Origin of the sequence: Flavobacterium sp. DSR2-3-3 (genome assembly GCF_049896585.1) — a bacterium.
GTDB lineage: Bacteria > Bacteroidota > Bacteroidia > Flavobacteriales > Flavobacteriaceae > Flavobacterium.
Genome location: NZ_JAFCUP010000001.1, coordinates 461,372 through 519,042, shown reverse-complemented (window position 1 = coordinate 519,042; position 57,671 = coordinate 461,372). Strand labels below are relative to the sequence as shown.

56 protein-coding genes and 1 tRNA gene (2 of these 57 running past the window's edge) are annotated in these 57,671 nt (G+C 33.2%); 24 read left to right on the top strand and 33 right to left on the bottom strand.

What is annotated here, in order from left to right; translation table 11 throughout:
• Together ACP7AQ_RS02310 and ACP7AQ_RS02305 are read right to left on the bottom strand one after the other, a co-directional pair.
• Positions 1 to 656: the 5' portion of a glycosyltransferase family 9 protein gene (locus tag ACP7AQ_RS02310; protein WP_426094301.1), read on the bottom strand. Its footprint begins 361 nt before the window's first position; the window shows 656 of its 1,017 coding nt (coding positions 1-656); the start codon lies at positions 654 to 656; its stop codon lies beyond the left edge, outside the window.
• A 119-nt stretch (positions 657 to 775) separates the two neighbouring features.
• Positions 776 to 1,381, bottom strand: coding sequence for a DUF4254 domain-containing protein (locus ACP7AQ_RS02305; RefSeq protein ID WP_426094225.1), 606 nt, complete (start codon positions 1,379 to 1,381; stop codon positions 776 to 778).
• 86 nt (positions 1,382 to 1,467) lie between these two features.
• Here ACP7AQ_RS02305 and upp point away from each other — a divergent pair, with 86 nt between their 5' ends.
• A complete protein-coding gene (upp, locus tag ACP7AQ_RS02300) occupies positions 1,468 to 2,121 on the top strand; it encodes a uracil phosphoribosyltransferase (RefSeq protein WP_426090578.1) in 654 nt (217 codons plus the stop codon).
• On the opposite strand, the gene ACP7AQ_RS02295 is transcribed toward upp, so the two are convergent.
• Positions 2,116 to 3,045: a DUF6427 family protein gene (locus ACP7AQ_RS02295; RefSeq protein WP_426094224.1), complete on the bottom strand. Its 930-nt coding sequence runs from the start codon at positions 3,043 to 3,045 to the stop codon at positions 2,116 to 2,118. The genes upp and ACP7AQ_RS02295 overlap by 6 nt on opposite strands.
• Before the next feature lie 142 nt (positions 3,046 to 3,187).
• Between ACP7AQ_RS02295 and ACP7AQ_RS02290 the strand changes: the two genes are divergently transcribed.
• Positions 3,188 to 3,418: a DUF6341 family protein gene (locus tag ACP7AQ_RS02290; RefSeq protein WP_091203351.1), complete on the top strand. Its 231-nt coding sequence runs from the start codon at positions 3,188 to 3,190 to the stop codon at positions 3,416 to 3,418.
• Between the two features lie 30 nt (positions 3,419 to 3,448).
• Here the strand turns inward: ACP7AQ_RS02290 and purD are convergent, their stop codons facing one another.
• Positions 3,449 to 4,723: a phosphoribosylamine--glycine ligase gene (purD, locus tag ACP7AQ_RS02285; protein ID WP_426094223.1), complete on the bottom strand. Its 1,275-nt coding sequence runs from the start codon at positions 4,721 to 4,723 to the stop codon at positions 3,449 to 3,451.
• Positions 4,724 to 4,855: 132 nt separating this feature from the next.
• Here purD and ACP7AQ_RS02280 point away from each other — a divergent pair, with 132 nt between their 5' ends.
• On the top strand, positions 4,856 to 6,178 hold the full coding sequence (locus ACP7AQ_RS02280; RefSeq protein WP_426094222.1) for a phenylacetate--CoA ligase family protein: 1,323 nt from the start codon (positions 4,856 to 4,858) through the stop codon (positions 6,176 to 6,178).
• Here ACP7AQ_RS02280 and ACP7AQ_RS02275 read toward each other — a convergent pair.
• From ACP7AQ_RS02275 to ACP7AQ_RS02245, 7 genes are all read right to left on the bottom strand, one after another.
• Positions 6,162 to 6,944, bottom strand: coding sequence for a glycosyltransferase family 2 protein (locus ACP7AQ_RS02275; protein ID WP_426094221.1), 783 nt, complete (start codon positions 6,942 to 6,944; stop codon positions 6,162 to 6,164). The two genes, ACP7AQ_RS02280 and ACP7AQ_RS02275, sit on opposite strands and share 17 nt — an antisense overlap.
• 2 nt (positions 6,945 to 6,946) lie before the next feature.
• Entirely contained in the window at positions 6,947 to 8,299 is a 1,353-nt protein-coding gene (locus tag ACP7AQ_RS02270) for an exopolysaccharide biosynthesis polyprenyl glycosylphosphotransferase (RefSeq protein WP_426094220.1), read from the bottom strand.
• A 284-nt stretch (positions 8,300 to 8,583) separates the two neighbouring features.
• Positions 8,584 to 9,567 (bottom strand): UDP-glucuronic acid decarboxylase family protein, encoded by a 984-nt coding sequence (locus ACP7AQ_RS02265; RefSeq protein WP_426094219.1) that lies wholly within the window; start codon positions 9,565 to 9,567, stop codon positions 8,584 to 8,586.
• Between the two features lie 210 nt (positions 9,568 to 9,777).
• Positions 9,778 to 10,524, bottom strand: a complete 747-nt coding sequence (locus ACP7AQ_RS02260) for an FkbM family methyltransferase (RefSeq protein ID WP_426094218.1) — start codon at positions 10,522 to 10,524, stop codon at positions 9,778 to 9,780.
• An 11-nt stretch (positions 10,525 to 10,535) separates the two neighbouring features.
• Positions 10,536 to 11,750, bottom strand: a complete 1,215-nt coding sequence (locus tag ACP7AQ_RS02255) for a WcaI family glycosyltransferase (RefSeq protein ID WP_426094217.1) — start codon at positions 11,748 to 11,750, stop codon at positions 10,536 to 10,538.
• Positions 11,751 to 11,759: 9 nt separating this feature from the next.
• Entirely contained in the window at positions 11,760 to 12,851 is a 1,092-nt protein-coding gene (locus ACP7AQ_RS02250) for a glycosyltransferase family 4 protein (protein ID WP_426094216.1), read from the bottom strand.
• Positions 12,841 to 13,452, bottom strand: a complete 612-nt coding sequence (locus ACP7AQ_RS02245) for an O-antigen ligase family protein (protein ID WP_426094300.1) — start codon at positions 13,450 to 13,452, stop codon at positions 12,841 to 12,843. Before ACP7AQ_RS02245 ends, ACP7AQ_RS02250 begins: the two co-directional genes overlap by 11 nt.
• On the opposite strand from ACP7AQ_RS02245, the gene ACP7AQ_RS02240 reads away from it, so the two are divergent.
• Together ACP7AQ_RS02240 and ACP7AQ_RS02235 are read left to right on the top strand one after the other, a co-directional pair.
• Complete coding sequence (locus ACP7AQ_RS02240) at positions 13,406 to 13,564, top strand: hypothetical protein (RefSeq protein ID WP_426062750.1); 159 nt, start codon at positions 13,406 to 13,408, stop codon at positions 13,562 to 13,564. The genes ACP7AQ_RS02245 and ACP7AQ_RS02240 overlap by 47 nt on opposite strands.
• A 309-nt stretch (positions 13,565 to 13,873) precedes the next feature.
• A complete protein-coding gene (locus tag ACP7AQ_RS02235) occupies positions 13,874 to 14,017 on the top strand; it encodes a hypothetical protein (protein ID WP_426062473.1) in 144 nt (47 codons plus the stop codon).
• 46 nt (positions 14,018 to 14,063) lie between these two features.
• Here ACP7AQ_RS02235 and ACP7AQ_RS02230 read toward each other — a convergent pair whose 3' ends face one another.
• The 9 genes from ACP7AQ_RS02230 to ACP7AQ_RS02190 all read right to left on the bottom strand — a co-directional run bounded on the left by ACP7AQ_RS02230 (position 14,064) and on the right by ACP7AQ_RS02190 (position 23,210).
• Positions 14,064 to 15,350, bottom strand: a complete 1,287-nt coding sequence (locus ACP7AQ_RS02230; RefSeq protein ID WP_426094215.1) for a hypothetical protein — start codon at positions 15,348 to 15,350, stop codon at positions 14,064 to 14,066.
• A 21-nt stretch (positions 15,351 to 15,371) separates the two neighbouring features.
• Complete coding sequence (locus ACP7AQ_RS02225; RefSeq protein WP_426094214.1) at positions 15,372 to 15,782, bottom strand: hypothetical protein; 411 nt, start codon at positions 15,780 to 15,782, stop codon at positions 15,372 to 15,374.
• A gap of 123 nt (positions 15,783 to 15,905) precedes the next feature.
• Positions 15,906 to 17,150 carry an oligosaccharide flippase family protein gene (locus tag ACP7AQ_RS02220; RefSeq protein ID WP_426094213.1) on the bottom strand — a complete coding sequence of 415 codons (1,245 nt, stop codon included), beginning with the start codon at positions 17,148 to 17,150 and terminating at the stop codon, positions 15,906 to 15,908.
• A gap of 30 nt (positions 17,151 to 17,180) precedes the next feature.
• Entirely contained in the window at positions 17,181 to 18,023 is an 843-nt protein-coding gene (gene rfbD, locus ACP7AQ_RS02215) for a dTDP-4-dehydrorhamnose reductase (RefSeq protein WP_426062477.1), read from the bottom strand.
• On the bottom strand, positions 18,017 to 18,295 hold the full coding sequence (locus ACP7AQ_RS02210; protein ID WP_426062478.1) for a dTDP-4-dehydrorhamnose 3,5-epimerase family protein: 279 nt from the start codon (positions 18,293 to 18,295) through the stop codon (positions 18,017 to 18,019). The genes rfbD and ACP7AQ_RS02210 overlap by 7 nt, the downstream gene beginning before the upstream one ends.
• 162 nt (positions 18,296 to 18,457) lie before the next feature.
• Positions 18,458 to 19,450, bottom strand: coding sequence for a hypothetical protein (locus tag ACP7AQ_RS02205; protein WP_426094212.1), 993 nt, complete (start codon positions 19,448 to 19,450; stop codon positions 18,458 to 18,460).
• A 9-nt stretch (positions 19,451 to 19,459) separates the two neighbouring features.
• Complete coding sequence (locus tag ACP7AQ_RS02200; protein WP_426094211.1) at positions 19,460 to 21,139, bottom strand: DUF6909 family protein; 1,680 nt, start codon at positions 21,137 to 21,139, stop codon at positions 19,460 to 19,462.
• Between the two features lie 36 nt (positions 21,140 to 21,175).
• Positions 21,176 to 22,663, bottom strand: coding sequence for a GH3 family domain-containing protein (locus ACP7AQ_RS02195; RefSeq protein WP_426094210.1), 1,488 nt, complete (start codon positions 22,661 to 22,663; stop codon positions 21,176 to 21,178).
• A 34-nt stretch (positions 22,664 to 22,697) separates the two neighbouring features.
• A complete protein-coding gene (locus ACP7AQ_RS02190) occupies positions 22,698 to 23,210 on the bottom strand; it encodes a peptidase (protein WP_426094209.1) in 513 nt (170 codons plus the stop codon).
• 212 nt (positions 23,211 to 23,422) lie between these two features.
• On the opposite strand from ACP7AQ_RS02190, the gene tatA reads away from it, so the two are divergent.
• Positions 23,423 to 23,596: a twin-arginine translocase TatA/TatE family subunit gene (tatA, locus tag ACP7AQ_RS02185; protein ID WP_426094208.1), complete on the top strand. Its 174-nt coding sequence runs from the start codon at positions 23,423 to 23,425 to the stop codon at positions 23,594 to 23,596.
• Between the two features lie 77 nt (positions 23,597 to 23,673).
• Here the strand turns inward: tatA and ACP7AQ_RS02180 are convergent, their stop codons facing one another.
• From ACP7AQ_RS02180 to ACP7AQ_RS02170, 3 genes are all read right to left on the bottom strand, one after another.
• Positions 23,674 to 23,922 carry a DUF5615 family PIN-like protein gene (locus tag ACP7AQ_RS02180; protein WP_426094299.1) on the bottom strand — a complete coding sequence of 83 codons (249 nt, stop codon included), beginning with the start codon at positions 23,920 to 23,922 and terminating at the stop codon, positions 23,674 to 23,676.
• An 89-nt stretch (positions 23,923 to 24,011) separates the two neighbouring features.
• A complete protein-coding gene (locus ACP7AQ_RS02175) occupies positions 24,012 to 24,242 on the bottom strand; it encodes a DUF433 domain-containing protein (protein ID WP_426094207.1) in 231 nt (76 codons plus the stop codon).
• A 48-nt stretch (positions 24,243 to 24,290) separates the two neighbouring features.
• Positions 24,291 to 26,414: a Tex family protein gene (locus ACP7AQ_RS02170; RefSeq protein WP_426094206.1), complete on the bottom strand. Its 2,124-nt coding sequence runs from the start codon at positions 26,412 to 26,414 to the stop codon at positions 24,291 to 24,293.
• Between the two features lie 64 nt (positions 26,415 to 26,478).
• Between ACP7AQ_RS02170 and ACP7AQ_RS02165 the strand changes: the two genes are divergently transcribed.
• Positions 26,479 to 26,757, top strand: a complete 279-nt coding sequence (locus ACP7AQ_RS02165; RefSeq protein WP_426094205.1) for a DUF1294 domain-containing protein — start codon at positions 26,479 to 26,481, stop codon at positions 26,755 to 26,757.
• On the opposite strand, the gene rpiB is transcribed toward ACP7AQ_RS02165, so the two are convergent.
• Both rpiB and ACP7AQ_RS02155 read right to left on the bottom strand, forming a co-directional pair.
• Positions 26,754 to 27,182, bottom strand: coding sequence for a ribose 5-phosphate isomerase B (gene rpiB / locus ACP7AQ_RS02160; protein ID WP_426094204.1), 429 nt, complete (start codon positions 27,180 to 27,182; stop codon positions 26,754 to 26,756). The two genes, ACP7AQ_RS02165 and rpiB, sit on opposite strands and share 4 nt — an antisense overlap.
• Positions 27,183 to 27,912: 730 nt before the next feature.
• Positions 27,913 to 28,146 carry a hypothetical protein gene (locus ACP7AQ_RS02155; protein ID WP_091203326.1) on the bottom strand — a complete coding sequence of 78 codons (234 nt, stop codon included), beginning with the start codon at positions 28,144 to 28,146 and terminating at the stop codon, positions 27,913 to 27,915.
• Between the two features lie 119 nt (positions 28,147 to 28,265).
• On the opposite strand from ACP7AQ_RS02155, the gene rnr reads away from it, so the two are divergent.
• Genes rnr through ACP7AQ_RS02140 form a run of 3 tightly spaced genes read left to right on the top strand, consistent with a single transcriptional unit; the run spans position 28,266 to position 31,851 of the window.
• Positions 28,266 to 30,458 (top strand): ribonuclease R, encoded by a 2,193-nt coding sequence (gene rnr, locus ACP7AQ_RS02150; RefSeq protein WP_426090558.1) that lies wholly within the window; start codon positions 28,266 to 28,268, stop codon positions 30,456 to 30,458.
• A 5-nt stretch (positions 30,459 to 30,463) separates the two neighbouring features.
• Positions 30,464 to 31,132, top strand: a complete 669-nt coding sequence (locus ACP7AQ_RS02145) for a head GIN domain-containing protein (protein ID WP_426090557.1) — start codon at positions 30,464 to 30,466, stop codon at positions 31,130 to 31,132.
• A gap of 41 nt (positions 31,133 to 31,173) precedes the next feature.
• Positions 31,174 to 31,851, top strand: a complete 678-nt coding sequence (locus tag ACP7AQ_RS02140; RefSeq protein ID WP_426094203.1) for a LysE family translocator — start codon at positions 31,174 to 31,176, stop codon at positions 31,849 to 31,851.
• A 606-nt stretch (positions 31,852 to 32,457) separates the two neighbouring features.
• On the opposite strand, the gene ACP7AQ_RS02135 is transcribed toward ACP7AQ_RS02140, so the two are convergent.
• Together ACP7AQ_RS02135 and folB are read right to left on the bottom strand one after the other, a co-directional pair.
• A tRNA-Cys gene (locus tag ACP7AQ_RS02135) sits at positions 32,458 to 32,528 on the bottom strand.
• A 104-nt stretch (positions 32,529 to 32,632) separates the two neighbouring features.
• Positions 32,633 to 32,992, bottom strand: coding sequence for a dihydroneopterin aldolase (folB, locus tag ACP7AQ_RS02130; RefSeq protein ID WP_426062491.1), 360 nt, complete (start codon positions 32,990 to 32,992; stop codon positions 32,633 to 32,635).
• A 126-nt stretch (positions 32,993 to 33,118) separates the two neighbouring features.
• Between folB and ACP7AQ_RS02125 the strand changes: the two genes are divergently transcribed.
• The 4 genes from ACP7AQ_RS02125 (at position 33,119) to ACP7AQ_RS02110 (ending at position 36,520) form a co-directional block, all read left to right on the top strand.
• Positions 33,119 to 35,221 carry a glutamine--tRNA ligase/YqeY domain fusion protein gene (locus ACP7AQ_RS02125; protein WP_426094202.1) on the top strand — a complete coding sequence of 701 codons (2,103 nt, stop codon included), beginning with the start codon at positions 33,119 to 33,121 and terminating at the stop codon, positions 35,219 to 35,221.
• A gap of 303 nt (positions 35,222 to 35,524) precedes the next feature.
• Positions 35,525 to 35,854: a YtxH domain-containing protein gene (locus tag ACP7AQ_RS02120; RefSeq protein WP_426062493.1), complete on the top strand. Its 330-nt coding sequence runs from the start codon at positions 35,525 to 35,527 to the stop codon at positions 35,852 to 35,854.
• Between the two features lie 39 nt (positions 35,855 to 35,893).
• Entirely contained in the window at positions 35,894 to 36,244 is a 351-nt protein-coding gene (locus ACP7AQ_RS02115) for a competence protein (protein WP_426090553.1), read from the top strand.
• 3 nt (positions 36,245 to 36,247) lie between these two features.
• On the top strand, positions 36,248 to 36,520 hold the full coding sequence (locus tag ACP7AQ_RS02110; RefSeq protein ID WP_091203318.1) for a DUF6327 family protein: 273 nt from the start codon (positions 36,248 to 36,250) through the stop codon (positions 36,518 to 36,520).
• A gap of 26 nt (positions 36,521 to 36,546) precedes the next feature.
• Here ACP7AQ_RS02110 and ACP7AQ_RS02105 read toward each other — a convergent pair whose 3' ends face one another.
• Positions 36,547 to 37,530 carry an SPFH domain-containing protein gene (locus tag ACP7AQ_RS02105; RefSeq protein ID WP_091203317.1) on the bottom strand — a complete coding sequence of 328 codons (984 nt, stop codon included), beginning with the start codon at positions 37,528 to 37,530 and terminating at the stop codon, positions 36,547 to 36,549.
• A 78-nt stretch (positions 37,531 to 37,608) separates the two neighbouring features.
• Between ACP7AQ_RS02105 and ACP7AQ_RS02100 the strand changes: the two genes are divergently transcribed.
• Entirely contained in the window at positions 37,609 to 38,250 is a 642-nt protein-coding gene (locus ACP7AQ_RS02100; protein WP_426094201.1) for an outer membrane beta-barrel protein, read from the top strand.
• A gap of 33 nt (positions 38,251 to 38,283) precedes the next feature.
• Here ACP7AQ_RS02100 and gltX read toward each other — a convergent pair whose 3' ends face one another.
• Positions 38,284 to 39,789, bottom strand: a complete 1,506-nt coding sequence (gene gltX, locus ACP7AQ_RS02095) for a glutamate--tRNA ligase (protein ID WP_426094200.1) — start codon at positions 39,787 to 39,789, stop codon at positions 38,284 to 38,286.
• A gap of 319 nt (positions 39,790 to 40,108) precedes the next feature.
• Here gltX and ACP7AQ_RS02090 point away from each other — a divergent pair, with 319 nt between their 5' ends.
• The 7 genes from ACP7AQ_RS02090 (at position 40,109) to ACP7AQ_RS02060 (ending at position 51,571) form a co-directional block, all read left to right on the top strand.
• Positions 40,109 to 43,438, top strand: a complete 3,330-nt coding sequence (locus tag ACP7AQ_RS02090) for a hypothetical protein (protein WP_426094199.1) — start codon at positions 40,109 to 40,111, stop codon at positions 43,436 to 43,438.
• Positions 43,435 to 43,854 carry an rRNA maturation RNase YbeY gene (ybeY, locus tag ACP7AQ_RS02085; RefSeq protein WP_426062501.1) on the top strand — a complete coding sequence of 140 codons (420 nt, stop codon included), beginning with the start codon at positions 43,435 to 43,437 and terminating at the stop codon, positions 43,852 to 43,854. Before ACP7AQ_RS02090 ends, ybeY begins: the two co-directional genes overlap by 4 nt.
• A gap of 144 nt (positions 43,855 to 43,998) precedes the next feature.
• The gene (gene mnmG / locus ACP7AQ_RS02080) at positions 43,999 to 45,870 is read left to right on the top strand and encodes a tRNA uridine-5-carboxymethylaminomethyl(34) synthesis enzyme MnmG (protein WP_426094198.1); all 1,872 of its coding nucleotides are present in this window, start codon (positions 43,999 to 44,001) and stop codon (positions 45,868 to 45,870) included.
• 141 nt (positions 45,871 to 46,011) lie between these two features.
• Positions 46,012 to 46,860 (top strand): class I SAM-dependent methyltransferase, encoded by an 849-nt coding sequence (locus ACP7AQ_RS02075; protein ID WP_426094197.1) that lies wholly within the window; start codon positions 46,012 to 46,014, stop codon positions 46,858 to 46,860.
• Positions 46,861 to 47,104: 244 nt separating this feature from the next.
• Positions 47,105 to 47,719 (top strand): OmpH family outer membrane protein, encoded by a 615-nt coding sequence (locus tag ACP7AQ_RS02070; protein WP_426094196.1) that lies wholly within the window; start codon positions 47,105 to 47,107, stop codon positions 47,717 to 47,719.
• Between the two features lie 295 nt (positions 47,720 to 48,014).
• Complete coding sequence (locus ACP7AQ_RS02065) at positions 48,015 to 50,282, top strand: helix-turn-helix domain-containing protein (RefSeq protein ID WP_426094195.1); 2,268 nt, start codon at positions 48,015 to 48,017, stop codon at positions 50,280 to 50,282.
• 647 nt (positions 50,283 to 50,929) lie between these two features.
• Positions 50,930 to 51,571 (top strand): hypothetical protein, encoded by a 642-nt coding sequence (locus ACP7AQ_RS02060; protein ID WP_426094194.1) that lies wholly within the window; start codon positions 50,930 to 50,932, stop codon positions 51,569 to 51,571.
• An 82-nt stretch (positions 51,572 to 51,653) separates the two neighbouring features.
• Here ACP7AQ_RS02060 and ACP7AQ_RS02055 read toward each other — a convergent pair whose 3' ends face one another.
• Positions 51,654 to 52,601 carry an SPOR domain-containing protein gene (locus tag ACP7AQ_RS02055; protein WP_426094193.1) on the bottom strand — a complete coding sequence of 316 codons (948 nt, stop codon included), beginning with the start codon at positions 52,599 to 52,601 and terminating at the stop codon, positions 51,654 to 51,656.
• 199 nt (positions 52,602 to 52,800) lie between these two features.
• Between ACP7AQ_RS02055 and dprA the strand changes: the two genes are divergently transcribed.
• A complete protein-coding gene (dprA, locus tag ACP7AQ_RS02050; protein ID WP_426094192.1) occupies positions 52,801 to 53,901 on the top strand; it encodes a DNA-processing protein DprA in 1,101 nt (366 codons plus the stop codon).
• A gap of 87 nt (positions 53,902 to 53,988) precedes the next feature.
• Here the strand turns inward: dprA and trpS are convergent, their stop codons facing one another.
• Entirely contained in the window at positions 53,989 to 54,963 is a 975-nt protein-coding gene (gene trpS, locus ACP7AQ_RS02045; protein ID WP_426094191.1) for a tryptophan--tRNA ligase, read from the bottom strand.
• Between the two features lie 136 nt (positions 54,964 to 55,099).
• Between trpS and ACP7AQ_RS02040 the strand changes: the two genes are divergently transcribed.
• A complete protein-coding gene (locus ACP7AQ_RS02040; protein ID WP_426094190.1) occupies positions 55,100 to 55,861 on the top strand; it encodes a lysophospholipid acyltransferase family protein in 762 nt (253 codons plus the stop codon).
• On the opposite strand, the gene ACP7AQ_RS02035 is transcribed toward ACP7AQ_RS02040, so the two are convergent.
• Both ACP7AQ_RS02035 and ACP7AQ_RS02030 read right to left on the bottom strand, forming a co-directional pair.
• Positions 55,845 to 57,266, bottom strand: a complete 1,422-nt coding sequence (locus ACP7AQ_RS02035; RefSeq protein WP_426094189.1) for a hypothetical protein — start codon at positions 57,264 to 57,266, stop codon at positions 55,845 to 55,847. The two genes, ACP7AQ_RS02040 and ACP7AQ_RS02035, sit on opposite strands and share 17 nt — an antisense overlap.
• Positions 57,263 to 57,671: the 3' portion of an RNA polymerase sigma factor gene (locus tag ACP7AQ_RS02030; RefSeq protein WP_426062512.1), read on the bottom strand. It continues 134 nt past the right edge of the window; only the last 409 of its 543 coding nucleotides appear in the window; its start codon lies off the right edge, out of view; the stop codon is at positions 57,263 to 57,265. Before ACP7AQ_RS02030 ends, ACP7AQ_RS02035 begins: the two co-directional genes overlap by 4 nt.

Sequence of the window (57,671 nt, the reverse complement as noted above, 5' to 3'; positions counted from 1 at the left end):
TTCAATAGTTCAATTTCTTTTTTTCCACCGCCAAAAAGTAAAATGGTATGTGTTGTATCCAAAGCTAATTTGTCAATTACTTGCTGCATCAAATCCAACGGATATACTTTAGAATCGTATTGTGCAAAAGGAGCAATTCCTATAAGTTTGTTATTTGTTCCTCCAATTATCGTCAGAATTTCTGGATTTAGAACTGCTTTTTCAGGAAAAACTGGATGTGATAAATCAACTATAAAACCGAGTTGTTCAAACACTTTTACATGTCGTTCAAACATCGTTGGCAATTGCTGGAACACTTTGTTTTCGGATTGGGTCAACGCTTTTTTTTGCGTTCTTCCTTTATCCACCGAAGCTACTTTCTTTCCGCTTAAAGCAAAAAGGCTTCGAACGATTTTAGAGCGCAAGACATTGTGTAAATCGGCAAAAGCATCAACGTTTAGGTATTTCAAATCTTGGAATAAGCGCAACAATCCTGCAACCCCTTTGTGTCGTTTTTTTTCATCGAAAGCAAAAAAAGAAAGATTGGGAATTCCTTCAAAAAAAGGTTTGAAAAACGGTCTGGAAATAACTGTGATTTTAACATCGGGATGCTGGCTTACAAAAGCACGTAAAACAGGAACCGTCATGGCGACATCTCCCATTGCGGAAAGTCTCATGACGGCTATATGTTGGATTTTTTTTGACAATTAATTAACGTTTAAAAACCATTAAGGTATTAAGATTCATTAAGTTTTTCTTAATTTTCCTAATACCTCAATGGTTCAAAATCTCTTTTTTACTTCTTGTTTTGATACAAAACAGGATTCAATTCATCATCGTTGTACATTTTCATTTGTTTGTACACTTTCATGAATTTATTGCCATTTTCGATGTCTGTTAATAAATCATCAATAGCAGTTGACAAATCTGTTCTTTGCTCCAATAAAATATTCAACTTTGTCTGACACTTATCTCTGTGCTCTTGTGAAGCTTCGGCACGAGTAGCCTCTTCTTGCATGTGATAAATTTTTAATGCCAAAATTGACAATCGGTCAAAAGCCCAAGCTGGACTTTCGGAGTTGATTTTTGCATTATCTTTTACGATTACAAGGCTGTGTTTTTGAAGAAAATAACTGTCAATATATTCCACCATATCGGTACGTTCCTGATTAGAAGCATCAATTCTTCTTTTCAATGTTAAAGCAGCCACAGGATCAATATTTGGATCCCGAATAATATCTTCAAAATGCCATTGAACGGTATCAATCCAGTTTTTGTGATACAATAAATGTTCAAATTTATCCTTCTGAAAAGGATTATTTATAGGCTGATCAACGTTATCAAATTGATGATAATCTTTGATGCTTTGTTCGAATACGGAGTACGCTAATTTTGAAAACATATCTTTATATATTAAAAGACAAAGATACTTTTTATACTTTTATACCATAAAAAAATAACTGTAAGTTTAATTACAAAAATACAACCATGCAAATTCATTATTTATCGGAAGGAAACAGTATTCTAAATCATTTTTTGGGACAGATACGCAATGTAAATGTTCACAATGACAGCATGCGTTTCCGACGAAATATTGAACGTATTGGCGAAATAATGGCGTATGAATTAAGTAAAGAACTACATTACAAAAGTATCGAAATCCAAACGCCGCTAGGTATAAAAAACACGACTGAGATTAAAGATCAATTGGTTTTATGTTCTGTTTTAAGAGCCGGATTGCCCTTGCATTTGGGTTTTCTGAATTATTTTGATAATGCCGAAAATGGTTTCGTATCTGCTTACCGTCACCATCCCAACAATGATGATTACTTTGATATATTAGTGCAATACCAAGCCATTGCTGACATCAACAACAAAAATCTGCTGTTAGTTGATCCCATGCTTGCCACCGGTCAATCTATTGTAAGCGTTTTCAATAAATTGATGGAAAAAGGAACGCCAAAAGAAATTCATATCGCAGTTGTAATTGCCGCACCAGAGGGCATCGCGCATTTGGAAGAACATCTGCCGAAAAACTGTCATCTTTGGGTCGCTTCATTAGACGAAAAACTTAATGAACACAGCTATATTGTTCCCGGTCTGGGAGATGCGGGAGATTTAGCCTACGGTGAAAAATTATAGTTGGCTGAAAAAAGCAAATAAACTGCAGGTTATCAGCACAAAAAGTACCATTTCCTGCTTCAATTTTAGTTGTGGCATTTCGATGTGACTCGTTGCCAGTATGGCCAAAGGCGCAAATGTAAAAAGCAATAAGTCATCACTTTTATTATCAGAAATCAGAAAAATTATTACTCCAATAAAGAAAGAGGCGATAATTTTTTTGAAAGAAGTATGCAACAATTGTGGTCTGCTTGACAATGTGGCAAACATAGAAACCAAGAAAAACAGGGCAACAGTTGCATAAATAGACAAAGCCCCATTTTGATAATTATTCGTGAAATAGTCAATCTTAAAATTGATTTGTACACTTTTAAGAATATATTCAATGACATTCAAATCGAAAACCGTTGCAAAAAGCAGGAACATGATTACTGCTATAAAAAAAGCGATAAAAGGTAATATCCAGTTTCTATAATCGCTAGAAACGTGAAAAATTATGGATATAAAAACTAACACTAGAAAGATTATACTCCAAAAATGAAATAACGCAGCCAAAAAAATCCATAATGAAGCATCAAATATTTTTTCTTTGGAAGCTTTCAGAGACTGTAATGAAATCAATCGGCGAAGCGCCAACAGAATAAAGAAATTAGACAAAATCAAGTTTAAATTATCCAGCGCTGAAGGGAAAAAAAGTAGAAACAAAAAGTAAAAAAAAATCGTGTAGGTACTGTCTTTACTCAATCCGTTTTTCTTTGCCACAAAATCGGTGATAAAAACTGAAGCAACAACAATACAGAACAATCCCCCTTTTTGTGCGATAGAAAAAAAGGAATTTGTCCAAGATAAATCTTGAAAATGGAATAATAAAAAGAAAACCAGCATTAAAATTACGACCAATGAAAAATTTAACGGTGTAGATTTTCTAAAAACACTTGTTATCATACGGATATTTTATACTTTTGTGTTCGTAAATATAATACTTGTTTAAAAAGTAAACCCTGCTTGTTCAAAAAGATTCTTCTAAATCAGAACTTTTACAAATCAGAGTTGCCAAAAACAACTACTAAAATTAATTCTACACATTATGAAATCATTTTTCGAAGGAATACAATATTTATTTGTTGATATTCTATTTGCTCCATTAGACTTTTTGCGCTCGTTAGAGTTGAGTTCTTGGTTTGTTGCAAATACAATCAACTGGATTTTTATGATTATTTGTGCTGCCGCAATGGTTTATTGGATCAGACAATTAAAGATTTTTGAAGACGCTGGAACAGAAAAGCAAGATACTACCGCTCACTCTTTCTTAAAATAATATTTAAAAAAAGTGAACGATACTTGTCAATTATTTCAAGTCGTTTCCAATATCTTTTCTAAAATACATCTTATCGAAATGTAGCTTGTCTATGTTTTGGTAAGATTTTTTTATGGCCTCTTCAAAATCATTTCCATAAGATGTTACGGCCAAAACTCTTCCTCCATTTGAAAGAACATTTCCGTTATCCAGTTTAGTACCCGCATGAAAAACAATAGAATCTTGAATTTTTTCCAATCCTGAAATTACTTTTCCTTTTTCAAAATCTTCCGGATACCCACCAGAAACAATCATAATTGTAGTAGCGCTTCTTTTGTCAATTTCCAGATTGATTTCGTCTAGTTTTTCATTGGCTACAGCCAAAAACAACGCTACTAAATCGGTTTTGAGTCTCGGGATAACTACTTCGGTTTCCGGATCGCCCATTCTCACATTGTATTCAATTACGATTGGCTCGTTATTAACATTGATTAACCCAATGAAAACAAAACCTTTGTACGGAATTCCGTCTTTTTGAAAACCATCAATGGTAGGTTTTACGATGCGTGTTTCAATTTTTTCCATTAAAACAGCGTCAACATAAGGAACTGGAGAAACGGCTCCCATTCCGCCTGTGTTTAGTCCTATATCGCCTTCGCCAATGCGTTTATAATCTTTGGCCGTTGGCAGAATTTTATAATTTTTCCCATCGGTAAGAACAAAACAACTTAATTCAATTCCGTCCAGGAACTCTTCGATAACGACTTTAGAACTGGCGGCACCAAATTTTTGATGAACCAGCATGTTTCTTAATTCTTCTTTGGCTTCTGCCAAATCCTGAATAATTAAAACGCCTTTTCCGGCGGCCAATCCATCAGCTTTCAAAACATACGGAGGTTGCAGTGTTTCCAAAAATTCACATCCTTTTTCTACCGTTTCAGCAGTAAAACTATCGTAAGCGGCAGTTGGAATGTTATGTCTGATTAAAAATTCTTTAGCAAATTCTTTACTTCCTTCCAATTGTGCGCCCATTTTTGAAGGTCCGATGACCGGAATATGACTTAATGCAGTATCGTTTAGAAAAAAATCATAAATCCCTTTTACCAAAGGATCTTCTGGTCCCACGACAACCATTGCTACTTTTTCCTGAATAACAAATGCTTTTATAGCTTCAAAATCAGTTGGACTCATCGTAACATTAGTGGCTATTGAAGCGGTTCCAGCATTCCCTGGTGCTACAAAAAGTGTGTCGCAAAGCGGACTTTGAATCATTTTCCATGCAAAAGCATGTTCTCTTCCGCCTGAACCCAATAGTAAAATTGTCATGTGTAGTTGTGTTTAGTTGTGCTGCAAAAATAATTGCTTTTGCACTTAAAAAATAATTAATCTTTAAAAAATTGTTGGTTACCAGCCATTAGTTGTTAGTAAATATTATTTTTGATGAAATATACCTTTAAAATGTTTTCACTATTCGACTTATCGCTGCAGCTAAATGGTTTCCCAATTCAGGAAGCCCAATCCGAATTGCGAAAAATCGTAGCATTTTCAGAAAAAGAACATGAAGTTTTCGTTGAAAATAAAAAACAAGAAATTGTCAATTTTCATTTTCAAAACAATCCTTTTTACAAAGATTTAACCGGCGTAACAACTTTTACCCGCTGGGAAGATTTACCAGTTTTAAATAAGAAAAACTTACAGAAACCATTACAGGAAAGGCTTTCGGAGGGCTATTCCGCGAAAAACAGCTACGTCAATAAAACGTCCGGTTCGAGTGGAACTCCTTTTGTTTTTGCCAAAGACAAATATTGCCACGCGCTGACGTGGGCTTCAAACATCTACCGTTTTGGTTGGCATGGAATTGATTTTAATACTTCGTACCAAGCACGATTTTATGGAATTCCGATGGATTTTATTGGAAACAAAAAAGAACGTTTTAAAGATTTTTTGAGCCATCGGTTTCGGTTCTCCATTTTCGATTTGTCGGATACAGTTTTAGAAGGATTTTTGAATCATTTTCGAACTAAAAAATTCGATTACATCAATGGATATACCAGTTCGATAGTTTTATTTGCTAAATTTTTACAAAAGAGAAACATCATATTAACCACAATTTGTCCGAGTTTGAAAGTGTGCATGGTGACTTCCGAAATGCTTTTTGAAGACGACAAAATGCTTTTAAAGAAACAATTTGGCGTTCCTATTGTCAATGAATATGGCGCTTCGGAACTCGATTTAATCGCTTTTCAATCCCCAAGCGTCGGGACAGAAGACGAATGGCAAATAAATTCCGAAACGTTGTTTGTGGAAATTTTGGATGACAATAATCAAGCGGTTCCAAATGGAACTTCAGGTCGAATTGTGATCACTTCATTGTTTAATAAAGCGCATCCATTTATACGATATGATATTGGCGATATTGGAATTTTGGACGAAAAAAGCACGTTGCAAAAACCCATTCTCAAGAAATTAATAGGACGAACAAATGATGTTGCGGTTTTACCAAGTGGAAAGAAATCGCCCGGATTAACTTTTTATTATGTGACAAAAAGCATCATTGAAGATGATTCGAATGTGAAAGAATTTGTGATAAAACAAACCAAAATAGATACTTTTGAAATTGAATATGTGAGTGAAACCAAATTAAATTTGGCACAAATTAAAAAAATTGAAAAGGCGATTGAACTGTATTTAGAACCGAATTTAAAATTTATATTTATCCAAAAAGATACTTTAGAAAGAAGCAATCGAGGAAAATTGAAGCAATTTAAATCGATGCTTTAATGGTTTTGGAATAACGTGGTTTGAGGATTAATTGCGTGAACAAAAAACCAATCATGCAAAGTATTGCACCAATTAAATTCAAACGGTGATATGCTCTGTACACTGAAAAATTATGTTTTACTAAATCAAATTTAGATGCAGAAATCGAGTTGTCTCTGATGCGATAAAAAGCCAAACTCTCCGGAACAAGTTGCGCAAATTTTATTTTTTTAAGAACAGTCAGCCACATCATCCAGTCTTGTCGTTTCCGGATGGAGGAAATGGAGATTTTCCCAAAGTAACTTGCGTCATAGATACCCGTTAGATTCCCTACATAATTACAAAAAAACAACTGCTTGTATGAAAGATGCAATGGCGCTTCGATTCTTCTGTTTAACGGTTGTCCAGCTTCGTTGATGCATTCATAAAAAGAGAACGTGAAAGGAAGATTATTTACTTTCATGAACTCAATTTGTACTGCTAACTTGTTCGGTTTCCACAAATCATCTGCATCCAAAAAAGCAATATATTTACCGTTTGCTTTAGCCAAAGCGGTGTTTCTGGAAATTCCGGTTCCTGAGTTTTTTTCGAGTTTAAAAAGTTGGACTCTTGTGTCTTTTATTGCGATTTCCTCAACTATAGAAACCGTTTCATCAGAAGAACAATCGTCTACAATAATCATTTCCCAATGCTGATACGTTTGGTGCTGAACCGATTGAATCGCTTCAACAATAAATTTTTCAGAATTAAAAGAAGGAGTAATTATGGACACAAGTGGTTTTTCCATTTTTAATACGCTTTTTCATCACCTTTTATGGTGTTGTATATTGTGTTAAAAATAATCTTAATATCTAATAAAATAGACCAATTTTCTAAATAAAAAATATCAAATTTGACTCTGTTAATAATATCTTTATCTGTTTCGACTTCACCACGAAATCCTTTGGTCTGCGCAAGTCCGGTTATTCCTGGCTTTATAAAGTGGCGTACCATGAACTTATCCACCTTCAATGCATACATTTCGGTATGACTTACCATGTGAGGTCTTGGACCTACAACGGACATATCGCCAAATAATACATTTAAAAACTGTGGCAGCTCATCAATACTTGTTTTCCGTATAAACTGACCAACTGTAGTTACCCGAATATCATTTTTAGAAACCTGATTTAAATCAGCTTCATCGTTTAATTCCATCGATCTAAATTTGTAGCAATTGAATTCTTTATAATTTAATCCGTTCCTCTTTTGGATAAAAAACAAAGGCCCTTTTGACTCCCATTTTATAAAAATTGCGAGAATTAGGCTAAGCCAAGATAACAACCCCAGAATCACTACAACCGAAAATAAAATATCAAAACCCCGTTTGATCACCTTGTTTAAGGTATCGTCTAACAAGATATTTCTCAACGAAATTACCGGAATGTAATTGTAATATTCAAAAGTAAAATTCCGGGAAAGAATCTGCTTTTCGTCCGGAATAAATTTTAATGTTTTTAGGTTATTATCAGCAAAATATACAATTTCATTAATTTGATTTTGCGTTAAATCACTCATCGAACAATACATTTCATCTATTTTATGTTCCAAAACAAAGGCAAAACTCTCCCTAAATTTTCGCACTTTATCTTTTTCCAAGTCAAAAACTCTTTCTAACTTGTATCCATAATCTGGATTTTCAGTGAAAAATTGTTTTAATGGCTCCACACTTTTAGAATTCCCTAACAGTATTACAGTTCTAAAATTACCTCCAAATAGCACTCTGTACCTTTTTAAAAAATAATAAATACATAGTTTTATGATTAAAATAAAGAACAGCGAAACTGAAGTGAAGAGAACAATTCTATGAAAACTGGAATTTTCAGAGTCAAAAAAAGCCAAGGCGAGACAGATAAGCATAAACAAAATCCCCTGCTTTAGAGCACAATTTAGTATGGCAATCACTTTCGTGTATCTGTAAACTTCATAAAAACCCAAATTAGCAGCTATAACAAACCAACTTACACTTATAAAAAGGGGATAAAAAAGCTCGTTAACGGGAAGGTCCGTCAAGTATACCAAGAGTACATTGATAACAATTAAGTCTATTACAAATGAAAAAGGGCGAATATAGCCTGAATATCTTCCGGTTTTGGTTTTCACTATTTTATCCGATTAGAAAAGTCATATTGCTTTTCTTTTATTACTATGATTATACTCCGAAACCGAAAATAAGTTGTCTTTTAATGCCGTATTTTTGGCCTAAATTATGATTTTTGAAACAAAAATAACTATGTTTTTATTAAAGATTTATGCGTAAACTAATTCACAACATTTAAACAATCCGGCATGTAGAAATGGTTTATTTTATTACAATATAAAATCAAAACGAGTATGATAAAACTACACACGAATAACGAAACCATTTTGAGCCTAAATCCTTAATATTAAAAAATATATTTTGAAAAATCCTTGTGCTCCTCTTTGGACAATTCTTCTTTAGATAAAGATTTGAAATAATCATACGTGATTTTCATTCCTTCGGCACGACCTATTTTAGCTTCCCAACCCAACAAGTTTTTAGCTTTTGTAATATCCGGCTGACGCTGCAAAGGATCATTTACGGGCAACGGATGATATACCACTTTTTGATTTGTGCCTGTTAATTTTATAATTTCTTCTGCAAAATCCTTGATTGTGATTTCGTCCGGATTTCCAATGTTTACAGGAAATACATAATCAGAATGCAATAACCTAAAAATCCCTTCGACCTGATCATCAACATAACAAAACGAACGCGTTTGCGTCCCATCACCAAAAATGGTTAAATCCTCTCCACGAATTGCCTGACCTATGAATGCTGGAATAACACGACCGTCATTTAGTCTCATTCTTGGCCCATACGTATTAAAGATTCTAACGATTCTGGTTTCTACGCCATGAAACGTATGATATGCCATAGTGATTGATTCTTGAAAACGTTTTGCTTCGTCGTAAACTCCTCTTGGTCCAATGGTATTTACATTTCCATAATATTCTTCGGTTTGCGGATGAACTAACGGATCTCCATATACTTCAGAAGTGGATGCAATAAGAATTCGTGCTTTTTTAACTCTGGCCAATCCCAACAAATTGTGCGTTCCCAAAGACCCAACTTTCAGTGTTTGAATTGGAATTTTTAGATAATCTATTGGACTTGCAGGTGATGCAAAATGAAGTATATAATCTAAATTTCCCGGAACATGGACAAACTTTGTGATGTCATGATGATAAAATTCGAATTGTTCTAATTTAAATAGATGCTCAATGTTTTTTAAATCTCCAGTGATGAGATTATCCATCCCAATAACAAAATAACCCTCTTTGATAAATCGGTCACATAAATGTGATCCTAAAAAACCTGCGGCTCCGGTGATAAGTATTCTTTTCATTATTTAAAAAATTTGATTTTCGTTTGTACAAAAATATAGTTTGTTTTCAAAAAAAGGCTTGGTTTAATAAAAATTACGAACTAAGACCTAACTTTATTTTAGAGTCTAAAATGATATTGGCAGATTATTAATTTCAGATTAATTTTAAAATAACTACTCATTTTATGCAGGATGTTAACCCGCGAGAAATAGGAATTATCAACATTAAAATTATTCGTTTTTTGGAGAAATTTTTCGATACAATAAGTCAAACTCTATGTATTTATTTTTATTACCAAGGTTAAAATCAAGCATTCCCATCAATTCAAACCCTTTCATTTGGAGGTAATTATTCATTACAGTAAAGGAAGGCTGACTGGAATATAACTCCTCTAAGTTTGCTTCGATGATTATATAATCAATAGCCTTTAAGGTTTGATCCGCTCCTTTTAAGACCTCAAGTTCATACCCTTGAACATCTAATTTGAGTAATGACAAATGCGTTTTGTCAGTAAATAATGCTATGGAATCTAACTTCTTTATTTGGACTCTTATTTGCTCTAACACATTATCTTTTCTGGTAAAATGAATGTTTTCCTCATTTATTTCAAGAATAGAACTGGTATGTCCAAATTTGTTTTTATTGAATAGGATTGTCCCATCCTCATTGCCCAGTGCGATATTATAGGTATTTATATTTGGATTACTGCTGAATTTTTTTTCGATTATTGAGTACAAATCCGGTAATGGCTCAAAAGTGTGTATTTGCGCATGCGGATATAAATGAGTTGCTACTTTAGTGAATTGACCTGAATTAGCTCCTACGTCAATTATAGTGGTTAATTCGGGCACCATCTTCTTTAAATTTGAAACCACTTCAAAAGAGGCAAAAGAATAAATTCTACCCTTTACCGCTTCTAAAAGCCATTTTGATTTTGCAATAATAAATAATCGCTTTATAAATACTGAATATTTCACTTCTGATTTTTTTATTTTTTTTGAACTGTGTCTTCTAATTTTGATTGAAATTCTGATAAAACTTTTTCATACGAAAAATGTTCAGTTACAAAATCTCTTGCAAAAATTCCCGTTAAACGGGCCTTATCAGGATTGTTTTTTAACTCCATTAGACACATTTTTATTGTTTCGATAATATTCTCATCAAAATAATAACCCCCTTGAGAATTCTCAAAGTTAACCTTTATTTCAGAATCTTTATGTCCAGAAACTATTGATGGTTTTGCACTTGCCATCATCCCTAAGATTTTTGAAGGCATAACCAAATCGTTGAACTCTGATTTTTGAAACAATACATGAACATCCGCATTACACAACAAATTATTTAACTGTTTGTAAGGCACCGGAGGATAATAGGTAAAATTTACTTTGTTTTGTAATTGTTGTAAAACTTCCACGCGTTTTGCTCCTTCACCCACTAAATAAAAATGAAATTCAGGATGTACTTGCATTGCGGTTACAAACTCAGCATAGAAATTCCAATCTTGTTTTTCTCCAATATTACCAGAATAAAGAATGTTAAACGTATTTTTATTAAAAACTTTATTTTCCTTCGCAATTTCTGGATTTATCATAGAATAATCAATCCAGTTAGGAAAGTAAACTTGATCGACTGTTGTTTTTTGCGCTGATTTTATCATCATTCTTGTACTGATGGTGCTAATAAAGTCTGCTCTACTTAAGGTCCATTTTTCAATTTTAAATAAAATCTTTGACGATAACTGATTCTTTTCTGAAATCCCATTTTTAAAAGCTGCATCAAATTCAAAATCCTGTATATGAACCCAAAGCATTCCTCCTCCCCTAATTGTTTTTAAAAACCACCCAAGAATAATGGAAAGCGTAAAAGGCATAACAACTAATACTACATCTGCTTTCTTAATTTTTATAATATTAAAAACTGAACCAAAAAAAAAATGAGTCATTTGAAGCACTCTCTTAACAAAAGTTGGCTTTGCAGGAGTGTATTGTTTGAATCTATACACCGTTACGTTGTTTATAATTTCTTTTGAAAAGAGAGGATGGTCTGCATAATTTGAATAGATTTTCCATTGCGGGTAATAGGGAACTCCCGTTATTATATTCACATCATGTTTTAATGCCAAAAACTCTGCCATGCCCGTCGAATATAAACCTATCCCACTGTCCTCCGGGAAATAATTATGGCTGATTATGGTGATTTTCATCTATGAAATTTATTTCCGTATGGTTTCTAAAATTATACCTTCGAGTGTTGATATAAATTTGGTTTCCGTGAATTTATTTCTCGCATAAACTCCGTTTGAGGTTCCTTTTTTTTGTACTTCATCCCAACTTGAAATTATCAATTTTATTTTTAAATAAAGATCCTCTTCACTTTTTTCTTTGCAAAAAACAGCATTCTCCTCGGAACATATATCTGGAATTCCCGCATGCTGTGTTGTCAAAATTAAATTATTAAATGCCATAGCTTCCAGAATACTAATGGGTTGTCCTTCCATACTGAAAAAAGTAGGAAGACAAAAAACATTGCCCCAAATTAACAAATCTTGTTTGACTAAACCAGAAACAATCCCAAGATACTCCACATTATTTAATTCTGCCAGCAGTCCATCTACATTATTTCCTGAAATCTTATTGCCTGCTATTTTAACTTTAAGAAATAATCCTTCTTCATTTAATCTTTTTATAACTTGAAGCAACAGGTTTATCCCTTTTTCTTCTAAAAAATTACTTAAAAAGAAAAGTCGGATTTCTGTAAAATCTTTCTTTTTAAGTAAAATCTCTTCCGAAATTATTAGTTTGTCTTCTACGAAATTATACAGTTCTCGAACAGCATCAGAAGCTATAAAAGGTGTTAGATTGTCTCTTAAAGAATTAGAAAGTACAATTCCAGCGTCAAACGATGCCATAAGATTAAAAAAGACCTTCTTTTTTATTCCTTTTAGAGATTGATATTCTTTTTTAAGATGGTTACTGTGCAGATGAACTATTGTTTTCTTGTTTAGAATTTTAGACAACAAGATAAAGGGTGCATATTTTAAGACTCCAAAAAAAGTAATTCCTATCGTGATATAAACTACATCAACCGTAAAAATTTTATAACCTTGAAAATAGGTTTTTAGGAATGATAATTTATCAAATGAGAACTGACCAATTGCACCGTTTACCTTATCAGAATGTTCCGTATTTATTTTTTTTATATTCCAATTTCTCTTTATTAAGCCATTTGCAACAACTTGATTGGACAAGCTAATTCCTTTTGGCGGACCTGGAAAAGGACCAATGATAAGGAGGTTATATCTCATTTTTTAGGTTTTTGTCAAATTCAGAAGCGTATATAAACATGCAACTTGTAAAGGAATAGATAATTATTCCATTTTGTCGTTCCAAAACACTTTCGAACAGAAAAACAAAAATAAAAAACAGTAAAAAGACAACTCCTTCAGCATTCTTTCTTTTGATAAATACTCGAATAAAGTAGAGCAACGAAAATAAATACAAACAAATTCCTACAATTCCAATAGCTAATCCTATTTGAAGAAACTGGTTGTGCGCATTATAATTTTCCTCAGATAAAACCGCGTAACCATCTGCCGCCAATTGTGTGCTTAAAACTGCTTGGGCATCTCCAATTCCATATCCTAAATAATCTGATTTTTGAATTACTTTCGCGCCTGTATTCCACAGAATGTACCGAATACCAGACGATGTTTCTTTATTATTTACAATACTATTAATATCGAATATTTCCAAAAAACGGTTTCTAATTTCGGTAATAGATAGTGATAATATCATCAAACTTATAAAGACGAATACCAATTTAGCGATTTGTTTTTTATCACGTTTTAGAAACAAAAAAATGCCGGAAAGAATACAAAAAGAAACAACAACACCTTTTCTTGCCAATATTAGAAGTCCAGAAATTAAGACTAAAAACAATATGAAATTAAAAATTTTATTTTTGAAACCTTCTATCAAAATAAAAAATAATGCTACCGAAAAAAAGATTGATATATAAATAGGATGCTCATTCATGCCCCAAAATTCATATGTTATGTAGGAATAACAATAATATAAATCATGTTTTTGGCTAAAATATCCCAATTGAAATAAGTAAATGAATATTAAAATTGAATAGATACTTGCGGCAATAATAAAGGTCTTCCGGAACACTTGATTAAACTTTACTCTTGTTTCAAGAGTTAAAAAAGAATATCCAAGAGGTATAATTAATATTGGAATACAACGGACTAAAATTGTAAAACCTTTTTGAATATTTTCAGAAAAAAATAAGCTAAGCGCATAAACAATAAAGAAAATACTAAATATGAAAACTGTTTTCATTTCAATTTTAGCGCTGATTCTGTATTTAAAAATAGAAAAAAGACCCAGAAGAAAAAAAACCATTACCGTAATAGGCTTTACTTTAAATGGCAACAGTACGAATAAACCGCAAAAGAAAGCAACATAAGGAACTGCTTTTTCAACTGAGAAATCGTTAATTTTTGTTTTTACCCTCATTCTGTTAAGAGATTACTATTGCTTGATTTACGCGGCAATTTAGTTTTTAATCCTTTTAATATAAAATAAAGCAGATAAAGCGCAATAGAATAATAAATAAAACGATGTGAAGATCGTAGATTATACTCAAAACTATGAATAACATATAAAACTAACAACAAGAATTGAAGTACAGCCCACAAATATTTTTTGCGCACTAATTGATTTTTTATAAAATAATCTATCGCTGCAAAATAATATCCTAATAAGGAATAATAAAAAACACTAAAAACAGGGTATTTGGCTAATTCACCAATGGCCGTAAAAGGAGCTATTTCGTTTATTCTTAATTTAGAAGCAATACTATACCAATTTGTCAATCTTCCCGGTAATGGATTCAGTGTGGTAATTAAATTACCAATGGAAGCATTTTTATACAAATGAATGGTTTCGGAAGTAGCGTAAAACCCAAAAATAAACGTATAATAAATATTCATTACAGTGTAAGTAAATAAAATTTCAGGTTTTTCAAGTGTTACTTTTAAATACGGAATTAAACCATGTCCATTCGCTTCTAAACGCAGCGAAATGTTGTATCCAAAGAATAAAATTACAAAAGGAATAAAGAAAATATAGAAAGTTCTGGCTCTGGAACGATTTAAAAAAACGGAATAACTCAACCCAAATGCTAATAAATAAATAGTGGCTGATCTGCTCCCCACTCCTATCCCTACAATAATGGCAATACAAAAAGCTGTCAGCGCAAGTGACCTGTTAGTTCTGTAAACAGCACCTGACAAAAGGCACAAAACGATAAATAAATTTTGATAAATAATTTTAAAAACAGAATTATCATTAGGAATATAATCTGCCCTGTAAAATAGTAAAGAACCGTAATCAATGTAAACCAAAAGCACACATAACAAAGCTATGATTACTATAACCGTAGAAATTTGATTGGTGTCGAGTTTAAGATTTCGCGTATCAATAATTTTGATTCGCTGTTTGGCTAAAACGAAATACGATTTATTAACAACCGAATAGATAAAAACGCCAAACAAAAACAGCAAAAGCATTTTGAGGTAAACAAAAAAGGTTCTGTTGAATTTATTTTTCCCAATAAAATCAAACTGAAAAAAATTGAATTTCTCGTATCTTGGATAAAAATTATGATATAATAAAGTCGAAATTAAAACTCCTGCAAAGAACAATACAAAAACATCAACAGGTGACAGCAAAAATATTTTTCGCTTCCAATAAAGAATTCCTACCAGTGAGAATAAAAAAAATAAAATTACAGCCATTAATATCATTTTGGGGATGTATTAACCTCTTTCAAGCGCTTTTATACCAGCATTTGTATTGTAAAAATTTGCCGTGTGTCCCACAATATACATGTAAAGTTCTCCCTCTTTCTCGTCCATCAATGAAATCTGAGGACTGGACTCCGGGCCCTTAAATACCTTAATGGAATACGTTGGTGTTTTATAAACCGGAATGCTATCCGCATTTGTAGCTTCATACCATCCAGAGGCATTTTTGCCCACAAAAACCTTCCCAGTCAATCTATTCAATACTACTAATGAATATTCATTGGCATCTGTTTGGTAAAGTTCCATTTGATAATTTTGTTTGTTTACAATTTCTTTTAAACTAAAAGACTCTGTTTTCTTTTCCTCTTCCTTGCACGATAGAAATAGCACAAATACAAATATCAAATAAAAATAATTTTTCATTTTTTAATCTTTTTTAATTTAACTTTTATACAAATATAGTTGCAATTTTTAATTTTCATTGTCAAATTAGACTATAATCATATCGATTTACAATAGTTTTCTGGTCACTGTTTTTTTATCAAATTACAACAATGTTTTCTTTTTTACAGCAAAATAAAAAATAAGCATAACCATAATTACATCAACACTAATGCGAAGCAGCAACAAATTAATAAAACTCATCTGATTCATTACATACAACAGCAACACTGTAAAAAAATAAATCAAACACGAAAAAACAAGCGCATAATTATATTGTTTTAACGCGCCAAAAGCAACTAACGAACAGCTTCCTATAATTATAGAACAACTTATAACCGGAATCAATACTACTAATGATTCTAGTAAATAAGCATATTTTGTCATTTGATTCCCTCCAAAAAAAGTCATCATTTCTTTGGAAAAATAATAAATACCCCCAGAAAAAAACATAGCACTACAAATGGTAAAAAGCACCAATCGTTGCACAAATAATTTGTTTTTAGTCCTTACAATTAAAGGAAAAACTGCTTGTTGAATGACTTCAAATGGAAATATGAAAGCAAAAATTATTTTAGAAGCAATGTCAAAACCAGAAACTAAGTTTTTTGAACAGAAATAACCAATTAGAAAAATGGTTCCAAAATTTAAAAAAAGTGTAGAAAATCGTCCTAAAAAAAACAAATATCCTTCTTTTAGGTAGTGCTTAATGGTTTCTAGGGGGACAAGTATAAATTTAAAATTAGATTTCTTTTTTAGAAAATAAAACCCTAAACCTCCCCAAACAATGTTAGAAAGAACCAAAATAAAAATATATATTGCGATGTGACTTGAATTTTTTACAAATAGTATCGTAAGAAAAACCAATAATGTTCTGGAAACCACACTTACAATAGCAATGGGTTTCATTTTTTCGATTCCTTGAAAATACCAAATTGGAAACAATATTTCTCCAATTCCCATAAACAACATAAAAAATATCAAATCGATATGTTTGGCTATTTCATTGTTAAAAGAAAACAATCCCAAAAGAACAAAACCGAAGACAAATAATCCTGTTTTTACAGTTATAATTGCAGAAATAATTTCATCAATTTTAGTTTTATTTTGTTTGTTTTCAACAATGTATTTAGCAGCATACATATCAAATCCAAAATTAACCAATATCAAAAAATATTGAACAAATGAATCAATCCAAGTAAGAACTCCGTATCCTTCCTCGCCCAAAGTCCTTATCAAATAGCCTAATAAAATATACTTTGACAGTATGTTAGCAAACTTTATTACACTAAAATAAAAAAAGTTCTTGGCGATTTCATTATTTAATGACAGGTATATTTTTCTAAACATTTACTTGCAAATTAGTTGTATTTACCTAGACTAAATTGTTTCGTCCCATGTTCTAATTTTTATATCAAAAGCGCTTTTAATTTTACTTTTATCTAAAACACTATATTTAGGCCTTTCAGCTGGAGTTGGGTAACTTGAAGACGGAATTGGTTTTACATGGATGTTTATATTATTTATTTCGAGTATTTTTCGAGCAAAATCATACCAGCTGCAATGTCCTTCATTACTGAAATTGTAAATTCCGTACCTATTGATTTCTGGATTTTCAGAAGTTTGTAAAATAATTTGTACCAAAGCTTGCGCTAAATCAACGGCATTTGTTGGTGTTCCTATCTGGTCATCAACAACGGATAAACTGTCTCTTTCAGCTCCCAACCGCAACATGGTTTTCATAAAATTATTCCCAAATGAAGAGAAAACCCAAGAAGTTCTTATGATAAAACATTCTTTTATCGTTTTCTGAATAACTTTTTCACCATCTAATTTAGTTTGGCCGTATATACTTTTAGGACTGGTAGTATCATCCTCTGTGTAAGGTATGTTTTTGGTACCATCAAAAACAAAATCAGTAGAAACATGAATTAATTTTGTTTTATAATCACGACAAACTTCTGCCAAATTTTGTGCCCCAACGACATTAATTTCGAATGCTTTTTCAGGCTCACTTTCTGCTTTATCAACTGCTGTGTAAGCAGCCGTATTTATACAAAAATCAGGTTTTAATTTTGTGAAAACTAGCTCAATCGATTCCTTTTGAGTAATATCTAAGGTTTTAGAATCACAAAAAACAAAGTCTATTTGAGGATAACCCGCAGCGATAAATTGCAATGATTGCCCCAATTGTCCATTCGCACCTGTTACAAGAACTACCATATTTTTTTTTCGTTTTCTAAAGTCGGTAATACAAAATGTGTATCGCAATTTAATTCGTTCGCCTGTGCATGAATTTCCTTTTGACAATGCAATCCGCGAAGCATTCCTATTGTTGAAGAAGCTTGATTGTTCTGCACAAAATGAACATCCTGATGCACTCCTTTTTTTAACGTATTCGCTTTGAAACTTTCCATAAAATAGCCTCTTTTATCTTTAATAATTTCCGTTTCTAAACTGTAACAGCTATTGATTTGAGTCGGACTGAGATTCATGATTTAATTTAAATAATAATAAAACATGCATTTCGAAAACTTTCTAGTAATCATGACGCAAATCCTTTCAATTTTTATTACAATAAAATGCATTTTGTAGCATTCTTGTAAATAGTAAAAAATTGAAAATCCTGATTAAAGAATTAAATTTTTCTCTAAAAGTTAAGCATTTATTTGTTGTACTTTTAATGATTGTTTTTTGTAAAAAGCAATAAAAAAACGTAATAAAATAAAAATAAGAATAAATACAAGTGGCAAAATTACTTTCAATTTACCATTGATTGAGCTTGTATTTTCTTTATTCATAGTTGTGGTATTGTCTTTGATGATTTTATCTGAAGATAATAGAGCCACTTTTAGATTTCCTATCTCTTTAATTAATGATTCTTTAGTTTTGATAACGTCATTTAATTGTGTGTTTTCATTATAATATACCAATTTATCACTCTTTTGATGGTTTCCAGAAGCGGAATTCGAAAACTCATTCAAAATTCCATCTATTTGAGAAACAATTCCTTCGTTTGTTTTTATTTTTTGTTGAATGTTTTCCACTGAAACTTTCTGAACTCTATTGTAATAATCGCTGGTATTGAGATAGTTTAACAGGGGTTGTATTCCTTTTTTACTTTCGGTTATACCCTTTGTTAATAAAGTAATGGTATGAAAAGCATAATTCTTACTCGTAGTCGTTTCTTTTACAATCGATTTTAAATCCCCATCTTCTGACATCAATTTTAGTAACTCAAAATTCTGTTCGCTGTTGTTGATGAAACCATAAACATCAACGATTGGTTCAATTGTAATTTTTGTTATTTTAGTTGGTTCCTGAATACCTATTGATTTTAAAAAAACGGTGTCGCTTTCCTTAATTTTAGCCGTTAACAAATCAATTTTTGAATACAAATAATCCGTGCTTCCAAAATTTGGAGTTACAATAATTTCATGATTGTAAGTCTTCTTAGTTGAATCTAAAAACATTCCTACTCCAAAACCAAGTACGAATAAAATCAAAATCACTACTGCATTTTTTACAAAAAACCGAATGCATCTGAACAAGAATGTATTGAAATCCTGAAATATATTGCCAATTTTTTTAGAAATTTTCATCAAATCAATTTCCTGATCGTCTTGATTATTGGGCACGTTTGCACTCATTTATATTTTTTATTTTACGTTGAAAATTTGTTCCAATATCTTAATCGTAATCAAATACGTTGGTTTTACACCCGTAGTTCCCAATCCGCCTGAAGCTAATGTGCTTCCTGTTTCCAGTGGATTATCAGAGGCGTAATAAGCATACCTAACTTTAACATTATGAGGGACACTTTTTCTAATTTTTGAAGCAGATTGTATCGCTTTTTGGTAATATGAACCTTCCATTTCAAGTCCGATAATTCCCCAGGTCGATTCATGGAAAAACTTCAATAAATCTCTGTTTTGCAAAGAAGTTCCTAAAACAGTAACCATTGGACCCGCAAAAACAGCAATATCATTTCCTTCAAACATGTCAGCAGTCAATTCATTTTTGAAAAAATAATTATCCGCCGTTCCTTCATTGATGTGCGCATTAGGAATCATAATATCTCCTTTTCCACCTTCCAGAATTCCAGCTTTCCCCATGATAGAAACTGATTCCACATTCAATAAGGTGTCTTTTTTGAATGGTTTCAACAATTCGTCAATGGTTTCATAAGCCTGTTCTCCAAATGCATAATCCATAACAATCAACACTGGTTTTTTATCTCCTGTATTCGCCTTTGGAAAAGATGTTTTTGCCCAATCAATTTTGGCGGTATCAAAAATCTGAACATCTATATTGGTTCCCGATGTGTCCGGCAACGAAATCATTCCAAATTTCAAGGCTACTTCTTCCACTTGGTTCCGAACAGCATTCGCGCCGGACTTACTCAATTCCTCATAAATAAAGAAATCAGATTTGTCCTTAAACTTGGTTTTTAAAACTTTCGTTGCAAAAATAGAGTTCATCACACTGTGCATGTTCGCACTAATTACGTGAATTGGACGGTCTAAAAGTTGGTTTTCTTTCAAAACCTCCTTGATGTTAGTGGCCCAAATTTCCCCGTGAATGTGATGTCCCAATCGCTCTCTTAAAATAGGACTGAAAGTAATCGTTCTTTTATTATCATCTACAATTTCTTCAATGGCGAGTTTCCCCAACCAAAATATGACATGCAAAAAGCGATCTGGCGCAGCAGCTGAACCAAAAGCATCATAAATATCCAGTACTTCCTCAAATGTTCTTCCAAGAATATTAGCGGCATGAGAAATAGCTTTTTCTTTTTCAACAAGAGTCAGTTTCTTCTTTTGGGAAACCGCTTGTTCTAATTTGAACCAGTCTCTGGAAACCTCACCGGCATCATCTAATAAAACTCTATTTCTAATTTTGTGTGATTCGATAAAAATAAAAGTCAAATGCGTCAGAATATCATAAATATCCGAGCGTCCGCGCGTGATCTCCACGTTCATTTGTTCCTCATCGATTCGGTAACAATTACGACGTCTTTTTGGCGGTACAATCGCTTGAAAATGCGATTTAGAATACCCTTCATCCGAAGTTAAATTGATAAATCTGCATTCTTCTATTCCTACTGGAAGACGTTCAATGACATATAAAAGTCCGTTCAATTCTACTTTTTCTTCGGCAATATTTCCATAAATTTCTGGTCGTAATGCTAATAATGCTTCGCGCAACGTATCACCTGAAATTCCCATCGGTTTGTAAAATCCCCTATTGAAAAGATGACGCATCGTGATGTACATTTTTTCAATAGCTGCCGATGATTCTTGTGCTCTGGAGCGTGATATATTTTTTGTTTCTTTCATTTTCTGCTTATTTTCTAACCTTCAAAGGTAAGACATTTATTCTCTTTTTAACAAATCCACAATATTTCTGTCATTGGAAAGTCTCGGGATTTTATTTTGTCCGCCCAGTTTGCCAATGGATTTCATATAGTCCTGAAAGCCATTTTTAACCACTTTGGTAACCACCACTTTTCGCAACACTTTGCCAACAATCAAATCATCATAATACATGTTCTGTTTTCGCATCGCATTGTCCAGCGCTTCCGCAAAAGATACGCTGTCTTCCGGTTCGTTTTCAAATTCAATAAACCATTCATGATACGGTAACCCTACTGATGGAGTGATTTGTGGTGCGACCGTAAATTCATTGATTCGAATATTAGTTCCAATAATTGCTTCCTGCAGCGCACTCTCCACTTCTTTCCCAATCACGTGTTCGCCAAAAGCAGAAATATAATGTTTGATTCTTCCCGAGACAATTATTCGGTACGGTTTTAAGCTGGTAAACTGTACGGTATCTCCGATATTATATCCCCAAAGTCCCGCATTGGTTGAAATTATCAAAACATAATTCACTCCCAATTCTACTTCACCAATCGTATATCGTTTTGGATTTTCAGTGTAAAATTCATCCGATTTAATAAATTCATAAAAAATTCCGGAGTTCAAAAGCAGTAACATTCCTTTATCCTTTTGCGAATCCTGATACGCGAAAAATCCTTCCGAAGCCGGAAACAATTCTATACTGTCTACTTTTCTTCCAATAAGATTTTCAAATTTAGCGCGATACGGTTCATAATTGACGCCACCGTAAATAAACAAATTGAAATTTTTGAAGATTTCCCCCACTGGCTTCCCCCCTTTTTGATGTAATTTCTCAAAATACATTTGAACCCAGGAAGGAATTCCGGAAATCACAGCCATGTTCTCGTTGATTGTTTCCTCGACAATCGCATTTACTTTGGTTTCCCAATCTTCGATACAATTGGTTTCCCAAGATGGCATTCTGTTTTTTTGAAGGTATTTTGGAACAAAATGTGCCACAATTCCAGACAATCTTCCTAATTTAATTCCGTTTTTTTCTTCTAATATTGGACTCCCTTGCAGGAAAATCATTTTACCGTCAACAAAATCAGCATTTCCAGTTTCGTGAATGTAATGCAAAATTGCATTTCGGGCCGCCTCAATATGATACGGCATGGATTCCTTAGTTAACGGAATATATTTGGCCCCGGAAGTCGTTCCGGAAGTCTTGGCAAAATAAAGTGGTTTTCCTTTCCAAAGGATATTTTTCTCGCCTTTTACAACCTTATCCACATACGGTTTCAGAGTCTCATAATCCCGAACCGGAACTTGTTTAGCAAAATCGTTCTCGTTCGTTATTTGGTGAAAATGATGGTCAATCCCAAATTGTGTTTGTTTGGCATCTTGGATTAATTGCAATAGCACTTTTCTTTGAGTTGCAATTGGATTGTTGGACCAAAGCTGTGTTTCCTTGTATATTTTTTTTGCAAATAATTTTGCTGCAAATGATTTTACTGACATTTTTATTTTGTTCTTTAAAAGTGAAAGATACTTTTTATTTTGGGTTTTCGCTCCTGGTTTTCGAGGAGCTTGGAAGAGAATTTTTATCTTCTTTCGCTACTTGTTCCCGCAGCTCCCGTTCTTGTTTTGATGGTGATAAATCAACAGGTTTAGTAATTTCAGCTGCTGCTTCGAGTATGGAATCTTTATTGAATTTAGCATATTCCAGCTCTCCAGTCAATACTTTCTGGATGGATTTGATGTAGGCTTCATTTCTTTTTAAAGCCTTGGACAACGAATCTGATTTTAAGGCTAATTCCGTTGCATCTCGCTTTAATTTTGACGAGGAATATCCTGGTATTAATTCCCGTAAAGGAGTAAAAGCAATAATTAAAGTAGTGACAAATGTGATAATTATTGCTCCCAAAGTCGCTACCACAAAAACATTCATTAAGGTAAGTTTCAATGAAAATGTCTCTTCAAAAGTATCTTCATTTAATATGATTAAACGTCTTTTGTTAAATAAATTTTCCTTGATTTTGCGTCGCTTTTGTCTTTTTTTGGACATATAATTTGATTAATGAACAAATATAACAATTATTGTCCTTGCTTGTGTTTACTTGTATTTATCCCGTATTGAAAACCTAAATTAATTTTTAGCAAATTTTTAACGCTTTTGAAACCAAATAAATGCGGTAAAATTAATCTCCGTAAACTATTTCTATATACCTTTGCTTATAGATTTATTACAAATTTGCTTCGGCAATAAATTATTCAATCATGGGAAGATTAGGTGTTACAGAAATCCTCGTTATATTAGCGATTGTTTTATTACTTTTTGGTGGTAGAAAAATACCGGAACTTATGAAAGGTTTAGGAAGCGGAATCAAAGAGTTTAAAAACGCAGCCAAAGATGGTCAGCCAGCTGATAAGAAAGAAGAAGAAATAAAATAAAAAAAAAGCTTTTCATAATATGAAAAGCTTTTTTTTATGGTTTAAATGATCATTGTTCGATGCATTTAATTTTTAAACTAATTGGAGTAAATTTCGAAAATATCATTTTCTTCTAAATCAATAAATTCGATTATTTTATCTTTATTTTTTTGGATTAAATCAACTGATTTTTTGGTGTCTAAATTATAGGTTTTCAAATAAATTAACTTTGGTGGTGCTTTTCTTAGAAGTACAATTTTTTCAAAATCATCGTCTTTACTGATGATTGTAAATCCATATTTCTTAGCATAATCCCAAATTGAAATATCATCTGCATGTTGTTTAATTTATAATTCTGATGCGTGAATAACTTCTGCGAAAATTGGCCTGAGCTGTTTTATCATTCGCCAAGATAAATTTTCATCTAATAACAGCTTCACGATGCAAATGCTATTTTAGTCATATTGTCACGATAAGCTGCAAATGAAAGTGTTGCAATTATTTTTTGTTTATCTAAGGCTGGAAAATCTGCAATAATTTCATCCATTGACATTCCTGCTGCTAAATAAGATAACACATCCGAAACTGTGATTCTGGTGCCAGAAATACAAGGTTTTCCACTTCCAATTTCTGGGTTAATGCTGATGTATTTTTGCCAATTTTCCATAATTGATTTGTTTAATATTCAAATTTAATCAATTTTTTTGATTCATTATTAAATAACCATTGTCAACTGAATTCTCTTTCTGCCTTCATCTACTTCGGTGACTTTGACCTGCACATGTTGGTGTAATTTAACCACTTCATTCACATCGCTGACAAAACCCGCTTTGAGTTGGGAAATGTGAACCAGGCCACTTTCTTTGACTCCAATATCTACAAAACAACCAAAATTAGTAATGTTATTCACAATTCCTGGTAAAACCATTCCTGTTTTTATATCTTTTATCGTTTTTACATTGGGGTCAAATTCAAAAACTTTGGCTGATTTTCTGGGATCTAATCCCGGTTTTTCGAGTTCTTTGATAATGTCTTTCAATCCCAATAAACCTATTTCTGGTGTAATGTAATTTTCTGGTTTTATTAAAACAGTTTTCTCTTTATTTGCAATCAAATCATGCACCGTCAATTTCAAATCTTTTGCCATTTTTTCCACAATAACATACGCTTCGGGATGAACAGCCGAATTATCCAACGGATTTTTTGCATTCGAAATTCGGATAAAAGCAACGCCTTGCTGGTACGCTTTTTCACCCAAACGCGGCACTTTTTTAAGTTGTTTTCGATCTGTAAAAGGACCATTTTCAGAACGATATTGAACAATATTTTCGGCCAGCTTCTCTCCTATTCCACTCACGTAACTCAATAAATGCTTGCTCGCAGTGTTGATGTTTATCCCAACCGAATTCACGCAACGAATCACCGTATTATCCAGTTCTTCTTTCAACTTATTTTGGTCAACATCATGTTGGTATTGGCCTACGCCAATGGCTTTCGGGTCAATTTTTACCAACTCAGCCAATGGATCACTTAATCTTCGCCCGATAGAAACTGAACCTCGAACTGTAACATCATAATTCGGAAATTCATCTCTGGCAATTTTTGAGGCAGAATAAACCGATGCTCCCGCTTCTGAAACAATAAAAACTTGGACCGGTTTATCGAAAGCTATTTTCTTGATGAAGAATTCGGTTTCACGTGAAGCGGTGCCGTTTCCTATAGAAATGGCATCAATTTTGTACGAATTTACCATCGAACGAATTTTCTTCATCGCCATCGCTTCCTCTTTTTGAGGCGCATGCGGATAAATGGTTTCATTGTATAACAAATCTCCTTTTTCGTCCAAACAAACAATTTTACAACCGCTTCTAAAACCAGGATCAATTGCCAGAATTCGTTTTTCTCCCAAAGGCGGTGCTAGTAATAATTGCCCCAAATTGTTCGCAAAAACCTGAATAGAATTGGCGTCAGCCTTCGCTTTGGCTTCTTGCAAAGCTTCATTTGAAATCGCCGGATTCAGCAATCGTTTGTAACTGTCTTCGATAGCCAATTGAACGTGCTGCGTAGTTTTATTTTGACCTTTTATAACTAACGTGTCAATAATATCATACGCTTCATCAATATCCACTTCAACTTTAAACTTGATAAATCCTTCATTTTCGGCACGAAGCATCGCCAATAGTCGGTGTGAAGGTGCTTTTGTCAGCGGTTCTGACCAGTCGAAATACTGATTGAATTTTTGTGCTGCTTCGTCGTCTTTCTTTGTTTTTACAACTTTGGTGGTGATGGTAGCCTTGCGTTCATACAATCGTCGGAGTTGTTTGCGAACAAAAACATTTTCATTAATCCATTCGGCAATAATATCTCTTGCTCCTTGTAATGCCGCTACTTCATTGATGACCTTTTCATTCAAATACTTTGTGGATATAAAATTGACATCGTCATTATTTTGCGCCATAATGATTTTGGCCAGCGGTTCCAATCCATTTTCACGGGCAACATCCGCTTTAGTTTTTTTCTTCTTTTTGAATGGCAGATAAAAATCTTCCAATTCCTGTAAATCAAAACTTTGTTGGATTTTTTTTTCTAATTCTGGACTGAGCGCATTTTGTTCCTCAATCGATTTTAAAATCGCTTCTTTACGTTTTACAATCACTTCGTATTCTTTTTGAAGCTTTGCAATTTGTTCTATTTGTACCTCATCCAGATTTCCTGTTGTATCTTTTCGATAGCGAGAAATAAAAGGAATAGTACAATCTTCTTGTAATAATTGTACTGTTTTTTGAATGTTTATTGCTGCAGTGGCAACGACTTTTGATATGAATTGTATATTGGTCATTATAAATTTAAGATTATAAAATCATGTTGCTAAAATAGTATCTTTGAGTCAAAATTCCTTATTTATGTCTTTTTTATTCTGGTACTTTTCGCTTATAAACTTATTTGCCTTTTCAATAATAGCAGTTGACAAACGGCTGGCCATACAGCAAAAATGGCGCATTTCTGAACGCTATTTATTGTTTACAAGTGTTTTTGGCGGAACAATTGGTTCTGGATTAGCTATGCTTCTATTTAGACATAAAACCTCAAAAGAAAGCTTCCTTTTGAGGTTTTACGGAATTATATTAATTCAAATTTTAATCCTTTTTGGACTGTATAATTTTGGAATAATTAAATTCTAACAAGAAATTTTATTCACTCTTTTTTGATGTCTTCCACCTTCAAATTCGGTATTTAAGAACGCTTCTACCATTTCTACTGCTTGTGGAATTGAAGTAAAACGAGCTGGAATACTAATAATATTCGCATCATTATGTTGACGCGCCAAAACTGCAATTTCTTTTATCCAGCATAAAGCAGCGCGAACTTTAGACTGTTTATTGACTGTCATAGAAATTCCGTTTCCACTTCCGCAAATAACAATTCCAAAATCAGCTTTTCCTTCAGAAACATCCGTTGCAACCGGGCGACCAAAATCTGGATAATCCACACTTTCTGCGGAATCTGTTCCATAATTAATTACTTGATGTCCTTTTGCTTCAAGCATTTCGACAATTGCTTTTTTGTAATCCGGGCCTGCGTGATCATTTCCTATAGAGATTTTCATGATTTATGTATTAAGTTGTGTATTGCAAATTTAAAAAAAGTAATCTATTCTGATGAATTTAAATCTTGCTTCTTTACCAGATTATTTTAATTGAAATGTACCTTTAAATATGAATTCAACAAAACGTTCTGTAACTATCAGATTTCTATTAAATTAAAGGTTATCAACAATTCTTTTAAATGTATAAATAGCTGTAAATCAATGAAAGTTATATATTTAAAATGTTAAAAATTTGCATTGTTAATAGCAAAACGCAATTGCTTGATATTCAGTTAACTTTAAATTAACACAAACTGTTCATAACTTTGGATAGAAAATAAGAACTATTTTTTAATTGTATCAAAAAAATATGTAATCCAAAACCTAGTTTTCAAATCCTAATTTAGTTCAGGTAATTTTTAGAATAGTTATCAATATTAAAAAGTGGGTTATCAACAAAAAACCGTAATGTGAGTTATTTACAAAAGCAATAGTTTTTGTGTTATCAACGATTGTTAATTAAAATATAAAAAGACTTTAAAACTAATACTTTATCACAAAGTAAGTATGTTAATAACTCTAAATAAAATCTTTAAACTTGGTTTCAAAGCTTTTTAAAATATATTTATTGCTACTATTAACATGCTATAATAACAACCAAAAAATAATTTAAATTTAATTTTTCTTTTTTATTATATTAATATATGTTGACAACTTTCAAAAAATTAAAACTTAAAAGTTGATTTTAGATCTAAACAATTTTCAAATTGTTGTTGAGATTGTCTAATAATTCCTGAACTTTTTCAAAATCATTAAAATGAATTTTGAGTTTGATTCCACCGTATGCGAAACTTCCAAAAGGATCAATGGAAACCAATGTTTCATTTTCAAAAAAATAGTGAATATCTTCCTGCTCCAGCAAATGCTTTATAACTACAATTTCATGCGAATAATTAAAAATTGCAATGGTTTGAAATTCTTCCATTTTTGATACTTTTTATAAAGGTACAACTATTCTGTAAAGTTATATTTTCTTTAAAACTGTGAACTCTTTACCGATAACAGTTTAGTATTTTGTAATTTTAGACTTTTAAGAACAGATTTATGAGTAAAAGATTAAGAAAGCCGATAAAAAAAGAGAAAGATTTCTCTGAAAAAATTATAAAAATATTATCGCAAAGTGCTAATAAAGCATTCAATTATAAACAAATAGGTGCAAAGCTGGAGCTTGACGATACTGAAAGCAGAAATCAAATTATAAAAGATTTGAAGATTCTGGCTTCGCAAAATAAAATTATAGAATCAGAACCGGGTAAATACTTAGTGAAAGCTGAGAGTAAAGAGTATTACGAAGGTAAGATTGACATGACCGGACGTAAAACAGCTTATTTTGTTTGTCCTGAAATGGAAGAAGATGTCTTTATCCCAACCAATAACTTAAACCACGCTTTGGACAAAGATATCGTTAAAGTGTATGTTTACAATCGCAGAAAAGGGAAAAGACCTGAAGGTGAAGTAATTGAAGTACTTGAAAGAAACAAAACCGACTTTGTTGGTGTTATTGACATTCAAGCAAATTTTGCTTTTGTTTCTACTGCAAATCCAAAAATGTATACCGATATTTTTATTCCAAAAGATAAAATAGGTGATGCGGAGCAAGGCGATGTAGTTTTGGTTCACATCGAAGATTGGCCAGCCAGAGCTGATAGTCCTTTTGGTTCGGTAATAAAAGTTTTAGGGAAACCTGGAGAGCACGATACGGAAATCCACGCTATTCTTGCTGAATATGGATTACCATCTGAGTTTCCTATTGAAGTAGAAACGTTTGCACAAAAAATTGATACTTCGATTGAAGAAGATGAAATTGCCAAACGTCGTGACATGCGAGATACGTTGACTTTTACGATTGATCCAAAAGATGCGAAGGATTTTGATGATGCACTTTCATTCAAAAAATTAGAAAATGGTAATTATGAAATTGGTATTCACATTGCCGATGTTTCATATTATCTTCAGGAAGGAACAATCCTGGACGATGAAGCGTATCAAAGAGCAACATCCGTTTATTTAGTGGATCGGGTAGTGCCAATGTTACCGGAAGTATTATCAAATTTTGCTTGTTCTTTACGTCCAAATGAAGAAAAATACACATTTTCCGCTATTTTTGAAATAACGGAAACCTCACAAGTTGTCAACCAATGGTTTGGTCGAACGGTAATTTATTCCGATCAACGTTTTGCTTACGAGGAAGCGCAATACATCATAGAAACTAAAGACGATGTAATTCCTGAAGAAATTTCGATTACAGGAAGTTCGTATCAAGTTTCTTCAGCAATTGTTGCTGCGACGCTAAAAATGGATGAATTAGCTAAAATTTTTAGAAAAAGAAGAATGGCTGAAGGAGCTATATCTTTTGATAAAGTAGAAGTCAAATTCAACTTAGATGAAGCCGGAGAACCTCAAGGTGTTTATTTTAAAGTTTCCAAAGATGCCAATCATCTTATTGAAGAATTCATGCTTTTGGCCAATAAAAAAGTAGCGGAATACATTGGAAAACAAAAGAAAACTTTTATTTACAGAATTCACGATGAACCAAATGAAGATAAATTAATTGCGATGCAAACGGTGATTGCTAAGTTTGGTTACAAAATTGATTTTCGTAACAAAGGCGATATTTCAAAATCATTGAATGCGTTGATGGAAGAAGTGAATGGTAAAAAAGAACAAAATTTAATTGATACGCTTGCGATTAGAAGTATGAGTAAAGCCAAATATTCTACGGATAACATAGGACACTACGGTTTGGCTTTTGATTATTATTCGCATTTTACCTCACCTATTCGTCGTTATCCGGATGTTATGGTACATCGATTGTTGCAACATTATCTGGACGGAGGAAAATCTGTAGATGAAGAAACGTATGAAACAAAATGTGTTCATTCCTCGACAATGGAAGGTTTGGCAACCAATGCCGAACGTGATTCTATTAAATACATGCAGGTAAAATACATGCAAGATCATCAGGATCAGGAATTTTTAGGAGTAATTTCAGGTGTGACAGAATGGGGAATTTATGTTGAAATTATAGAAAATAAGTGTGAAGGAATGTGTAGAATTAGAGATATAAAAGACGATTATTACACCTTTGATGAAAAACAATATGCACTAACCGGAGCAACTTCTGGTAAATTATTACAATTAGGTGACGAAATTTACGTTAAAGTAAAAAATGCCGATTTAGTTAAAAAACAACTGGATTTTAATTTTTTAAGAAGAATTGGAGAACCGTTAAAATAAAAAAAATGAAAAAATTAATGATACTTGCTGTTGTATTTTTGAGTCAACTAACAAATGCTCAAGCAACCAGAAACTTAGGAGATTTTGATGAAGTTAAAGTTTTTGATAAAATCAATGTCAAATTAATTGAATCATCAGAGAACAAAATTGTCGTAACAGGAGCACGAGCTGACGAAGTGGAAACGGTAAATAAAAACGGAGAATTAAAAATCAGAATGCCTTTTCCACAATTATTATCAGGTGAAGATATTATGGTCAAATTATATTTTAAAAATCTGGAAAGTATCGCGGTGAGTGAGGGAAGTTATGTTTCAAGTGAAAAAGATTTTAAACAAACAAGCTTAGATTTGAATGCAAAATCAGGTGGCGAAATAAATTTGGACATAGATGTTGACAAAGTAATTGTGAAAGCGAATGCTGGTGGAATAGTTACTTTATCTGGGAAAGCGAAAAATCAAGATGTTGTAATAACTTCTGGAGGAATTTTAAACGCAAAGGATTTAGAGACTTCACAAACCACAATAAGCGTTGCTGCAGGAGGAAAATCAGAAATCCATGCGTCAACATTAGTTGATGCAAAAGTAAGAGCTGGAGGCTCTATTTTTATTTACGGAAAACCAAAACAGATTAATAAGGAAGTTTTCATTGGCGGTACGATTTTAGAAAAAAATTAGTACTTTGGTTTAGATTTTGGAGCAATAAATTTAAATTTTTAATGATAAACGACATATTAGCTGGTATTCCCTGGGGAATTTTCTTGAGTTTTATGATTGGTCCTGTTTTTTTTATTTTACTGGAAACAAGTATTATAAAAGGATTTAGAGCGGCTTTAGTATTTGATTTAGGAGTTGTTTTAGGAGATATTATTTTCATTGGAATTGCTTATTTAGGCAGTTATCGGTTGATTCAAAGTTTAAAAGATCAGCCGGCTCTTTTCATTTTTGGAGGTGTATTAATGTTAGCTTATGGTATAATTTCATTCATACAGTTAAAGAAAGAACAAAAAATTAATACGGATATTATCGATAAGGAAATTGTCAAAAAAAACTATATAAACCTTTTTATAAAAGGTTTTTTGTTAAACATCATCAACATTGGTGTTCTTGGTTTTTGGTTGGCAATCATTATTTCTGTTGGGCCAAAACTAGAAATGCAAACACCTAGAATGATAACTTTCTTTATTGCAGTTATTGGAACTTATTTGTTTGTAGATTGTATTAAAATACTTTTGGCGAAACAATTAAAAACAAAACTTACTCCTGTAAATATTCTTAAAATTAAAAAAGGAATTAGTATTGTAATGATGGTTTTCGGATTGGTTTTAATCACCCAGGGGTGGTTCCCTGAAGAAAAAGCAATGGTAAAAGATGCATTCGATAAAATAGATAATTAATAGATTTTAATTTTCATAAAACAGTAAAAAGCCTTGATTCTAAATAAATTAGAATTAAGGCTTTTTCATGTAAACTATTATAAATCTGAGGCAATGTAATCGAAAAATTTACCACTTAAATGACTTACTGGTTTAAGATTTTTAACATATAAGTCATGTACGTTTTTAGTTACCACCTTATCAATTTAAAATTATTTTTGAACCAGTAAGAAATTAAGTTTCATTGAGACCTAACACTTAATTTTTCTTAATTTTTTAATGGTTTATAATATAATATTCTCAAATTTTTTCTTAAAAATTGGACACAAAAAAACCTCCAAATTGCTTTGAAGGTTTTAGAGGCATCGTCCGGATTCGAACCAAATTTTACTTAATTTTTCTTAAAAATTGGACACAAAAAAACCTCCAAATTGCTTTGAAGGTTTTAAAGGTATCGTCCGGATTCGAACCAAACTTTACTTAATTTTTCTTAAAAATTGGACACAAAAAAACCTCCAAATTGCTTTGAAGGTTTTTAACTATCGTCTGGATTCGAACCATACTTTACTTAATTTTTCTTAAAAATTGGACATAAAAAAAACCTCCAAATTACTTTGAAGGTTTTAGAGGCATCGTCCGGATTCGAACCGGAGTAGGAGCTTTTGCAGAGCCCAGCCTAGCCGCTCGGCCACGACGCCATTGTTAAACGGATGGCAAAAGTACTTAAAAAGTTTAATGTTTAAAAGATTAAAGTTTAAAAGTTTTAAAAAATATTTTTTTATGCTTTTTAAACATTTTTGATTTAACTTCTGTATTCTTCCATTTCGATAGTAACTGCTTCAACATCACCGCCAATAGGAGGATTGAGTTTAGAAACCGCTACAATGATTCTGGAAATCTCAGGAATTTCTTCAAATATGCGCGTTATGATCCGGTGTGCCACATGTTCTAATAAGTCCGAACGAATCGCCATTTCCTCGACAACAATGCGGTTTAAGAGCACGTAATCAACTGTATCTTTCAAATCATCCGTTAAACTGGATTTTCTCAAATCGGTCTTAACTTCTAAATTCACGGTATAGTCTGATCCAATTTTCCCTTCCTCGATCAAGCAACCGTGGTAAGAATAAGTTCTGATATTTTTAAGTTTTATAATTCCCATTATTTTATTTTTTTGTTTAAAATTGTAAAGTGTAAAGCGAAATTGATAACTTTTCATAGGTTTCTATGGAAACATTAAACTTTAAACCTCAAACTTTTTTTATCTTTGCTAAAATAAAACAAAAAAATGTCAACTGAAGAAAAATCACTCCATTTTATAGAACAAATCATCGAAGACAGTTTATCAAACGGTTTTCCCAAAGATAAATTACGTTTTCGTTTTCCTCCTGAGCCCAATGGGTATTTGCACATTGGTCATGCTAAATCGATTTGCTTAAATTTTGGTTTAGGGCTAAAGTATAATGCGCCGGTAAACTTGCGTTTTGATGATACTAATCCTGCAAAAGAAGAGCAGGAATATGTAGATGCCATCAAAGAAGATTTGAAATGGTTGGGATATAATTGGACGGAGGAATTGTATTCTTCTGATTATTTTCAGCAATTATATGAATGGGCAATTTCGATGATTAAAAATGGAAAAGCGTATGTAGATAGTCAATCGTCAGAAGATATGGCGCTTCAAAAAGGAACGCCAATACAACCGGGAGTTGATGGTCCTCACAGAAACCGTTCTGTTGAAGAAAATCTTACTTTATTCGAAGGAATGAAAAATGGTGATTTTCTGGAAGGAAGTCATGTTTTACGTGCTAAAATTGATATGACTTCTACGAATATGTTGATGCGTGATCCATTAATGTATCGTGTTTTGCACCGTCATCATCACAGAACTGGAAACGATTGGAAAATTTATCCAATGTATGATTATGCACATGGTGAAAGTGATTATATAGAGCAAATTTCACACTCTATTTGTACGTTAGAATTTGTCATGCATCGAGAATTATACAATTGGTTTTTGGACCAAATTTATGATGATTCAAAAGTAAGACCACATCAATATGAATTTGCACGTTTGAACTTGAATTACACAGTAATGAGCAAGCGAAAACTATTGCAATTAGTTCAGGAAAATATAGTGAATGGCTGGGATGATCCTAGAATGCCAACCATTTCAGGATTAAGAAGAAGAGGTTACACAGCGAATTCTATTCGTAAGTTTTGTGATATAATTGGTGTTGCTAAACGGGAAAATATAATTGATTTTTCTCTTTTGGAATTTTGCTTACGTGAAGATTTGAATAAAACTGCTCCAAGAGTTATGGCAGTTTTAGATCCAATAAAATTGGTGATTACGAATTATCCGGAAGATAAAGAAGAATGGTTGGAAGCCGAAAACAATCAGGAAGATGAAAGCGCAGGATTTAGAAAAGTTCCTTTTTCAAAAGAATTATTTATTGAAAGAGAAGACTTTCTTGAAGAGGCTCCAGCGAAGTTTTTCCGATTGAGTTTAGGTAGAGAAGTACGTCTTAAAAACGCTTATATCATCAAAGGCGAAAGTGTTATAAAAGACGCTGCCGGAACGATAACTGAGATTCATGTAACTTATGATGAAGATAGTCGAAGTGGAAGTGGGAGCGAAGCCAGCCAACGAAAAGTATCGGGAACCTTGCATTGGGTTTCGATTCAACATGCTTTGGAAGCGGAAGTACGGCTCTATGATCGCTTGTTTATCGATGAAGCACCAGACAGCCATAAAGAGAAAAATTTCTTGGAATTCATGAATACGGATTCATTACAAATTGTTAAAGGATTTGTTGAACCAAGTTTAGCAACAGTTCATGCCGGAGAAAAATTTCAGTTTCAACGATTGGGTTATTTCAATGTGGACAAAGATTCAACGGAAGGCAAAATTGTCTTTAATAAAACCGTTGGATTGAAAGATGCTTGGGAAGAAAAAGGTAAAAAAGAAGAAAATTTATTGATGAATACTCAAAAAGAAATCAATAAATATGTTAAGGAAAAAGACGAAAACAATGCCAATTTGATTCTTAACGCCATTGTTGAAAACATAAAAAGTATTGATAATTACAGTTTAATTATTCAGACTATTGTCAAAAACATTAAGAATGACAATAACTCGTTGTTGTTTTCAAATCTGATTTTGCATCATTCTGATAAAGTACAAGTAAAAGATATTGAAGCAGATTCTTTAACAAAATTATATACGATGTCCTTAAAAAGTCAGATGGCAACTGTTAGAATTTTGGTAATTGAGAATTTACAAAATGATTTGAATAATTTTAGTCTTTTTCAAACACAACTTTCAGATATGAAAAATAATGAAAAAAACGAAAAAGTGTTGCAATTATTAAATGAGCTTAAAATTTAAGCTTTATTTTTAAATAGGTTTTATCGATTCAAAGTCCTCTTAGCAGAGGACTTTTGGTATTATAGTAATTTATTATGATAATTTAATTTTCAATAGTTTAATGCAATTAAAAATGACTTTCATAAAGCGTTTTTCATGCTGTTTATTTAAATAAACAGTACGAAGTATAAATTCAAAAAAATCATTTAACAGCTCGCTTTTATTTGCTTTCTGTCCTGTGAAATTGCACTTTAACGAGTTGTTAGCGGGTTGTTGTTAATAAATCCGTATCTTTATAAATCAAACTTTTTAAAACTAAGAATTATGTCAAATACTACAGGAAATACATTATTCGCTATTTTAGCAGGAGTAGCAATTGGAGCCGGAATAGGAATTTTGTACGCACCTGATAAAGGATCAAAAACAAGAAGAAAATTAAAAGATGGTTTTGATGGTGCCAAAAATGATTTACAAAATAAACTTGATTCTGTATCAGTACAATTGAGCGACCAATTAACAACAGCTAAATTTGATTTAGAAGAAACCTACGAAGATTTAGTTTCAAATATGAGTCATAAAACCGAAGAGGTAATTTCTTTTTTAGAAGATAAATTAGCCGATTTAAAGAGGAAAAATGCAAAACTTCAAAAATAATCTTGCATTTCCCATCTATCAAATTTTAAAACGAAATACATGGCTTTTGAAGAATTAAAAGAAAATACGGAGGATATTCAGGAACAAATACAAGGATATATTCAGAGCAATGTGTCTTATTACAAATTATGGGGTTTCAAAGTAGCAATGAAATCGACGACCATGATTCTTAAGTTCACATTGATTTTTCTATGTTTTAGCATGGTTTTATTCTTTTGTTCCATAGCAGGAGCATTGGCAATGGGTAAATATCTAGATAATTATCCGTTGGGTTTTTTAATAATAGGAGGAGTATATCTTTTAATAACGAGCCTTTTATTTTTAATAAAAGATAAAATTGTTGAAGGACCAATATTGGAGAAGTTTTCAGAAATATTTTTTAACGATTAAATCATGGAAACAAAAAAATATTCTTCTTACGCTCAAATTGATAGAGAACTTGAAATTTTAAAGACTGAAAAGGAAATCAGTTATCAAAAATTAATTTTTGGAGTAAAAAAAACTAAGGAAAGTTTTTCACCTCAAAACATTGTAAGTGACTTAATAGGCACGTATAGTTCTGTTATTCCTTATGGAGCAATCGTTTCTACTGCGGCACCTTTTATATTAAATAAAGCAATTCCATTTATCAAAAATTGGTTTGCAAAAAGAAAAAGAGGCATTTAAGCCTCTTTTTTTATGATTTTAAATATCTATTCTTCTGTGTCGGGAGTTTCTTCAGGAGCTTCCGGTAATTCGACCTTATTTTCCCTTCTAGAATTCCCTCTTTCGCTTCTCTTTTTCATTAATTCACCTACCTGATTAGAAGCACTAAATGAAGCAATCATATTATTAAGCATGTCACTTCCCGCTTGTGGAGAGTTTGGTAATAAGATCAGATTCGAATTTGTGTCAGCACCAATAGCTTGTAACGTATCATAATGTTGTGTTACCACAATCAATGCCGAAGCTTCTTGGGAATTGATACCAACTCTGTTCAAAACATCAACACTTTCTACTAAACCTTTAGCAATTTCTCTTCGTTGGTTCGCAATTCCTTGTCCTTGTAATCGTTTGCTTTCTGCTTCCGCTTCCGCTTTGGCTACAATTCTAATTCTGGAGGCTTCCGCTTCAAATTCAGCTACAGTTTTTTCTCTATCAGCCGCATTTATTCTGTTCATCGCATTTTTTACTTGAATATCCGGATCAATATCCGTTACCAAAGTGTTGATAATCGTATATCCATAAGTCGTCATGGCTTCATTCAATTCTCTTTTTACAGCAATGGCAATATCGTCTTTTCTTTCAAAAACATCATCAAGTTTTAGCTTTGGAACTTCGGCACGAACGACATCAAATACATAAGAAGTAATTTGATCGTGCGGATATTCCAGTTTATAAAAAGCGTCGTAAACAGTCTCTTTGATAACCATAAATTGAACTGAAACTTTAAGTTTCACAAAAACGTTGTCTTTGGTTTTTGTTTCAATGATAACATCTAATTGTTGGATTTTTAGATTCACACGTCCTGCGATTCTGTCAATCAATGGAATTTTCAAATGCAAACCTGATTGTCTGATACTTAAAAATTTTCCAAATCGCTCTACAACAACAGCCGTTTGCTGTTTGACTGTAAAAAATGAGGAAAATAAAATGAAAAATCCAAATACGAGTAGAATAATTAAAGCAATGTTCATAATGTTTTTATTTTTAGTTAAAAATTATCCCACAATTTACAACAAAACTTTAGGTTTGTCTTTATAAATTCCAATTATATGAGAAAAATATCACTTAGTTTAGTGTTTGTTTTTTGTACAATATCAGCCTTTTCTCAATATAAATATAGAGATTCAAACAGGATAGGAATCAGTTTTGGAGTCAATCAATTTACCTTTAACACTGATAATTTCGAAACAAAACCTGAATTGGGTTGGAATGCTGGACTTTGCATGCGGGGAAATTTCTATAATAACTGGGATATGGTTTATGCAATTCAGTTTAGCGAAAACAATTTTTCTGTTTCAACTAATAGTTTGACTTTGGCTAAAGAAGAGGTGAATTATAAATTGGCTTCTGCGCAAATATCACTGCAGTTGAGTTACAAACTTATCGAAAATCATTTAAGTGTTGAATTTGGACCAATTGTTCAAGTAAACGGAAAATTAAATATGGATAATAATGATGCAAACAATGTTATTTCTGGGACAACCTTGTTAGCCAAAGATATTAGGGAGATTTCAAATTTTAATTTTTATCCAACCGTTGGAATAACTGCCGGAGTTCGCCATTTCCGGGCTAATGTTTCCTATCAATATGGATTGAACAATATGCTTGCAAATTTGAACAACAAGAATTTAGGTGTAAATTTCAAAGGGAATTCAGGAATTATTAATGCAGATTTGATTCTTTATTTATAAAAAAAGCTCCCAAATCTGGGAGCTTTTTTAGTTTTAAAGAGAAGAAATTGCTTTCTCAATTCTATTAATCGTTTCCTTCTTTCCAATTACTTCAACGATATCAAATAGGTGAGGACCTTTTAATGCGCCAACCAAACTCAAACGAAACGGCTGCATTACTTTTCCCATTCCAATTTCGTTTTTCGTCATCCAGTCTTTTACAATCGTCTCGATATTCATTGAAGTGAAATCTGTGATTTCTTCCACAACGGCCATTAATTCGTGCATTAATGCGGGCGTTTCGGCTTTCCAGTTTTTCCGCGCTTTTTCATCATACGCTATCGGAGCCACAAAAAAGAAATCACTCATTTCCCAAAATTCAGAAACAAAATGGGCGCGTTCTTTGATTAAAGAAACCACTTTGATTAGAGCACTTTGATCAACATGAAACCCTTTTTCAGCTAAAATAGGAGCGAAGGCTTTCGCCAAATCATCATCTTTCTGTTTGATTAAATGCTGGTGATTGAACCATTTGTTTTTTTCCGGATCAAATTTAGCTCCAGCTTTATGCACTCTGTTCAAATCAAATGCAGCAACTAATTCATCAAGAGTATATAATTCTTTTTCCGTTCCGTCGTTCCAGCCTAGTAAGGCTAAAAAGTTAATTACAGCTTCCGGGAAAAACCCTTTTTCTCTGTAACCGGACGAAACACCTTCTTCAGTTTTCCAATCCAATGGAAATACAGGAAATCCCATTTTGTCACCGTCACGCTTGGATAATTTTCCGTTTCCAACAGGTTTCATTATTAAGGGTAAATGTGCAAATTCCGGTGATTCCCAACCAAATGCTCTGTACAATAAAATGTGTAAAGGCATCGATGGCAACCATTCTTCGCCACGAATTACATGCGACGTTTCCATTAAATGATCATCCACAATATTAGCCAAATGATACGTTGGCATTCCGTCACTTTTAAACAGTACTTTATCATCTAAAAGATTCGTTTCAAATTTCACTTCTCCACGTATGATGTCGTGCAAATGCAGCGTTTCATTCACCGGATTTTTAAAACGGATGACATAATGTTCGCCATCAGCAATCCTTTTAGCAGTTTCGTCTGCAGAAATCACTAATGAAGTGTCCAGTTTTTCTCGGTTATGGTGATTGTATATAAAGGTGTTTCCTTGTTCTTCCTCTAATTTTCTTGCCGCATCTAAAGCTTCGGCTGTATCAAAAGCGTAATACGCATTTCCCGAATTGATTAACTGATCCGCATATTGTTGGTACATATACTTTCTTTCGCTTTGACGGTACGGACCAAATTTCTCGTTTTTACCAATAGTCTCATCAGGCGCAATTCCTAACCATTCCAGTGCGTCCATTATATATTCTTCGGCACCGGGAACAAAACGGTTTTGGTCCGTATCTTCAATTCTTAAGAAGAATACACCATTGTTTTTTTTGGCAAACAAATAATTGAATAGTGCGGTACGAACTCCGCCAATATGTAAAGGTCCAGTTGGACTTGGTGCAAAACGCACACGAACTTGCTTCGACATTTTTGTAAATTTTGGTGCAAAGATACAACACTAATTAGACAATGAGAAAATGATTGTAATTAGATAATTTAATCAATTATGTCAATTTTCTAATTTTCCAAGTCTAAAGTATAAAATAATTGAACCACATAGAAACAAAGAATTTAGTTTATTTTTTGATTTGAATCTTTTCCGAACAGTTAAAATTTAGATGACATAGAAAAAAATTGAGTGCTTTTTTTCTATTGTTAACTCTTATCATGGTCAAAATTTATTTTAATGGGTTTGACCTGCTAATTTTCTTATGAAGAAATTTTCTAATTAAAAATTACTACTTTTATTGGTTGTAATAAACAAAGCATACATTTTGGAAACGCAACAATTTATTTATCAAAAATTAGAAGCTTTCATCAGGAAGTTTTATACCAACGAATTGATAAGGGGAACTATTTTCTTTATCGGTTTGGGATTGTTGTATTTTTTATTTACGCTTTTTGTAGAATATTTTTTTTGGTTCAAGCCGTTGGGAAGAACAATTTTATTTTGGACTTTCATCGGAGTAGAAGTGTATTTGTTGTTCCGTTTTATTTTGTTTCCAATTTTTAAATTATTCAAACTTCAAAAAGGAATCGATTACAACCAGGCTTCGACTATTATAGGAAATCATTTCACGGAAGTGAGCGACAAACTGACTAACTTTTTACAATTATCAAATCCGAATGAACATCAAATTAAGTCGGAATTATTAGCCGCTTCAATTGAACAAAAAGCGAACGCGTTGCAACCAATCCCTTTTGGGAACGCCATAAATTATAACGGAAACAGATTGTATTTTCCTTTGGCTTTAATTCCATTACTGTTATTTGCTTTCTTTTATTTCTCTGGAAACAGTAATATGATTTCTCAAAGTTTTAATAGAGTCGTGCATTACAATTCAGCTTTTTTGCCTCCGGCTCCTTTTAAATTCGTGGTTTTAAATTCTAATTTACAAACGGAGCAAGGAAAAGATTTTATACTTCGAATCAAAACTGAAGGAAAAATTGTTCCTGAGAATGCGATGATATTCATTGAAGATGAAAGTTATTTTATGGAGTCAGTCAAAGCAGGAGAATTTCAATTTAAAATAGCAAAGCCTTTAGGAAATATTTTGTTCCACGTTGAGGGAAATGCTATTTCTTCACCGGAATATGAATTGAAAGTGATAATTGTTCCTTCGATTGCTAATTTTGAAATGCAGTTGAACTTTCCTTCCTATGTGAATAAAAAAGCTGAAACAGTTAAAGGAACGGGAAATGGGGTTATTCCGGAAGGAACGCGTGTGACTTGGAAAATGAATACACAAGCGACACAGAATGTAGTTTGGATGGACGAAATATCAAAAGCTTCTTTTTCGAAAATAGAAAACACCTTTATTTTATCCAAAAATATACTGCAAAACACAGATTATCAAATTCTTACTTCAAATGATAAGGTAAAAAACTACGAAAAACTCAATTATCAGATTACAATTATCAAAGATCAATTCCCAACTATTAATGTGAACAACGCACCAGACAGTTTGAAGGTTGCCAAGAATTATGTTGTAGGTCAAATTTCCGATGATTACGGTTTGTCCAAACTTCAGATTGTTTTTTACGAAAGAGAGAAGCCTCAAACTGCTAAACGCGGAACGATTGCTATCAAGAAAAGTGCTTTTGATCAATTCGTGTTTTCGTTTCCAAGTAATCTTCCAGTGGAGCAAGGTGTGTCTTATGATTATTATTTTGAAGTTTTTGATAACGATGCCATCCATAATTTCAAAAGCACGAAGTCGTCGGTTTTTTCTAATCGGGTAGCGACAGATGTAGAAAAGGAAGATCAAATTTTGCAGCAGCAAAATGACAATATCAATAGTTTAGAGAAGTCTTTGAAAAATCAGGATAAGCAAATTTCTGAAATGGAGAAATTGCAAAAAACCGGAAAAGAGAAAGAAAATCTGGATTTCAAAGATCAGCAAAAAGTAAATGATTTTGTCAAGCGGCAAATGAAACAGGATGAGATGATGAAAGAATTCACTAAAAAAATGAACGATAATTTGGAGCAATTCAAAACCGATGAAAAGGATGAATTAAAAGAAGAGCTTCAAAAACGAATGGACAATGCAGAAAAAGAAGTGGATAAAAACCAAAAGCTTTTAGATGAGTTGAAAGAACTCAACGATAAAATTCAAAATGAAGAACTGTTGTCTAAGTTGGATAAATTTAAACAAAATAGTAAAAACCAAACTAAGAATTTAGAACAGTTGGTGGAGTTGACCAAGAGGTTTTATGTAGAAAAGAAAGCAGAACAATTAGGAGACAAATTGGAAAAGCTTTCTGAAAAACAAGATAAATTATCCAATGATGAAAAGGAAAATAAATTGGAGAAGCAGGAAGACATTAATGCTGATTTTGACAAAATTCAGGAAGATTTAAATGATCTGGAAAAAGAAAATAAGGAATTGAAATCACCTCTGGACTTGCCTACAGACGATGCTAAAGAAAAAAGTATTGATGAAGATTTAAAGAAAGCTTCTGAGGAATTGAGGAAAGACAAGAAAGATAAGGCTAAGCCAAATCAAAAAAGTGCTTCCAAAAAGATGAAAGAGATGGCGCAAAAAATGGCACAAACTTTGGAAGAAGGCGAGATGGAACAGTTACAGGAAGATGTAGCCATGTTGCGACAAATTCTAGATAATTTATTGGCATTCTCTCTGTCACAGGAAGACTTAATGAATCAGTTCAGAAAGCACAAATCAGGTTCTCCGGCTTTTAATAAAAACATAAAAATTCAACAGGATTTAAAGCAACAGTTCAAACATGTTGACGATAGTTTATTTGCGATGTCATTGCGCGATCCTAAAATTGCTGAGGATATCACTAAAGAAATTGGCAATGTAATTTACAATGTCGATAAATCGTTGTCCAGTTTAACCGATGCTCAAGTGCCAAAAGGTTTGTCGCATCAACAGTACACCATTTCTGCAGCTAACAAATTAGCAGATTTTCTAAGTGATATGCTTAACAATATGCAAATGCAAATGTCCGGAATGGGTTCTGGTAAACCGAAACTTGGTCAAGGACAAGGAATGCAACTGCCGGACATTATTAAAAAACAAGAAGGTCTTGGTGAAAAAGTGAAAGACGGAATCAAGAAAGGAGAGCAACCCGGTGCAGGTCAAAAAGGACAAAACGGCAAACAGGGGAAACCAGGCCAATCAGGTCAAGAAGGTCAGGGTAGCGAAGGTGATGCGCAAGCTGTAATGGAAATTTATAAAGAGCAAAAGCAATTGCGGGAAGCATTGCAAAACGAATTGAATAAACAAGGATTGGGTGGTAACGGACAAAGCGCTTTGGAACAAATGAAGCAAATTGAAAAGCAATTATTAAATAAAGGTTTTAAGAACGAAACGCTTCAAAAGATATTGAATGTGAAACAGGAATTGTTGAAATTGAAATCCGCTATTCAACAACAAGGCGAAGAAAACAAACGCCAATCTGAAACCAATAAAAAAGAGTTTAATAATCAATCTAATTCACTGCCAGCTGCTTTATTAGATTATTTGAATAGCATAGAAATATTAAATAGACAATCCTTACCTTTGCGCTCGAATTTTAATCAAAAGGTTCAAGAATATTTTAATAAAAAATGATCAATTTTAATTACGAAACCGACTTTAATTTAGATAACGAAGAAGCGGTTGCAACCTGGTTGGGAAATGTTATTACATCGGAGAACAAGAAAGAAGGAGAGATAAATTATATCTTTTGTGACGATGAGTATTTGCACAAAATCAATGTGGAGTATCTGGATCACGATACGCTGACGGATATCATCAGCTTTGATTACTCTATGGGTAATGAGTTGCACGGTGACATTTTTGTTTCTGTCGAAAGAGTGAAAGACAATGCCGCTGATTTCAATGTCTCTTTTGAGGAAGAATTAAAGCGCGTTTTAGTTCACGGAATTTTACACTACTGTGGCTACAAAGATAAAGGAGAAGCGGAGGAGCTTTTAATGAGAAGTAAAGAAGATCAAAAAATCGTTATGTTTCACGTGGAACAATAGTGGTGTTTTAAACTTCAAGTCAAATATGTTTCACGTGGAACATTTTGTTTTGGTTTAAAAAGATACGGTTGCAATGTTTCACGTGGAACAAAAATAGAATTCAAAATTACAATCCTTAATTTTAGGATTAAATTATAAAAGAAGATGTTTCTAGATGAATATGATGTGATAGTTGTGGGTGCGGGCCATGCCGGTTCTGAGGCTGCTGCCGCCGCCGCAAATTTGGGATCTAAAACCTTATTGGTAACAATGAGCTTGCAGAATATTGCCCAGATGTCTTGCAACCCAGCGATGGGTGGAATTGCCAAAGGACAAATTGTGCGTGAGATTGATGCGCTTGGAGGATACTCTGGAATTGTGTCAGACAGAACCGCAATTCAGTTCAAGATGTTGAACAAGTCCAAAGGTCCAGCAATGTGGTCTCCACGCGTTCAAAGTGACCGTATGCGTTTTGCTGAGGAATGGAGAATGATGTTGGAAGGAACTCCAAATCTTGATTTTTATCAAGAAATGGTAAAAGGTTTAATTATTGAAAACGGAAAAATAAAAGGAATTCGAACTTCGCTTGGAGTAGAGATTCGCTCTAAATCGGTTGTGTTGACCAATGGAACTTTCCTGAACGGTTTGATTCATATTGGCGAAAAGCAATTCGGTGGTGGAAGAGCAGGCGAGAGTGCCGCGTATGGAATTACCGAAGATTTAGTTGCTGCAGGTTTTCAATCAGGACGGATGAAAACAGGAACTCCTCCAAGAGTCGATGGACGATCTTTGGATTATTCGAAAATGAACGAAGAAAAAGGAGATGCTAAACCGGATAAGTTTTCCTATTCGGATGTGACGTCACCGTTGATTCATCAAAAATCGTGTCACATGACGTATACGTCTCTTGAGGTTCACGATATTTTAAGAGAAGGTTTTGATCGTTCGCCAATGTTTAATGGAAGAATTAAAAGTCTTGGACCAAGATATTGTCCTTCAATCGAAGATAAAATAAATCGTTTTGCTGATAAGGAAAGACATCAATTGTTTGTCGAACCAGAAGGATGGAATACCTGTGAGGTTTATGTAAATGGATTTTCTACATCGCTGCCTGAGGATATTCAATTCAAGGCGTTGAGTTCTGTGGCGGGATTTGAGAAAGTGAAATTCTTTCGTCCGGGTTATGCAATCGAATATGATTATTTCCCTCCGACGCAATTGAAACATACTTTGGAAACAAAACTGGTTGAAGGTTTGTATTTCGCAGGACAAATAAACGGAACTACCGGATATGAAGAAGCGGCTTCTCAAGGCTTGATGGCTGGAATAAATGCGCATTTAAAAGTACATGAAAAAGCGCCGTTAATTTTAAAAAGAGACGAAGCATATATTGGAGTTTTGATTGATGATTTAATTACGAAAGGAACGGAAGAGCCATACAGAATGTTTACTTCTCGTGCCGAATACAGAACGTTGTTGCGTCAGGATAATGCCGATTTCAGATTAACTCCTATGTCGCATAAAATAGGTTTGGCTTCAGAAGCGCGTTTGCGTAGAATGGAACACAAGTTAAATGAATCTGAAAAGATGGTGGCTTTTTTCAAAGAAACGAGTGTTTCGGTTGCGGAAGCAAATCCTATTTTACAATCAAAAGATACGGCGCTGATAACGCAAGGGGATAAAATGTTCAAAGTATTCTCTCGTCCGCAAATTGATTTGGAAGACATCATGAAATTTGAAAAGGTGGCTGCTTATGTTGCGGAAAATGATTTGGACCAAGAGATTTTAGAACAAGCCGAAATCCAAGTGAAATATTCAGGTTACATCGAAAAAGAAAGAAATAATGCAGATAAACTGCTTCGATTGGAAGATGTAAAAATCCCAGAAAATTTCGACTATGAGAAAATCAAATCGATGTCAATTGAGGCAAAACAAAAATTGAGCAAGATTCGTCCGGTGACTATTTCCCAAGCATCAAGAATTAGTGGTGTTTCGCCAAGCGATGTTTCGGTTTTGTTAATTTATATGGGACGATGATAAAGTAATAAGTTTACAGTCTCAGTGTTCAGTAAAAAAATGAATACTTAACAATACGTTCCACGTGAAACAAAATTAAATTTGCATTATATACAAAGGGATTCAACTGCAAACTGCGACTGGAAACCGAAAAATTACAATATGAACATCTCAAATCAACAGCCTTTTTTAACCGTTAAAGATTATTCTGTTTCTCAAGAGATTTTTGACTTATACCATGATGCCAAATTAGACATGCTATTTACTTCTCCACAACCCAGCTTAGAAAACTTAGGAAAGTATTACGAAAGCGTGGATTATATTTCGCACACGGATAGCAAAAGATCGCTGTTTGAAAAAGTATATCATTTTGTAAAAACTATTGCGCTGAAAAACAAATTGAATTTAATTAATTCGCTGCAAACTAATAAAGGAAGCATTTTAGATATTGGTGCCGGAACAGGAGACTTTTTATCAGTTGCCAAAGAAAACGGTTGGCACACGATAGGAGCGGAACCGAGCGAAAAAGCAAAAGCGATTGCAAAAAAGAAAGGCGTTTCATTTGTTGGAGAAACCAGTGAATTGGACAATCATTCTTTCGATGTTATTTCGATGTGGCATGTTTTGGAGCACGTTCCTAATTTGGAAAATCAAATCAAAGAATTGAAAAGATTATTAAAACAAAATGGAACTCTAATTATTGCTGTTCCAAATTTCAAATCTTTCGATGCAAAACATTATGGAAAGTTTTGGGCTGCTTATGATGTACCGATTCATTTTTGGCATTTTTCTAAAACAGCTATAAAAATGCTTTTTGAAAAAGAAGAAATGCAATTGGTAAAAGTGCTTCCTATGAAATTTGATTCTTTTTACGTGAGCTTACTTTCGGAAAAATACAAAACAGGCAAAATGAATTATATAAAAGCCTTTTTTGTCGGATTGCAATCAAATTGGAAAGCGAAAAAGAATTTTGAGTATTCTTCACACATTTACATCCTAAAAAACAACTAAAAATCATTTTAAGTGCATTTAAGCTTGTTTATTAACTGCAGTCAAGGGTGAAATCGAATTTTTAAAATAATTCGTTTATTTAAAAGATATACAACTCATTTTTAATAGTCATAAATTATGCATTTATAAATCCCAATAACAAAATCTTATATTATAAAAAAGTAGCAATTTGTAAACTTTTTGTCAATACTATCAATTTTTTTATATTTTTGTCACCAATACTTAAAACTAGAAATTCATCATAATGAAATCAAAGATTCACGAATACCAAAAAAGAAATATTAAAGATATGAGTAAAAAAGCATTATTAATTATCGCATTATCAATTTCGATTGTTGCTTGTAACAAACCGGTAGAAGCAGTTAAGGAAGTAAAAACAGCTTACGTAGACACTTCGGAATTAATGAAAGAATATACAGAGGCAAAAGACCTTGAAGCAAAATATAAAACAAAAGCAGAAGAAAAAGGAAGACAGTTAGATGCCGAAATCGCAAGATTCAAACAAGAGGCAGCTGGTTTTCAAGCGCAAGCTCAAGCAAACGGCCAGGCATGGGCACAACAAAAAGGTGCTGAATTGCAAAAAAAGGAACAACAATTGGGCTATGCGCAACAAGCGTTGTCTCAAGAATTGCAGCAAGAAAGTGGCAAAGAAATGGATTCTTTAGTAAGCGGAGTGAAAAAATTCATCAAAACGTATGGTAAAGAAAAAGGATATGCATACATCTACGGTACCGGTGACGCAGCTTCAATTTTATATGCTGAAGACAAATTTGATATCACAAAAGAAATCATCAAAGCCTTGAACGATAAATACAAAGCTCCTGCAAAAACTGAAGAAAAAACAGCAGTTAAAAAATAATTTTTTATATTAATTCAAAAATTGCCTTCGTCTACCCTTAGATTGAAGGCATTTTTTTTGGAGCTATTTCCCGCTATTCGCTGCAATCTCTCGTTTAGAAAGTGTTTTTTCTTACCTGTAAAAGGAGCTTCCGCTGGTCGCTCTTTTCCAGCTAGAAAAAATTACTTTCTAAATTTCGAGGATTTCTGCTGCTATCAGGGCTAAATAGTAGTTGTTTTACAATTCTAAAATCTTTGATAAGAATCGAAATAGTGTTTCTAATTTTCAATACTTTAGCATTATATATATACGCCACATGCAAACCATTTCAGAAGCCGCCGCTTACACGTTACGATTCATCAATCAAACCCATCGATCTGTATTTCTTACCGGGAAAGCAGGAACGGGAAAAACCACCCTATTACGGGAAATTATCCAAACTACACACAAGAACACTGTTGTAGTGGCGCCAACTGGAATTGCCGCTTTAAATGCGGGCGGTGTAACGATACATTCCATGTTTCAATTACCTTTTGGAGGATTTATTCCGGATAATTCATCACCTCAATTTTCTGAAAACACTAAATTTGAAACCAAAGCGACCTTGCGGAGGCATTTCAAAATGAGCGGTTTAAAGAAATCAGTAATTCGTAATATGGAATTGTTGATCATAGATGAAGTGAGTATGCTTCGTGCGGATTTACTGGACGCTATGGATTATATGATGCAAACTGTACGCAAAAAAAGCACTGCTTTTGGTGGCGTTCAAGTCTTATATATTGGTGATTTATTGCAATTGCCACCTGTAATTCGGGACGAAGAATGGCGTACGCTAAAAACGTATTACAAAGGAAAATTCTTTTTCCATTCGCATGTGGTTCAGCAAAATCCGCCATTATACATTGAATTATCCAAGATTTTTCGCCAGACCGACGACACGTTTATTTCCGTTTTAAATAATTTGCGCAACAATGAGATTTCGCAGCAAGACATTCAAACCTTGAACCAATATGTAAAACCGGATTTTGATCTAAAAGCAAATAAAGGATACATCACATTAACCACCCACAACAACAAAGCCGATTCTATGAATGCGCAGGCTTTGGCAGATTTAGAAGGAAAGTTAGTGGTTTACAAACCGGAGATAACCGGAGATTTTCCGGAGAAGATATTTCCCGTAGAACAACAACTTCAGTTGAAAATGGGCGCGCAAATCATGTTTGTAAAAAATGATTTGTCTTTTGATAAAAATTATTTCAATGGAAAAATGGGAATTATCAAATCGCTTTCGAGTCAGGAAATCCTGGTTCATTTTCCGGAAGAAAACAAAACCATAGAAGTCGAAAAATACGAATGGCAAAACATTCGGTACAAAATTGATCAAACCACTAAAGAAATTGAAGAAGAAGTTTTGGGAACTTTTGTGCATTATCCCATCAAATTAGCGTGGGCGATTACGGTTCATAAAAGCCAAGGATTAACGTTTGATAAAGCGGCGCTCGATGTTTCGCAAGTTTTTCTTCCGGGCCAGGCTTATGTTGCATTATCGCGTTTGCGCTCGTTAGAAGGGCTTATTTTGCTTTCGCCGTTGCGCATGAATGGCATTTCAAACGATCAGGATGTGATGGATTATTCACTTAACAAAGCTTCGGATTCGTTTTTAGAGAATGCCTTGCATTTTGAAACCAAAAATTTCATCCATAATTATCTGATAAACACTTTCGATTGGAATGATTTAGCTCAGGAATGGCGCAATCATAAATACAGTTACAACGAAAAATCAGAGATTTCAGAGAAATCCAAGCATGCCGTTTGGGCCAAAAAGCAAACGGAAGTCATCGAACAGCTTTTGGATCCATCCAAAAAATTCATTTCGCAATTGAATAAGCTTTTTGGTCAGGAAACCGTCGATTTGAATCATGTTTCTGAACGTATTCAAGCTGCTTTCGATTATTTCTTAAAACCAATGGATGATCTGGTTTTTGAAATCCTTTGGAAAATTGAAGAAGTAAAACGAATCAAAAAAGTAAAAGCGTTTTACGATGAATTAATTATTCTGGAAGAATTGCAAACTAAAGCCGTTTTACGCTTAATGAAAGCTAAGTTATTGATTGAAACCGTTGTTGCAGGAGAAACCATTTCGAAAGAAAAATTGACGTCCTCAGAAATAAAAAAATACATCATCCGTAAAACGGAAGCCATACAAAATCAGTTCAAGGAATTAAATGTCACGTTGATTGATGATGATAAAGATGTAGAACGCTATACTTCGAATAAATCAAAAGCAGCAACACCCAAGAAATCTACTGTTCAGGAAACCTATGAATTGTGGGTCGAAAAGAAATCAATTGAGGATATTTCGACAATTAGAGTGTTGACTAAACAAACCATTTATTCGCATTTTGTAAAGCTGATTCAAACTAAAGCGGTATCTATTTCGGAAGTTTTACCAGAGGATAAAATGCAAGATTTAGCAACTGCTTTTGATGGATACAAAGAAGAATCACTGAATACCTTGATGGAAAAACACGGTCATAAATTTTCGTGGGAAGAAGCTAGGATGTACAAAGCGAGTTTGAACTAAATACAACAAAGTGCTAAAACTAGAAAACCCTATTCAAATGATTGTGTGAATAGGTTTTTTTATGTGTTGTAGTGATTTGATAATAATCAAACAGATAGTTGTTTTTATTGAAAAAATCTGGGTTAAGATAGCTATAATCATAAAAATTTATTTTTTTGTAAAATTTTAACAAAAAAATTTGCACAATTATAATTTTAATTATAATTTAAAACATTTATTAGATTTCTAGATTTTTCTACCGATCGAGGAGTTTTTTTAAATCTATTGAGAAACTATTTAATAATTAAATTAAAACTTATAAAAACAAAATCGATTAAATTTTTAGTTTTTGGAATTACTTCGAGTTTGTTTAGCTGTTCTTCTGAAATGGATACTAATTTAGAAAATTTAGTAACAACATCAAATTCAGTAGAAACATTTACTTTAAAAATTTTGAAGAAGAGCAAATTTAGAATCACCGCGAAGACAGATGTTATCTACTATTACAGGTGATGGTTCCACAGGACAAACTTATTCCGATGGTGGCATATTATATAATGTAAAATCGATAGGAATAGTTGATTATTATTATAAACATTGGTTCACAGATTTGCAATAAATTTAACAGACAAGAGGCATTTTGCCTCGTGCTTATTTTAATAAATACAATGAAAAAAATATTTTTTATATCACTCTCGTTTTGTAGTTTTTTTGCTTTTGCGCAAGAAAAGAACAAAGTCTTTGTCAATTCAGGACTGAGCATTTATCCGAATATGAAAGAAAATCAAAGAAATTTCAACATTTCAGTCAGTTACCACAGACAAAGAAACGAAAAGTGGTCCATGGAATATTATTTTTTATATTCTCAAAACGATTACTTCCCCAGTTTTTACGGGAATGAAAAAGAATTGGATCGATTTATTTTTACAGGTAATCCTGAAACAATTTTTGAAGACACCGAATGGGATTTTGTGAAAAACCATGAAATAGGAGCTAAAATTCATTATTCCATTTATAAGAATAGAAAAGTAAACCTATCCTTCAACATGGGGTTGGGAATTATTGCTTATAAAGACAAATTATTTCGACTTTCATCGATTCACGTCGATGAAAATAATGTCATTGATTCATTTAGTTGGATTGAAGTTAAAGGGACCGGTTATAGTTATACCGCTGGCATATTCCCGGGTTTACATCTAGATTATAAAGTAGGTGAAAGTTTTCTTGTTGCCTTAGACGGTGGCTATCATAAAACGATAAATAATTTTAGTTTTTGGAATTTTTCTATTGGGATAGGCAGGAAGTTTTAAAAATTTAAACGCTGTTTGAAAATTTTTCAAACAGCGTTTTTTAATGATTTTCTTTCTAAAACTAGATTATATATAAATGCAATTACAAAGATTGAATCAATATCCAAGCCTCTGGATTGTGCTTTACATTTATTTCTTTTTTCGCTTTTTCGGCTTCAGCAAACGTATCGTAACTGCCATATAAAACCGGGAAAAAGCCGTTTTTGTTAGGAGCGATTCGTTTGGCATCATATCCTAAACGAGTTAGAATTCGCAGCGTTTTATTGGCATTTTTTTCTTCTCGGTACACTCCGGCCATAATGTGATACGGCATTTTCATTTCCTTGTCGGATTTTACAGAGAGTGTAACAGCGGGAACCGGACTTTCGATGAAGAAAGTGGCTTGCTGAATTTTATTTTGAACTTGTTTTTGAACGGCAGTTTCAACAAGAATCGTTTCTGAGGCGATTTGGTTTTGATACATTGGATAGCCAACACTTCCAGCAATTCCTAGTCCTAGTACAAAAATAGCGGCGTATTTTAGATACGGGTTTGCTGTTTTTGTTTCTTCAGAAACCATTGTAATGGTCGCTTTTTCTTCTATTGCTTCTACTTCTTTTTCAAAGATTTCTCTTTTTACGAGTGGTGAAACAAAAGGAGCCAACCCAAAAGAACTGGTTAAATAATTCGTTTGATCGTAGGGAGTGAAAACGATGTTTTTATCAGCATTTAAGCGAAGATCACCTACATTTTTTACAGAAAAAAGTTGGTTTTCTTCCAATGCTTTTTTCCAATTAAAAACTTCATATTGAATTGCGCTTACGGCATAATCATAAGACGTTTTCTCAGCTAAAGCGATATGATTGGCTAATAAACCATCATTGTTTTTCAGATTTGCATTGAAAGCAATCATTTTTTTGGGTGGAGAAAATGAATTTGTACTTTCGTTTAGTTTAGCCGATTGGATTTCGGTCAAAAAAGCTCCGAAACCCGGAACGGTAACACATTGATAACGGTATAAAAGTTGTGCGATGTAAAGTTCGATTTTCATACTTACAAAGTTATACAACCAAAATAGTTATCAAAATTTTATTCACAATTTTTATTAACAATCCGCTTAAAAATTTATACATTTCACTCTCAAATAATTAACATGAAATAGCCATGTTTAATCGTTATACAAACATAAATAAAGATTTTTTTAAACTGGCGTATTCCATATTCCAATAAAAAACAAGTATTATCTACATATGAAAGAGCAGGATTTATTTTATTTATTGGCATTACAAAGAATAGAAGGTGTGGGCGATATAATGGCCAAAAAACTGCTTACCCATTTTGGAACTGCGGAAGCGGTTTTTAACACAAAAGCCTCGCAACTCGCTGCTATTGATGGAGTAGGCTCTGTTTTGCTGAAAAATTTAAGAGATAAATCCGTTTTCGAAAAAGCAATTCAGGAACTTGAGTTTATAAAAGCGAATGCAATCAACGTGGTTTATTTTCAGGACGAGGAATATCCGGAACGCTTGAAACATTGTATTGACGGACCACTTTTATTATTTACCTCGGGAAATATTAATTTAAAAAACAGAAGAATAATCAGCATTGTAGGAACGCGGCAAATTACCTCGTACGGAACTGAATTTTGCCGAAAATTGATAGAAGATTTGGCGCCGCTCGATCCTGTAATCGTCAGTGGTTTTGCGTACGGAGTCGATATTGTAGCGCACCAACTGGCGATGGAGCATAATTTACAAACGATAGGCGTGGTGGCGCATGGTTTGAACCAAATTTACCCGAAAACCCATAAAAAATATGTGGCCAAAGTAGAACAGAACGGTGGTTTTATGACTGAGTTTTGGAGTTCCTCCAATCCTGATAAAGAAAATTTTGTTCGAAGAAACCGAATCGTTGCGGGAATGTCTGAAGCGACTATCGTAATTGAATCGGCAGATAGAGGTGGATCGTTAATCACGGCAAATATGGCAAATGATTACAACCGTGATGTTTTTGCGGTACCGGGACGTGTTACGGATAAATACAGTCAGGGTTGCAACAATCTAATAAAAACACAAAAAGCAAATGTCTTGACGAGTGCCGCGGATTTGGTTTATATTTTGAATTGGGATATTCAAAAAGAATCCAAACCCGTACAAAAACAATTGTTTGTAAGCTTAGAGGAAGACGAGCAAAAAGTATACGATTACCTCCTTAAAACTGGAAAGGAACTGATGGATATTATTGCTTTACGCTGTGATTTTCCTATTTATAAAATCTCAGGAATGCTGTTGAATATGGAATTGAAAGGCGTGATTCGGCCTTTGCCTGGGAAATTGTTTGAGGCGATTTGATTTTAACATATAAGTCATGTAAGCTTTAGTGAAATAGTATTAAACTATAAAAAACTTAAATGACTTATATGTTTTAAAAATATATTGTTACACCTCAAATCCTAGTTTTTCTCTTACTCTTGCTAAAACTCCATTGGCAACTACTGCTGCTTTTTGAGCACCAATTTTCAATAAAGCATCTACCTCATTAAGATTGTTGATATAGTAATTGTATTTTTCTCTTTCGGTTTTGAAAGTTTCACAAATCAACTCAAACAACGCTTGTTTGGCGTGCCCGTAACCGTAATTCCCCCCAAGGTAATTGGCAATCATTGTGGCTATTTGTTCTTCATTTGCCAATAATTTATAAATAGCAAATGCATTACAGGTTTCTGGATTTTTTGGATCTTCCAGTGGTGTGCTGTCAGTTTCAATACTCATCACTTGTTTGCGTAGTGTTTTATCGTCCAAAAAAATATTAATGATATTATTGGCTGATTTACTCATTTTTCCGCCGTTGGTTCCCGGAATCAGCATGCTGTCTTCCTGAATTTTAGCTTCGGGAAGTACGAAAGTATCTCCCATTTGGTGGTTGAATCGGGAGGCTACATCACGAGTGATTTCAACATGCTGCAATTGGTCTTTTCCTACCGGAACTAGTTCTGCGTCGTATAATAAAATATCGGCAGCCATAAGCATTGGATACGAAAACAAACCTGCATTGACATCTTCCAGTCGATCGGCTTTATCTTTGAAAGAATGCGCTAATGTCAATCGTTGAAAAGGGAAAAAACAACTTAAATACCACGATAATTCCGCTGTTTGAGGCACATCAGATTGCCTGTAGAAAACTACTTTATCTACATTCAGACCACAGGCAAGCCAAGCTGCAGCAGTACTGTGAGTATTGGTTCTTAAAGTTTCACCGTTTTTAATTTGCGTTATCGAATGTAAATCAGCAATGAAAAGAAAGGATTCGTTTTCAGGTTTATTTGATAATGCTATCGCGGGAATGATTGCGCCAAGTAAGTTGCCTAAATGTGGTGTTCCGGTACTTTGAACGCCTGTAAGTATTTTTGCCATTATGATTTTTTCTTAAGCGCAAAGTTCGCAAAGATTTACGCAAAGTTAACAAGGATTGCAAATTTTTTCTAATAGGTAGTTTTCCAAAGCAAATTATTTTACCAATATTTACATCTGATTTGTTACTTTTGAACTTATGAGAGGATTTAAAATTATTTTTTGGGTGCTTTGGCGCGTATGGTTTTATGTTTTGATGGCCATTCCCATACTGATAATGTTTCCTTTTTTGGTTTTGTCTATTTTGACGGAAAGTGGCTATTCTTATTTTTTTAAGATGGCGCGTATTTGGGCAAAATTTATTCTTTTTGGAATGGGATTTTATTACAAAATTGATAAAAGCCAAGAAATGGAATACCAAAAAAGTTACATGATTGTTGCCAATCATACCTCAATGGCCGATATTATGCTGATGCTTGCTCTGACAAGAAATCCTTTTGTTTTTGTGGGTAAAAAAGAACTTTCAAAAATTCCATTGTTTGGCTTTTTCTACAAAAGAACCTGTATTTTGGTGGATCGGAATTGTTCAAAAAGTAAAATGGAAGTCTTTAATCGTGCTCAAAAAAGAATTAATCAGGGATTGAGTATCTGTATTTTTCCAGAAGGCGGCGTTCCAGACGATGAATCTGTAGTATTGGACACTTTTAAAGATGGCGCGTTCCGATTGGCGATAGAACATGGAATTCCTATTGTTCCCATTACTTTTGCCGATAATAAAAAGAGATTTCCGTATACTTTTTTCAGCGGTAGCCCGGGAATTATGCGTGTAAAGATGCATTCACATATAGAAACATTGGGAAAAACTGGCGTTGATCGTAAGGAAATTAGAGAGGAAGTACGCGAAATAATTTATACACAATTAGTGACTTTTAATGCTGATATGGTTAAAAGCTATAGCTAATACCTGAATACAGTCCTACAAATATCGGTTTGACTTTACCTGAAGTGCCTGAAAACATATTCATCTGGTATTTTAGCATTGGCTCAAAATTTATTTGAAATGATTTCACAATCTCATATTGAACACCAATACCAACATTGGTGCTGAAATTTATTTGATTCAAATTCTTGGCCTCTCCCAATGTTACATTCGTTTCTGAGGAAACCAACGAAATTTTATTTTGGTTGAGAAACAAAGTACTTACACCACCGATAAGGTTAATTCCAAATTTTTTATCCAAAATTGCATACGAAATCTCTAATGGGACTTCATAATAACCCATTTTTTGATTGATAGCTCCTGAATTTGTTTTCTGTAAGTTGATTTCAAATAAGGATAACATACTTGAATTGGATTCATTTTTAATTTCGATTAATGCATTTGAAGTATAATTAATATTCGCCAGATTATTATTTGACAAACCTGTTGAGTACACTACGTCATTTGTGTTGTATCCCAGTTCTAACTTGTTAATCCCGCTCCGTAGGGTCACTTTATTCGAAACAGCATAACTTACCCCTACACCAAAACTTAAGCTGTTATCCGTTGTTTTTTGATTTTCTGAAAATTGTGGGTCAATGGAGGAACCGGCCGAATTTGGATTCAGATAAACAGCGGCGATGTTTGGAGTAATTTGCCACTTGTTTTTTGCGTTAACGACCTCAACTTCTTTATGTTTTTTAGTTTTAAGGATTTCGTCCAATTCGTTAAGTGTTCCAGCTGTATTTGAAGACTTATTTTTAGAATCGATCGCAGCAATTGTAGCGTTTTCATGCTCTTTTAAATGGTCTTTTTCCAATGTTTGATTTGCTGTGATATCAAATGGTTTAAAAGTTGTCGCAGCAATTTTTTCTGTGACATTCTCGTTAGTTGACAGGTCGATGGTATTTATTATTGCTGGTTTTACCGAAGGATGATTTTTTTGTAAATAAACAATAGCACTACTTTGAGTTGTCTCTTTATTTTTGCTCGAATTGACCTCAGGTTGATTAGAAGATGTAAATTCTTTTTCATTTTTTTGGCCCGTTTTAATTTTGTTCACAACAATTGGAGCAGTTTTTTCAATTTGCAATGGATTAAAATTCTTCTCTTTTTGAGGCGGGACAGTGTCCTTATTTTCAGATTTTGTAACACCACTGTTTTTACTTCCTGAATGATCACTGAAAAGTGTATTTAATGCCAGTATTCCCAAAAGAATTGCGGCTGCAATTCCCGGAAATTTTATCCAGAACGGAATTATTTTTCGTTCTTTCTTCTCTTTTTTTAATTCAGTTTGGATATTTTTCCAGACTTGTTCTTTTGGAGGCATTTCAAAATCTTTGAATTGCTCTTGAAAAAAGCGGTCTATGTTTTTTTTATCGTTCATTTTGCCAATGACTTTATTTCAATTCTGGTATACGCTTCTATTTTCTCTTTTAAAATCAACCGAGCTCTGGCTAGATTTGACTTTGTTGTCCCTGTAGTTATTGTAAGCATTTCTGCGATTTCTTTATGAGAATAACCATCTAAAACATAGAGATTAAAAACCAATCTGTATTGATTGGGTAATTCTTGAATGATTTGCATTAAATGTTCAATTGGAATGTGGTCATCATCGATTTCAACATCTTCTTCTGGAATATTTTCACTAATTACCTCCATGTACCTAACTCCTTTGTACTTCTGGAGCGCATTATTGATCATTATTCTTTTGGCCCAGCCTTCAAAAGATCCTTTTCCGCTAAACTGTTCAATTTTTCTGAAGATGATCAGGAACCCATCCTGTAAGTTG

Coding starts and splice junctions, on each gene's coding strand:
- ACP7AQ_RS02205 (WP_426094212.1), bottom strand. CDS start 19,450: ATGAGTGCAAACGTGCCCAATAATCAAGACGATCAGGAAATTGATTTG.
- ACP7AQ_RS02155 (WP_091203326.1), bottom strand. CDS start 28,146: ATGGAAGAATTTCAAACCATTGCAATTTTTAATTATTCGCATGAAATT.
- ACP7AQ_RS02055 (WP_426094193.1), bottom strand. CDS start 52,601: ATGAAAATCGAACTTTACATCGCACAACTTTTATACCGTTATCAATGT.
- ACP7AQ_RS02275 (WP_426094221.1), bottom strand. CDS start 6,944: ATGGAAAAACCACTTGTGTCCATAATTACTCCTTCTTTTAATTCTGAA.
- upp (WP_426090578.1), top strand. CDS start 1,468: ATGCAAATTCATTATTTATCGGAAGGAAACAGTATTCTAAATCATTTT.
- ACP7AQ_RS02040 (WP_426094190.1), top strand. CDS start 55,100: ATGAGAGGATTTAAAATTATTTTTTGGGTGCTTTGGCGCGTATGGTTT.
- ACP7AQ_RS02120 (WP_426062493.1), top strand. CDS start 35,525: ATGTCAAATACTACAGGAAATACATTATTCGCTATTTTAGCAGGAGTA.
- ACP7AQ_RS02255 (WP_426094217.1), bottom strand. CDS start 11,750: ATGAAAATCACCATAATCAGCCATAATTATTTCCCGGAGGACAGTGGG.
- ACP7AQ_RS02100 (WP_426094201.1), top strand. CDS start 37,609: ATGAGAAAAATATCACTTAGTTTAGTGTTTGTTTTTTGTACAATATCA.
- ACP7AQ_RS02240 (WP_426062750.1), top strand. CDS start 13,406: ATGCCGGAAAGAATACAAAAAGAAACAACAACACCTTTTCTTGCCAAT.
- ACP7AQ_RS02105 (WP_091203317.1), bottom strand. CDS start 37,530: ATGAACATTGCTTTAATTATTCTACTCGTATTTGGATTTTTCATTTTA.
- ACP7AQ_RS02115 (WP_426090553.1), top strand. CDS start 35,894: ATGGCTTTTGAAGAATTAAAAGAAAATACGGAGGATATTCAGGAACAA.
- ACP7AQ_RS02145 (WP_426090557.1), top strand. CDS start 30,464: ATGAAAAAATTAATGATACTTGCTGTTGTATTTTTGAGTCAACTAACA.
- ACP7AQ_RS02165 (WP_426094205.1), top strand. CDS start 26,479: ATGTCTTTTTTATTCTGGTACTTTTCGCTTATAAACTTATTTGCCTTT.
- ACP7AQ_RS02125 (WP_426094202.1), top strand. CDS start 33,119: ATGTCAACTGAAGAAAAATCACTCCATTTTATAGAACAAATCATCGAA.
- ACP7AQ_RS02220 (WP_426094213.1), bottom strand. CDS start 17,150: ATGTTTAGAAAAATATACCTGTCATTAAATAATGAAATCGCCAAGAAC.
- ACP7AQ_RS02075 (WP_426094197.1), top strand. CDS start 46,012: ATGAACATCTCAAATCAACAGCCTTTTTTAACCGTTAAAGATTATTCT.
- ACP7AQ_RS02265 (WP_426094219.1), bottom strand. CDS start 9,567: ATGAAAAGAATACTTATCACCGGAGCCGCAGGTTTTTTAGGATCACAT.
- ACP7AQ_RS02290 (WP_091203351.1), top strand. CDS start 3,188: ATGAAATCATTTTTCGAAGGAATACAATATTTATTTGTTGATATTCTA.
- ybeY (WP_426062501.1), top strand. CDS start 43,435: ATGATCAATTTTAATTACGAAACCGACTTTAATTTAGATAACGAAGAA.
- ACP7AQ_RS02200 (WP_426094211.1), bottom strand. CDS start 21,139: ATGAAAGAAACAAAAAATATATCACGCTCCAGAGCACAAGAATCATCG.
- rfbD (WP_426062477.1), bottom strand. CDS start 18,023: ATGGTAGTTCTTGTAACAGGTGCGAATGGACAATTGGGGCAATCATTG.
- ACP7AQ_RS02195 (WP_426094210.1), bottom strand. CDS start 22,663: ATGTCAGTAAAATCATTTGCAGCAAAATTATTTGCAAAAAAAATATAC.
- ACP7AQ_RS02305 (WP_426094225.1), bottom strand. CDS start 1,381: ATGTTTTCAAAATTAGCGTACTCCGTATTCGAACAAAGCATCAAAGAT.
- ACP7AQ_RS02065 (WP_426094195.1), top strand. CDS start 48,015: ATGCAAACCATTTCAGAAGCCGCCGCTTACACGTTACGATTCATCAAT.
- ACP7AQ_RS02035 (WP_426094189.1), bottom strand. CDS start 57,266: ATGAACGATAAAAAAAACATAGACCGCTTTTTTCAAGAGCAATTCAAA.
- ACP7AQ_RS02140 (WP_426094203.1), top strand. CDS start 31,174: ATGATAAACGACATATTAGCTGGTATTCCCTGGGGAATTTTCTTGAGT.
- ACP7AQ_RS02060 (WP_426094194.1), top strand. CDS start 50,930: ATGAAAAAAATATTTTTTATATCACTCTCGTTTTGTAGTTTTTTTGCT.
- trpS (WP_426094191.1), bottom strand. CDS start 54,963: ATGGCAAAAATACTTACAGGCGTTCAAAGTACCGGAACACCACATTTA.
- gltX (WP_426094200.1), bottom strand. CDS start 39,789: ATGTCGAAGCAAGTTCGTGTGCGTTTTGCACCAAGTCCAACTGGACCT.
- ACP7AQ_RS02225 (WP_426094214.1), bottom strand. CDS start 15,782: ATGAAAAATTATTTTTATTTGATATTTGTATTTGTGCTATTTCTATCG.
- rnr (WP_426090558.1), top strand. CDS start 28,266: ATGAGTAAAAGATTAAGAAAGCCGATAAAAAAAGAGAAAGATTTCTCT.
- ACP7AQ_RS02295 (WP_426094224.1), bottom strand. CDS start 3,045: ATGATAACAAGTGTTTTTAGAAAATCTACACCGTTAAATTTTTCATTG.
- purD (WP_426094223.1), bottom strand. CDS start 4,723: ATGACAATTTTACTATTGGGTTCAGGCGGAAGAGAACATGCTTTTGCA.
- ACP7AQ_RS02190 (WP_426094209.1), bottom strand. CDS start 23,210: ATGTCCAAAAAAAGACAAAAGCGACGCAAAATCAAGGAAAATTTATTT.
- tatA (WP_426094208.1), top strand. CDS start 23,423: ATGGGAAGATTAGGTGTTACAGAAATCCTCGTTATATTAGCGATTGTT.
- ACP7AQ_RS02210 (WP_426062478.1), bottom strand. CDS start 18,295: ATGAATCTCAGTCCGACTCAAATCAATAGCTGTTACAGTTTAGAAACG.
- ACP7AQ_RS02250 (WP_426094216.1), bottom strand. CDS start 12,851: ATGAGATATAACCTCCTTATCATTGGTCCTTTTCCAGGTCCGCCAAAA.
- dprA (WP_426094192.1), top strand. CDS start 52,801: ATGAAAGAGCAGGATTTATTTTATTTATTGGCATTACAAAGAATAGAA.
- ACP7AQ_RS02070 (WP_426094196.1), top strand. CDS start 47,105: ATGAAATCAAAGATTCACGAATACCAAAAAAGAAATATTAAAGATATG.
- ACP7AQ_RS02230 (WP_426094215.1), bottom strand. CDS start 15,350: ATGGCTGTAATTTTATTTTTTTTATTCTCACTGGTAGGAATTCTTTAT.
- folB (WP_426062491.1), bottom strand. CDS start 32,992: ATGGGAATTATAAAACTTAAAAATATCAGAACTTATTCTTACCACGGT.
- ACP7AQ_RS02280 (WP_426094222.1), top strand. CDS start 4,856: ATGTTTTCACTATTCGACTTATCGCTGCAGCTAAATGGTTTCCCAATT.
- ACP7AQ_RS02175 (WP_426094207.1), bottom strand. CDS start 24,242: ATGGAAAATTGGCAAAAATACATCAGCATTAACCCAGAAATTGGAAGT.
- rpiB (WP_426094204.1), bottom strand. CDS start 27,182: ATGAAAATCTCTATAGGAAATGATCACGCAGGCCCGGATTACAAAAAA.
- ACP7AQ_RS02170 (WP_426094206.1), bottom strand. CDS start 26,414: ATGACCAATATACAATTCATATCAAAAGTCGTTGCCACTGCAGCAATA.
- ACP7AQ_RS02110 (WP_091203318.1), top strand. CDS start 36,248: ATGGAAACAAAAAAATATTCTTCTTACGCTCAAATTGATAGAGAACTT.
- mnmG (WP_426094198.1), top strand. CDS start 43,999: ATGTTTCTAGATGAATATGATGTGATAGTTGTGGGTGCGGGCCATGCC.
- ACP7AQ_RS02235 (WP_426062473.1), top strand. CDS start 13,874: ATGAAAACTGTTTTCATTTCAATTTTAGCGCTGATTCTGTATTTAAAA.